Below are 57,671 nucleotides of genomic sequence, written 5' to 3' on the forward strand. Positions count from 1 at the left end.
AGGCCGGTCATTCGGACGCACCGCTTCGAACCTGGGCCGCGGTGGCCATTGTCCTCGGACCGCTGTTGGTCGGGTGCGTGGTGGCCGGGCGGATCTGGGGTGGCGCGGCGGCCGCGGCGCTGTTCGCCTTCGCGTCGGGGTCGTTGTGGGGCGTCTTCGCGGTGCTCGCCAAAGAGGTCGTGGCTCGGCTCGGCGAAGGAGTGGGCGCGGTGGTCCGGACCCCGGAGCTCTACGCCTGCATTCTGGTGGCGCTGGGGGGTGTGGTGTGGAGCCAGTCGGCGTTTCGGGCAGGCCCGTTGACGGCGTCGATGCCGACCCTGCAGATGTCGCAGCCGGTGGTTGCTGCGGTGCTCGGTGTCGTCGTCCTCGGCGAGACGCTGAACACGGGCCGCGCCGGGATGATCGCTTTGGTGGCCGCAGCGGTGGTGATGACGGCAGCCATCGTCAAACTCGCACGCGTCGAGGCTGTCAGCATCCGCGACAACGTGCAGGCGCAGTTGCACCAAGAGGCCGGCCTCCCGGCGTAATCGGCCCGCGGCGGGGCGTCGGCCTCGCCTGAATGACGGATTCATTGCGGTGGCGACACCGAACGGCTGCCGCGCCTCGTGTGCGCGGGGAGTGTCGGCACATGCCATTAGAATGCCTGCAGCTACCTCGCTGGTCAGCGGTGACCACCTAGAGAATTAGATGGAAGGTCACTGGATGGCGCATTTGCGGAAACGACGATCGTGGCTGGTAGTCGCGATGGTTCCGATTGCTGTGTTCAGTGCCGGGTGTAATGGCAACCACGCGGCCGCGCCGGCGAAGGTCATCTTCGACAAGGGCACCCCGATGGCCGACCTGCTGGTCCCGAAGCTCACCGCCTCGGTGACCGACGGCGCCGTCGGTGTGACGGTGGATGCGCCGGTGACGGTGGCCGTTGCCGACGGCGTGCTCGCGTCGGTCACCATGGTCAACGAGAACGGCAGATCGATCAGTGGTCAGCCCAGTCCCGACGGGCTGCGGTGGTCGACCACCGAGCAGCTCGGCTACAACAGGCGCTACACGTTGAATGTGAAGGCGACCGGCCTGGGCGGCGCGACCAGCAAGCAGATGACTTTCGAGACCAGTTCGCCCGCCCACCTGACCATGCCCTACGTCAGTCCGGCCGACGGCGACGTGGTGGGCATCGGTGAACCGGTGGCGATCCGCTTCGACGAGAACATCGCAAACCGGGCGGCGGCCCAGAAGGCCATCAACATCACCACCAACCCACCGGTGGAGGGTGCGTTCTATTGGCTGAACAACCGCGAAGTGCGTTGGCGCCCAGAGCGTTTCTGGAAGTCCGGGACTGCCATCGACGTGGCGGTCAACACCTACGGGGTAGACCTGGGTGACGGGATGTTCGGCGAGGACAACGTCAAGACGCACTTCACCATCGGTGACGAGGTGATCTCCACGGCCGACGACACCACGAAGATGGTGACAGTGCGGGTGAACGGTGATGTCGTCAAGACCATGCCGACGTCGATGGGCAAGGACAGCGCCCCAACGGCCAACGGCGTCTACATCATTGGCGCCCGGTTCAAGCACATCATCATGGATTCCTCGACCTACGGCGTTCCGGTCAACTCGCCCAACGGATACCGCACCGAAGTCGACTGGGCCACGCAGATGTCCTACAGCGGGGTCTTTGTGCACTCCGCGCCGTGGTCGGTGGGCGCCCAAGGCCACACCAACACCAGCCACGGATGCCTCAACGTGAGCCCGAGCAACGCCGAGTGGTTCTACGACCACAGCAAGAGCGGCGACATCGTCGAGGTTGTGCATACCGTCGGGCCAACGCTGCCGGGCGTCGAGGGGCTGGGCGACTGGAACATCCCGTGGGCGCAGTGGAAAGCGGGCAACGCCGACACCTGAGGCACCGGTCAGTCGATCTTGTGCCAGTTCCCGCAACTTCGCGTCATGAACGCGGTATCGGTCGGCAAGATCCGGACTACCTGAGGGCCGTCGCCGACGTTGTTGTCGATGATGTCGTTGGTGTCGAAACTGCGCAGCCTCGCCCAATAGCACCCGGACTTGGCACCATCGGTGCGATAGGTGCCCGCCGCAATGTCTTTGTTGACGATGTAGGTGCCGTTGTTCTCGATAGAGGTCTTGGGCCCCGGCGGGGGTGGCGGGGCGACGGTCTTCGTCACCGTCTTGGTTTCAGCCGGCAGTGTCGACATGACGGTTGTCGTGGTGTGACTCGACCCACCACACCCCGCGAGAAACAACGCGACGCCCACGACGGCAGTTGTCGTCGGCCACCGGCACCGCCCGCTGTTTCCAGAACCCCGGAGACGAGGAATCCGGGATTGGCTGGGCGGGGCGGGACGTTGTCTGTTCACTACTTCCACTCACGGGTGCGCCGGCGTTGCGCGGAGTCGCTAACACCATAAAAGGTCAGGGAGCGATGATGCTCCCTGACCTGTGGGGTGAGTGACGGGACTCGAACCCGCGACATTCAGGATCACAACCTGACGCTCTACCAACTGAACTACACCCACCACGGCCGCAGGCCGACCTTCGCACGATGAGGGTCAACGAGCGGCGACGTCGATACTAGCCGGTTGGCGGCGCGCTGGCAGAATCGCTTGGCCCCGGTGCGTCTTTTCCACCGTCAAGGGCGGCGACCACCGCCTCGATTTCGCTGGTAGACGGGCCTGGCGGCGAGACGAATGCGGTCCGCCGGTAGAACTGCAGCTCGCGGATGGACTCGTGGATGTCGGCCAATGCCCGGTGGGCCAGCCCTTTTACCGGCTGACCGAAGTAAATCCGGGGGTACCAGCGCCGGCAGAGCTCTTTGATCGAGCTCACATCGATCATGCGGTAGTGCAAAAACGAGTCCAGGGCAGGCATGTCGCGCACGAGGAAGGCGCGGTCGGTGGCGATGGAGTTTCCGGCCAGCGGCGCCGTCTTGGGTTGCTTGACGTGTTCACCGATGTAGTCCAGAACCATCTCCTCGGCGGTCGCCAGGTCGACGGTCGATGCCCTCACCTCGTCGGTGAGCCCGGAGCGCGAGTGCATTTCGGTGACTACGTCACGCATGGCCGAGAGCGCGGCATCGTCGGCATGGATGACCACGTCGACCCCGTCGCCCAGAATGTTCAACTCGGCGTCGGTGACCAGCGCCGCGATCTCAATCAGCTTGTCCGAACCCAGATCAAGCCCGGTCATCTCGCAGTCGATCCACACCAATTCGTCTCGCACAGCGCTCAGACTAGGCGCAGGTGACGCCCACGCCGGCCCTCGCCCCCGTATCCACCGGAGAAGTAGGGTGAGCGTTGTCGAACTGCATGCCGAACCACCGGGGAAGAGGGGCGCAGCACGATGAGCACCGATTCAGCGGCCACGGCCGCGACGCAGATCGCCGACGGCTACGCCGTCGACGGCCAGGCACTGGAATTGGGCACGGTTGTCATCGACGGCGCCGCCGATCCTACGGCGCAGATCCGTATCCCCCTGGCCACCATCAACAGGCACGGCCTGGTGGCCGGGGCCACCGGAACCGGCAAGACCAAGACGCTGCAACTGATCGCCGAGCAGCTCAGCGCCGCGGGTGTACCCGTGCTGATGGCCGACGTGAAGGGCGACCTGTCCGGGCTGGCCCACCCCGGCGAGGGCAACGACAAGACCGCGGCGCGGGCCAAGGACACCGGAGACAACTGGCAGCCAACGGGGTTTCCGGTCGAGTTTTTGTCGCTGGGCACCAAGGGAATCGGCGTGCCGATACGCGCGACCGTCGACAGCTTCGGCCCCGTTCTGCTGTCAAAAGTACTGGGGCTCAATGCCACTCAAGAGTCGACGCTGGGGCTGATCTTCCACTGGGCTAAGGATCAACAGCGTCGGCTGGTCACCACTAACGACCTACGCAGCGCCATCGGGGACCTGACCAGCGATGCGGGCAAGGAAGACCTGAAATCCCTTGGCGGCGTGTCGGCGACGACGGCGGGCGTCATCCTGCGTGCGCTGGTGAACCTCGATGCCGAGGGCGGTGACACCTTCTTCGGCGAGCCCAAGCTCGACCCGAACGATCTGCTGCGCGCCAACGATCAGGGCCAGGGCATCATCTCGCTGCTGGAGTTCACCGGTCAGTCGGTGCGTCCCGTCATCTTCTCCACCTTCCTGATGTGGCTGCTCGCCGACCTGTACAGCCAACTGGACGAGGTTGGCGACGTTGACAAGCCGAAGCTGGTCTTCTTCTTCGACGAGGCGCACCTGTTGTTCGCCGATGCGTCCAAGGCCTTCCTCGAGCAGGTGGAGCAGACGGTCAAGCTGATCCGCTCGAAGGGCGTCGGGGTGTTCTTTTGCACGCAGTTGCCCACCGACCTGCCCAACGACGTGCTCTCCCAGCTGGGTGCGCGAATTCAGCACGCGTTGCGCGCATTCACGCCCGACGACCAGAAGGCGCTGAGCAAGACCGTGCGCACTTACCCGAAAACCGATGTCTACGACCTGGAATCGGCGTTGACGTCGCTGGGGATCGGCGAGGCCGTGGTGACGGTGCTGTCCGAGAAGGGTGCACCGACGCCGGTCGCGTGGACCCGCATGCGAGTGCCCCGCTCGCTGATGGCGTCGATCGGCAATGACGCGATCATGGCAGCGGCGAAAAGCAGTCCGCTTCAGGCCGATTACGGCCAGACCGTTTCCCAGCCGGCGCAGCCGCAGGCCGGCCATCCGCAACAAAGCCCACCCGCGCCCCAAACCCAGTCGGACTACCCGCCGGTCCCATCGAATGAACCGGTCCCGCCGATGCCAGAGCCGGCGGAACCGGCGGGGCCAAAGGGCCCGTCGATGTGGGAGGAAGTGCTGCAGAACCCGACGGTGAAAAGCGGCATCAACACCGCGATACGCGAAGCGGTGAAAGGGATATTCGGAACCGGGCGCGGCCGTCGGAAATAACGCCTACCCGCCGCCGAGCTTCTTGTAGAACGCGCCCACGATGGGCGCCACGATGGCGCGCGGACCGTACCCGCTGGCCACCGACATGGCTTTCGACGTCAGGCCCGGTACGACACGCATTTTGTTGCGCGCCAACGCATCCAGCGACACCCGGGCGGTGTGCTCGGTCGAGATCCACAGAAAGTCTGGCACCAGCCGCTCGACGATCGAGGCCTCGGTCTCGTCGGGCAGGTCGGTGCGCACCGGTCCCGGCGCCAGCAGGGTCACATTGACCCCGGATCCGCGCAGCTCGCCGCGCAGCGATTCGCTGAAGGTGTTCGCGAACGCCTTGGTGGCCGCGTAGGTGGCGTTGTAGGGGATCGGCGAGTTACCTGCCGCCGAACCGGAAATCAGGATGCCGCCGGCCTTCCGCTCGACCATGCCGGGCAGCACGGCCAACGCCAGGTCATGCACGCCAAGGACATTCAGCTGCAACTGAGCCTTCTCGCCGGCCGGATCGAGCGTGGCCACCGGACCGAAGGTCGCGGTGCCCGCGTTGGCGCACAGGATCGAGATGGGGCGGGCTGCCAGCTCGTCGCACAGCTTCGCACGTTCGCCCGGGTCGGCCAGGTCTGCGGGGCGCACGTCGACGGTGACGCCGTACTTGTCGGTCAGGCGAGCGGCCAGGTCCTTGAGCAGGTCTTCGCGGCGCGCGGTGACGATCAGGTGGTGTCCGCGTGCGGCAAGTTCGGTGGCGAGCGCCTCACCGATGTTCTGCGAGGCTCCGGTGACAACGGCGCGCGCCTCGGGGCTCGGGGCGGGTAACGGCATGCGCCAATCGTAGACAGCGGGCCAAAGGCACCCCGCAGGCGATCGCGAGCGCCTATAGAGTGCCGGGCATGAACCAGCCGGAGTCGCTTTCCGCCACGCCCGTGCGATCGCGCGTCGTGGCGTGGGCGCTCTGGGACTGCGGCTCGACCGGCCTGAACGCGATCGTGGCGACCTTCGTCTTCGCCGTCTATCTGACCAGCAGCGTCGGGGTGGGGATATCCGGCGCCACCACGCCGGCGAGCTGGTTGGGCCGCGCGGCGGCCATCGCCGGCCTGACCGTCGCCGTGCTCGCGCCGGCCGTGGGCGTGTGGGTGGAGTCCCCGCATCGCAGGCGGGTGGCCCTGAGTGTGCTGACCGCCGCAGCGGTGACGCTGACCTGCTTGATGTTCTTCATCCGCGACAGCCCCGGCTACCTGTGGGCGGGTCTGGTGCTCTTGGGGGCGACGGCGGCCTGCGGCGATCTGGCCAGCGTCCCCTACAATGCCATGCTGCGTCAGCTTTCGACGCCGCAAACGGCCGGGCGGATATCCGGATTCGGCTGGGCGGCGGGCTATGTCGGAAGCGTTCTGCTGCTGCTGGTGATCTACACCGGGTTCATCTCGGGATCGGGCGGGGGACCGAACGCGACGCGCGGTCTGCTGCGAGTTCCGTTGCGGGACGGGCTTTATGTCCGTGAGGCGATGGTGGTGGCCGCGATCTGGTTAGCGGTGTTGGCGTTGCCCTTGCTGTTCGTCGCGCACCGGCTGACCGAGTCGTCAGAGGTGTATCGGCCGACCAGCATGCTGGGCGGCTATCGCAAGTTGTGGACCGAGGTCAGCGCGGAATGGCGGCGCGACCGCAACCTGGTCTACTTCCTGTTCGCCAGCGCGCTCTTCCGGGACGGGCTGGCGGCGATCTTTGCGTTCGGTGCGGTGCTCGGCGTCAACGTGTACGGCATCTCGCAGGCCAACGTGCTGATCTTCGGTGTGGCGGCCAGTGTGGTTGCCGCGGTCGGTGCGGTGCTGGGCGGGTTCGTCGACCACCGGGTCGGGTCGAAACGCGTCATCGTGGCGTCACTGTTCGCGATCGTCGTCCTGGGTCTGACCTTGATGGTGCTGTCCGGGCCGGTGGCCTTCTGGGTGTGCGGGCTGCTGCTGTGCATGTTCATCGGCCCGTCGCAGTCGTCGTCGCGCGCCCTGCTGCTGCAGATGGCCAAGCACGGCAGGGAAGGGGTCGCGTTCGGCCTCTACACCATGACGGGGCGAGCGGTGGCGTTCGTGGCGCCGTGGCTGTTCTCGGTATTCGTCGACGTTTTCGGTGCCGTGCGGGCCGGCCTGGGCGGGATTTCTCTGGTGCTGATCGCCGGACTGCTGGCGATGCTGGCGGTCCGCGTTCCGTCGCGTGAGCCCGCGGTGGCCGAGCCCGCGGCCGAACCTTCGTAGCGGGCCCGAGGTAGGGGCTAGCCCCGGGCGTCGCAGATCGTCAGGCCGCCGCCGACGCGCTTGCTGAGCTGAATCCCGTCGACGGTGAGCGTGCAGGTGACGCTGTGGCCGATGTTGACGATCGTGACGTTGGCCGGGTGGTTAGCCGACTTCGACAGGCTGACCTCCTTGCTCCAGGGCAGCGCGACGTTGAATTCGGTCTGGATGAGGCCGCCGGTATCGATGTACATGATGCTGATCGCGCGGCCCTCACCCGAGACCGTGTAGACGACGTCTTGCATCGCCGCCGGACTGGTCGTCTCGGGTGGCAGAGCGGGGCCGCTGGTCGGCGGTATGGGGGCCGGGATAAGTGACGGTGACCTGTGCGGCGACGTCGTCGGGGTCTCCGTGCTCGGCTCCGGCATCGCCGGCAGCGGCGGGACGGCGGTCTGGGTTTTGATCGCGTCGTTCGCCAGTACCAGCGCAATCACCAACGCGACGACCAGCAGTACCGCCGCGCCCGCGCCGAGCCACAACCAGCGCGACGATTTCGGGCCCGCCGGTGGCGGGGGAGCCATGCCGGTCGGTAGGTCGCCCGACGGGGGAAGGGTTTGCTGCCAGTACGCCGGCAGCTCCTTGGTCGTATTCGTGTCGTTCGGGTTGGGTGCCCAGGGTGACGCCGCACCGCCATAGGTCGGCCCGTACGGCGTCTGGTCGGCGTACGCGGGATCGGCGGACGGCGAATACCTCGGCTGCTGCGGCCCCGGTTGCGATGTACTAAACCGCTCGGTGGGACGTGAATCGTTCATGTCCACCTCATGGCTTGCAGGGTACCTGGACTCGGTGTTAAAACCCTGAGTCAGCTTACGACGGGGAGCTCAGGGGCACCGATTTCCGGCCGCGAGCGCGGCCACGGTCATCGCCCGCATGACGGTGCGCGACCGCGCCGCGCGGACGGTCTTGCTGCGCGAAGCATCGGGGGACTTCATGCTGTGCGGGGTCGAATTCAACAGGCCGAACACGGCGTGCGCGGTCAGCCGGGCGTCGGCCTCGGCCAGCTCGGGGTTCAGCTCCCGCAGCACGCCCACCCAGACCTCGACATATTGACGCTGGGATTTGCGCACCTGCTTTTCGGCTGCCTCGGGCAAATACGCCAGGTCGCGGTCCTGGATGCGAATGAGGTCGGGCTCGTTGAAGACGAAGTCGAGATGGAAGTCGATCAGTCCGTCCAGCGCGGCGGCGGCATCGGCGCTGTCGGTCTGCACCCGCCGGGCACCGGCGAGCAACCGGGTGCTGATCCCCACCAGCAACTCCACCAGCAGCGACTCCTTGTTCGGGAAATGCCGGTAGATGGCCGGACCGCTGACTCCGGCTGCGGCGCCGATGTCTTCCAGCCGCACGGCGAGGAACCCGCGCTCGGCGAACAATCGCTCGGCGGCGGACAGCAGTTGTAAGCGGCGGTCAGATTTCAACTGGCTCCGGCGATTTGGAACGTCCGGGCCACCCGCCTGACCGTCGGAGGCGGACGTTGTCATGACGGACCTCCGTTGGGTGACTTGGCCCTAACGTAGCACGAGTTATTCGCGATTAACTCGCGCTTGTCGCCCGGTGCGGTCTTCCCTGGACCGGCAACGGCGACGATGGTATTCTCACCTCTTGAGTTAATGAACATTAACTGGAAAAGCCTGATCGCATGACGGCAAGGAGGCTGCTGCGGCGATGGATAGCGTGGTGACCTCGCCCGCGAAGGCCGAGGCGTCGTTCTCCGCTGAGCACCGCCGGCTGGTGGGCCAGTTGAACGCCAAGCTGGCCGCGGCGGCGTTGGGCGGTAACGAACGCGCGCGGGAGCGCCACGTCAGCCGCGGCAAATTGTTGCCCCGCGAGCGGGTGGACCGCCTACTCGACCCGGGTAGCCCGTTTCTGGAGCTCTCGCCGCTGGCCGCGGACGGCATGTACGGCGACGAATCTCCCGGAGCCGGGATCATCACCGGCATCGGCCGCGTGTCGGAGCGCGAGTGCGTGATCGTCGCCAACGACGCGACGGTCAAGGGCGGCACCTACTATCCGATGACGGTTAAAAAGCATCTGCGCGCGCAGGAGGTGGCGCTGCAGAATCGGCTCCCGTGCATCTACCTGGTGGACTCCGGGGGTGCGTTCTTGCCGCGGCAGGACGAGGTCTTCCCCGACCGCGAGCATTTCGGCCGCATCTTCTACAACCAGGCGACCATGAGCGCCAAGGAAATTCCGCAAGTGGCCGCGGTGCTCGGTTCGTGCACGGCGGGGGGCGCCTACGTGCCCGCGATGAGCGATGAGGCCGTCATCGTGCGCGAGCAGGGCACGATCTTTTTGGGTGGTCCGCCCTTGGTCAAGGCGGCGACCGGGGAGATCGTGTCGGCCGAAGACCTCGGCGGCGGCGACCTGCATTCCCGGGTTTCCGGTGTCACCGACCACCTCGCCGAAGACGACGAACACGCCCTGCGGATCGTCCGCGCGATCGCGGCCACCTTCGGCCCGCGTGAACCCAGCCCGTGGGACGTGCGATCCCCGCTCCCGCCCACGTGCGCTCAGACGGAGCTTTACGACGTGGTGCCGCCCGACCCGCGGGTGCCCTACGACGTGCACGAGGTCATCGTGCGGTTGGTCGACGGCGGCGAATTCAGCGAATTCAAGGCCAATTACGGCAAGACGCTGGTGACCGCGTTCGCCCACATCCACGGCCACCCGGTGGGCGTGGTGGCCAACAACGGCGTGCTCTTCAGCGAATCCGCCTTGAAGGGTGCGCATTTCATCGAGCTGTGCGACAAACGCAAGATCCCGCTGCTGTTCTTGCAGAACATCGCCGGCTTCATGGTCGGTCGCGACTACGAGGCCGGCGGCATCGCCAAGCATGGCGCCAAGATGGTCACCGCCGTTGCCTGCGCCCGGGTGCCCAAGCTGACCGTCGTGATCGGTGGATCCTATGGGGCGGGCAACTATTCGATGTGCGGCCGGGCATACTCGCCGCGCTTCTTGTGGATGTGGCCCAACGCCCGCATCTCGGTGATGGGCGGCGAACAGGCCGCATCGGTGCTGGCCACCGTGCGCGGCGAGCAGCTCGCCGGTGCCGGCAAGTCGTGGTCGGCCGACGAAGAAGAGGCGTTCAAGGCACCCATCCGCGAACAGTACGAAAGTCAGGGCAACCCCTATTACTCCACGGCCCGGCTGTGGGACGACGGGATCATCGACCCCGCCGACACCAGAACCATTGTCGGGCTTGCCCTTTCGGTGTGCGCCCAAGCACCGCTGGAACCCGTCTCCTACGGCGTCTTTCGGATGTGAGTGCAGTGTTCGAGACCGTATTGGTGGCCAACCGCGGCGAGATCGCGGTACGGGTGATCCGGACCCTGCGCCGACTGGGCATCCGTTCGGTCGCCGTCTACAGCGATCCCGACGATGGCGCGCGGCATGTGCTCGAGGCCGACGAAGCGGTGCGGCTGGGCCCCGCCGCGGCACGCGACAGCTATCTGAACATCGACAAGGTCGTGTCAGCGGCAACGCGCACCGGAGCCCAGGCGATCCACCCGGGATACGGATTCCTGTCCGAGAACGCCGATTTCGCCGCCGCCTGCGAGCGGGCCGGGGTGGTGTTCCTGGGGCCACCGGTCCGGGCGATCCAGGTGATGGGCGACAAGATCACCGCCAAGAACGCGGTCGCCGCCTTCGACGTCCCGGTGGTGCCCGGTGTCGCCAAACCCGGGCTGAGCGACGACGAACTGGTCGCAGCCGCAGACGAGGTCGGCTACCCGGTGTTGATCAAGCCGTCGGCGGGTGGCGGCGGCAAGGGCATGCGCCTGGTGGAAGAACCGGCCAGGCTGCGCGAGGCGCTGGTGGGGGCGCGCCGCGAGGCCGCCTCGTCGTTCGGCGACGACACGCTCTTCCTGGAACGCTTCGTGTTGCGGCCAAGGCACATCGAGGTGCAAGTGCTCGCGGACACGCACGGCAACATCGTGCACCTCGGCGAGCGCGAGTGCAGCCTGCAACGCCGCCATCAGAAGGTCATCGAGGAGGCGCCTTCGCCGTTGCTTGATGACGTGACGCGGGCGCGCATCGGGACGGCGGCCTGCAATACCGCACGCAGCGTCGATTACGTCGGCGCGGGAACGGTCGAATTCATCGTCTCCGCGGCCCGGCCCGACGAGTTCTTCTTCATGGAGATGAACACCCGCCTGCAGGTTGAGCATCCGGTCACCGAGGCGGTCACGGGGTTGGACCTGGTGGAGTGGCAGCTGCGGGTAGCCGCCGGCGAGAAGCTGCTGTTCGCCCAGGATGACATCGAATTACGCGGGCACGCCATTGAAGCCCGGGTGTACGCCGAAGATCCGGCACGCGGATTCCTGCCCACCGGCGGACGGGTGCTGCAGGTCTGCGAGCCGTCCGGTGACGGTGTGCGGGTCGACTCGTCGCTGCTGGCGGGCACGCTGGTCGGCAGTGATTACGACCCGATGCTGAGCAAGGTGATCGGCTACGGCACCGATCGCGACGAGGCGCTGGCGAAACTCGACCGGGCATTGACCCGAACCGCAATCCTTGGCGTCCAGACCAATATCGAATTCCTCCGGTTCCTGCTCGCCGACGAGCGGGTGCGGGCCGGCGATCTGGACACCGCGCTGCTCGACGAGCGGCTGGCGGACTTCACTCCGCTGCCCGCTCCCGACGACGTGCTCGCAGTGGCCGGCCTCTACCGGCAATCGGCCCTGGCATTGGCGGCTCGCCGCTTCGCGGGCAACCCCTGGGCGGCGCCGACCGGGTGGCGGGTCGGCGGCGGCCCGGCGCCGGTTCGCACCGACATGCGCACCCCGCTGCGCAGCGAGACGGTGTCGGTGTGGGGGCCACCCGAGGCCGCCACGGTACAGGTCGGCAGGGGTGAAACCCATTCCGCCGCAGTTCATGTCGAGCCGACGCGGATGAGCGTGACAATAGACGGTGTGCGCCGGGAATACCGCTGGGCGGAAGCCGACCGGCACCTGTGGATCGCCGACGAGCGGGGAACCTGGCATCTGCGTGAGGCCGAGGAGAACAAGATCCACCGCGCCGCGGGCGCGCAGCGGGCCGAGATCGTGAGTCCGATGCCCGGCAGCGTGATCGCGGTTCAGGCATCCTCGGGCACCGACGTTTCCGAAGGCGACGTGGTGGTCGTCGTCGAGGCGATGAAGATGGAACATTCGCTTGCCGCAACGGTTTCCGGACAAGTGGAGGTGCTGGTTTCCGTCGGTGACCAGGTGACGGTGGACCAGGTGCTGGCCCGGCTGGTGCCCGAAGAGTCCAGCGCGGCAGCCGATTCGAGTAAGGACGCGTCATGACCACATCCATTACCGCGGGGACGTTACCCAAGGAATATCAGGATCTTCGCGACACGGTCGCCGAGTTCGCGCGCACCGTGGTCGCTCCGGTGTCGGCTAAACACGATGAGGAGCACAGCTTCCCGTACGAAGTCGTCGCCAAGATGGGGGAGATGGGCCTGTTCGGGTTGCCGTTCCCCGAGGAGTACGGCGGCATGGGCGGCGACTACTTCGCGCTGTCGCTTGCGCTCGAGGAACTCGGCAAAGTGGACCAGTCGGTGGCGATCACCCTGGAGGCCGGCGCCAGCCTCGGCGCGATGCCCATCTACCGGTTCGGTACCGAAGAGCAGAAGCAGAAGTGGCTGCCGGACTTGACGGCCGGCCGGGCGCTGGCCGGCTTCGGGCTCACCGAACCCGGGGCGGGCTCGGACGCCGGAGGCACCCGCACCACCGCCCGGCTCGACAACGGCGAATGGGTGATCAACGGCAGCAAGCAGTTCATCACCAACTCCGGGACCGATATCACCTCACTGGTCACCGTCACCGCCGTCACCGGAACCAACGCGAACGGCAAAAAAGAGATCTCGTCGATCATCGTGCCCAGCGGCACACCCGGATTCACGGTCGAACCGGTGTACAGCAAGGTCGGCTGGAACGCCTCGGACACCCACCCGTTGAGCTTCGACGATGCCCGTGTCCCGGAGGAGAACCTGTTGGGTGTCCGGGGCACCGGTTACGCGGGCTTCTTGTCGATCCTGGACGAGGGCCGCATCGCGATCGCCGCGCTGGCCACCGGGGCGGCGCAGGGCTGCGTCGACGAAAGCGTCAAGTACGCCAAGGAACGTCAGGCTTTCGGCCAACCGATCGGCGCCTACCAGGCGATCAGTTTCAAGGTCGCGCGCATGGAGGCGCGTGCCCATGTGGCCCGCACGGCCTACTACGATGCGGCTGCAAAGATGTTGGCGGGCAAGCCCTTCAAGAAGGAGGCGGCAATCGCGAAGATGATCGCATCGGAAGCCGCGATGGACAACGCCCGCGACGCCACGCAGATCCACGGCGGATACGGCTTCATGAACGAGTATCCGGTCGCGCGTCACTACCGCGACAGCAAGATCCTCGAAATCGGTGAGGGCACCACGGAGGTACAACTCATGCTCATTGCGCGATCGCTGGGGCTGTCGTGAGCGACCAAGGCGGCAAGTCGGTTGTCCAGCGAGGCTTGTGGTTTGAAGAGTTCGAGATCGGCACCACCTACCTGCATCGGCCCGGCCGCACGGTCACCGAGGCCGACAACGTCTTGTTCACCACGCTCACCATGAACACCCAGTCACTGCACCTTGACGCGGCCTGGGCCGCCGACCAGCCCGGCTTCCGGGGCGAGCGGCTGGTGAACTCCATGTTCACCCTCTCCACCCTGGTGGGCCTTTCGGTGTCGCAATTGACGCTCGGCACCATCGTGGCCAACCTCGGTTTCTCCGAGGTGTCCTTCCCCAAGCCAGTTTTCCACGGCGACACCCTGTACGCGGAAACCGTGTGCACGGCCAAGCGCGAATCGAAGAGCCGGCCCGGCGAGGGCATCGTCACCCTCGAGCACACGGGACGCAATCAACACGGCGACGTCGTTGCGCGCGCCGTGCGCACCACGCTTGTCCAAAAGCGCCCAAGCGACCAGGAGACCAAGTGAACCTGCAGGCCGCCGGTCCCGGATGGCTGTTCTGTCCGGCCGACCGTCCCGAGCGTTTCGCCAAGGCCGCCGCGGCCGCCGATGTGGTGATCCTCGACCTCGAGGACGGCGTGGCCGAAGCGGATAAACCCGCCGCGCGCAAGGCGTTGCAGGAGACGCCGCTGGATCCCGAACGCACCGTGGTGCGGATCAACGCGGCGGACACCGCCGAATACCCTCTCGATCTCGAATCCCTGGCCGCCACCGCGTACACCACGGTGATGCTGTCCAAGACGGAATCGGCCGCGCAGGTGACCGCGCTGGCGCCACGAGAGGTGATCGCGCTGCTGGAGACGCCGCGCGGCGCGGTGTTCGCCACCGAAATCGCGGCGACACAGGGCACCGTGGCGCTGATGTGGGGCGCCGAGGATCTGGTCGCCGCGCTCGGCGGTAGCTCCAGCCGCAACGCCGACGGCACCTACCGGGACGTCGCCCATCATGTGCGGTCGACGGCCCTGCTCACGGCGTCCACCTTCGGCCGGGTTGCGCTGGACGCGGTGCATCTGGACATCCGGGATCTCGACGGCCTACGGGCCGAGGCCGAAGACGCCGTCGCGTTGGGCTTCGCCGCAACGGTGTGTATCCACCCGAGCCAGATCCCGGTGGTGCGCGAGGCGTATCGCCCCAGCGAGGAGAGATTGGACTGGGCACGCCGCGTGCTGACGGCGGCGCGCTCCGAGCGCGGAGTCTTCGCGTTCGAGGGACAGATGGTCGACTCGCCGGTGCTCAAGCACGCGCACATGACGTTGCGCAGGGCGGGTGAGACCGTCCCCGACTGACGGCTCCCCCCAACCGTCCGTACCGGGCCCGCGCGCGCCGAAGCGCGACACGTTGCGCCGTCGTGGCAATCAACGCGGTCTCTTCTCGTTTGAGCGCATAATGGTGAGTACGTCAGTGTCGCGGCGAGCGAAGCCTTTCGTGGAGCTGGCGATCGACTTCCGCTCGCGGTAGGTCCCGGCTGACCGTGTGCCGGGACCCGCGTGGAGCACAGGGCCACGCGGCACCCGGCGAGGGAGGCGGTGTGGCGCAATTGTCTTCGATGCCGATGACTGTCGATCTCGAACCGGTGCAACTCGTCGCGCCCGATGGCTCACCGACGTCCGAACACCGCTACAGCCGTGAGCTTCCCACCGAGACGCTGAGCTGGCTCTACGAGATGATGGTGGTCACCCGCGAGCTGGACGGCGAATTCGTCAACCTCAAACGCCAGGGCGAGCTGGGGTTGTTCGCGTCCTGCCGCGGTCAGGAAGCCGCTCAGGTGGGTGCCGTGGCGTGCCTGCGCAAGACGGACTGGTTGTTCCCCCAATATCGGGAACTCGGCGCGTTTTTGGTGCGCGGCATCCCGCCCGGACATGTGGGGGCCGCGTGGCGCGGAACCTGGCATGGCGGCCTGGACTTCACCAAGAAATGCTGCGCCCCGCTGTCGATTCCGATCGGCACCCAAACCCTGCACGCCGTGGGCGCCGCGATGGCTGCCCAACGCCTTGGCGAGGATTCGGTGACGGTGGCCTTCCTCGGCGACGGTGCCACCAGCGTGGGAGACGTGCACGAGGCGCTGAACTTCGCGGCCGTGTTCGCCACGCCCTGCGTGTTCTTCGTGCAGAACAACCAGTGGGCCATCTCGATGCCGATATCCAAGCAGACGGCCGCACCGTCGCTGGCGCACAAAGCGATTGGCTACGGAATGCCCGGTATCCGGGTGGACGGCAATGACGTCCTGGCCTGTTATGCGGTGACGGCCGAGGCCGCCGCCCGGGCCCGCGCCGGCGGCGGCCCGACGTTGATCGAGGCGGTCACCTACCGCTTGGCCCCGCACACCACATCCGATGATCCGAGTCGATACCGGACGCAAGAGGAAGTCGACCACTGGGCGGCGCTGGACCCCATCGCGCGGTACCGCGGCTATCTGCAAGGCCAGGGTCTGTGGTCGCAACGGTTGGAGGAACGCGTCGCCGGCCGCGCGAAGCGGATGCGGACCGAATTGCGAGACGCCGTGTTTGACGCTCCCGATTTCGACATCGACGAGGTGTTCACCTCGGTGTACGCCGAAATCACACCCGGATTACAGGCGCAGCGACAACAGCTGCGGGCCGAACTCGACCGAAGTGATTGAGGGGCGCCATGACTCAGCTCGCTGATCGGCCGGCCGGACACGACGAAACGCTCACCGCGGCGGTAGAAAACGTCGCACTTGGCGCGCAGTCGTTGACCATGGTGCAGGCGCTCAACCGCGCCCTGCACGACGCGATGGCCGCCGACGATCGGGTGCTCGTGTTCGGTGAGGACGTGTCGGTCGAAGGAGGGGTGTTTCGGGTAACCGAGGGACTGGCGGCGGCGTTCGGCGAGAACCGCTGCTTCGACACGCCACTCGCGGAGTCCGCCATCATCGGGATCGCGGTGGGGCTGGCGCTGCGCGGCTTCGTGCCGGTACCTGAAATTCAGTTCGACGGGTTTTCGTACCCGGCTTTCGATCAGGTGGTCAGCCACCTGGCGAAGTACCGCACTCGCACCCGCGGTCAAATCAACATGCCGGTGACCGTGCGCATTCCCTCCTTCGGGGGAATCGGTGCGGCCGAACATCACTCGGATTCCACCGAGTCTTACTGGGCGCACACCGCCGGCCTGAAGGTGGTGGTGCCGTCCAGCCCCGCTGACGCGTATTGGCTGCTGCGTCACGCGATCACCTGCCCGGACCCGGTCATGTACCTGGAGCCCAAGCGCCGCTACCAGGGTCGCGGGCTGGTCGACGTCACCCGACCGGAACCACCGATCGGGCGGGCGATGGTTCGCCGGCCGGGCACCGACGTGACCGTCGTGACCTACGGCAGCCTGGTCAGCACGGCGGTCGGTACCGCCGAAGATGCGCAGCGGCAACGTGGTTGGAGCCTGGAGGTCATCGATCTGCGGTCCCTGGTGCCGTTGGACTTCGATACCGTCGCCGCCTCGATCCACCGGACCGGACGCTGCGTGGTGATGCACGAGGGGCCGCGCAGCCTGGGGTATGGAGCCGGTTTGGCCGCCCGAATTCAAGAGGAGTTGTTCTACGAGCTGGAAGCTCCGGTGTTGCGCGCGTGCGGGTTTGACACCCCCTACCCGCCGGCACGGTTGGAGAAGTGGTGGTTGCCCGGCCCCGACCGCCTACTGGATTGCGTCGAGCGCGTGTTGGAACAGCCATGAGCGACGAGCGAATCAAGTCGTTCCGGGTACCCGACCTCGGCGAGGGACTGGAAGAAGTCACGGTGACACAGTGGCACGTGGCGCTGGGTGACGACGTCGAGCTCAACCAGGTGCTGTGCACGGTGGAGACGGCCAAGGCCGAAGTGGAGATCCCCAGCCCGTACGCCGGGCGGATCGTCGAAAGGAACGGCGCCGAAGGCGATGTGCTCAACGTGGGGACGGTGCTGCTGCAGTTCGACACGGCGCCGCTCAACGGCGAACTTCCGGCTGCCGAAACGGCGGTGCCCACGCTGGTCGGCTATGGCGCCGACTCCGGCATCGACACCAGCCGGCGCACCACCCGTCCGCTGGCCGCCCCTCCGGTGCGCAAGCTGGCCAAAGAGCTGTCGGTTGACCTGGGGTCAGTACCCCACGACGCCGGCGCCATCATCACCCGGGCGGATGTGCTGTCGGCGGCTCGCGGGAACGGAGACGGCGCCGATGTCCGACCGGTCCTGGGTGTGCAATCCCGGATGGCGGAGAAGATGACGTTGTCGCACAAGGAGATTCCGGCGGCGAAGGTCGGTGTCGAGGTTGACTGCAGCGAGCTGCTGCGGCTCTCCGACCGGTTGCGTGCGCAGGACGAGACAATAACGCCCTTCGTGCTCATGTTGCGATTGCTGGTCATTGCATTGCGGCGCAACGAGATCCTTAACTCGACGTGGGTCGACTCGCCGCAAGGACCACAGGTGCGCGTCGACCATCGTGTGCACCTGGGCATCGCCACGGCCACCGAACGCGGATTGCTCGTCCCGGTAATCGCCGACGCCCACAGGAAGACGACCCGCGAATTAGCAAGCAGGGCAGCTGAATTGATCGCCGGTGCGCGCGGGGGTGGCCTGGGGCCGGGCGAGCTACGGGGCTCGACCTTCACCGTGACGAACTTCGGGGCGCTGGGCGCGGACGACGGTGTGCCGATTATCAACCATCCCGAAGCCGCCATCCTAGGCATCGGAGCGATCAAGCCGCGGCCCGTCGTCCGGGGTGCAGATATCGTGGTGCGCCCGACGATGTCGTTGACCTGTGTGTTCGACCATCGCATCGCCGACGGTGCGCAAGCGGCCCAATTCGTTTGCGAGCTGAAGGATTTGATCGAGTCGCCGGAAACCGCGTTGTTGGATTTGTAAGTCTCGGGAAGCAAGGCCAGTTTGCTGCGACGACGCCGCATGCGTACGGAAATACCTACCTGCGTTGCGCTGCGGCCAATCGCTGTGCGAATTCCGGTGATTGGATGGAATAGGACTGCGGTCCGAGCTCGGCGCGCATGGCGAGCTGGTGTTGCTCGTTGTCCAGGGCCCCTGGGCTGACGGTGGCACGCATGGTGGCCTTGGTCGCCAGCACCACTTCCCGCGGGGCCGCCGCCGGACCGGCGGCCAACTCCAGCGCCGCAGCGACCGGATCGTCGGCGACGCTCAGCGCCAAACCGTGCCGCACGGCAGCGTCGGCGTCGAAGCGCATGCCGAACAGCAGGGCCGCCCGGGCGACCTGCGGGCCAACCGCCCGCTGCAACATCCACGTCGCACCCCCGCCGGGGTGGAGGCCCAGTTTCTGGAATCGCGCATCGAACACGGCGGCGGGTCCGGCGATGCGCACGTCGGCCGCCAGGGCCAGGTTCAGACCCGCGCCCACGGCCGCGCCGTTGACCGCGGCAATGGTGGGCAGCCGGCAACTGCCGACGGCCATGAAGCCGTCGTAAAGCTGCTGCAGGCCCGTCTCGGCCGCTCCGCCGCCCGCGGCGCCCAGGGCACTGAGATCGGCGCCCGCGCAGAACGCCTTGCCGGCCCCGGTGACCACCACTGCATGGACCTCGGGGTCGGCTTCAGCTCGCTGGACGGCCTCGCGCAGGAGACCCGACGATTCGGCGGTGATCGCGTTGCGCCGATCGGGATCGTTGACGGTGATGATCGCGACGCGGTTGGTGACGGTGAACAGGATGAGTTCGGACTGGGCCATGGGCACCTCCGCTTCGGATAAGGCTCTGGATCCGCCAGGGCACGCCGGTTCATCGGCGGCAGCGTCACGGGCGAGGTAAGACTACTTCGCGCCCCCGGGGCGGGGTCGGCCGGTGTGAGCGTGATTAGCGGAAACCCGCAGGAAAAGGAGGCCATCCAACACTCGCGACCCTTCATATTGGCTGACCCCGCTGGCCGGACGCCATTGGCCGTGGGGGCAAGTGCCTTTGGCTCTGTTGTGCAAACGGCAGAATCTTTGCGGGGTGCGCTGTGGATATCGGAATCTACAAGTAATGCTGTATTTATCAAAACGTTATCTGCCGCATTTAGCCTCTCCGGCCAAACCCTCGAGTCCACCTGGCAAAACGGATGGTGGGAAACCCAGCTCACCGCTGGGCCCCGGGCCCGGTTGAGCCGTTCGAATTTGCGGGATCCGCTACAGCTCGGGTTTCGCTAACTTCTTCGCCAGCTCATCGAGTTCGGCTTGGCGCTCACGCACCGCACACCCGCCTCGCTCCGTGAACGCGCCCTGCAGAATGGCCCTCGGCAGCGCGTCGCTACGCAACTTGGTGTTCGCATAATGGATTGCGGCATCGATCATTTCGATGTAATGCTCCGCCTCGTGCTCTGCGCACGAGCCCTCGATGCGCTGGACTTCGTCCCAGCAAGGATAGGAAGAGTACCGGGCATCAAGTTGTTGCTGGGATACTTGCGATCCGAAGTAACAACGCCAGTCGCGACTCAACCAACCCCTTGTCTTGACTTCAACCTTGATTCGATTGCCAACGCCAGCTATGAACCTCGGCTCCCCGACGCGCACCACCGGCTGCCAGTCATTCCACGCCATATATCGCCAACCCCTCGAAGAGAAGACGCTGTAAGTAATGATCTCCCCGTAAGCGCCTTCTGCTCGTTTTGACACGCTGTTCCCAAAACGATTAAACCGCAAACTTTTGGCAGTGACTTCGACTTTTGCATGTTCGTCAAAAAGTATGGAAACGGCCCGAACGCATTACCGACGGTTCCGCGTATGGTCTTTGCGGCCTTTGACGGCGAGCGTCAAATATGGCCGTGAGCTGCGTTACTGCAACGCGGGCCGGCGCCTCGGCGAGCTGGTTGCGGGTGGCACCGGCGGGATGCTCGCCCTGATTTCGCGATTGTCAATTCGCCGCTGCGGCACCGTCTGGTAATCGTGATGCGATTTTCGAATCCGCCAGCAGATGCGCTATCGGATTCGCGAAGGTCGTGGTGGTCAAGCCTGGCGGGCCTCGCGCAACCAAGGATCCGTCGAGGATCCGCCAAGCCCCGGTCCCCAAGCTCATGTCAGCTCGAAAGAGCATCCCACCGGCATCGACGCTAGGAGCACCTCATGCGGACTAAGGGCTACCGCGCTACGCGGTTCAGGACTCCGGCGTACAGGGCGTATGCGCGGACGAGCGATCAACGCCTTGGATACCTGCGGCTGATGCTGGTCTCCGTCGCGACGGCCGGGCTTATCGGCCTCGGTGTCGGTGTTGCCAGCCTCCATCAGCCGTTGGCCGGTCGGCATTGTTCCGTTCCGAATGTGACTACGCATGACGCAACCGGTCTCACCTTGTCGTGCAACCCGGCGTCGACAGGAAACCGTGAGGCCGTGTGGCAGTATGTGCCGGCCTTGTAACACCTCGATACATCAAGTGGCGCAGCGGGTTTGGGTTGAAAGAACCGAGTCGCCGGCCTCAGAGATGGCCGGCCACGAAAGCGGCGGCCTGACCGGGCATCCCGGACTTCTCATAGGACAGGTCGGCTGCCGAGAACATCTCGTCGTGCGACGGCAGCGCCAGGGGCCCGCCCGAAGTGCACACCGGGTCGCCGGGTGCACACAGGTCAACGGCCTTCGCCCCATACCACGGGCTGACCACGCTTACCGGCGCCCCTAGATACCGATCCGATGGGTTCCCGAAGAGGGCCAGCGCGGCAACGTGGTCCGCCTCGTCCGCCGTAAGCGTCTGAGGAATCAGGCCCGCGATCGGTGCTTGGGCGATGGTGATCAGATCGATCACCATCGCGCCCTGGGAATATCCGCCGAGCACCAGTTTGGTGTTGGGGCAGCTCGTGACCATGGATTGAACGTGAGCGTGCGCGTCGCCGGCGCCGGCCGATGCGGAGGGGGCGAAATCGTCGCCGGCGGGATAGTTGACCGCGTAGACCCCGAGGGATCGGCCCCCAACTTGGGAGCGCAGCGAATCGATGAATGCCTGTCCGACCCCGCCGACGCCGGGCGGCTCGGCGGTGCCGCGGGCGAACGTCACCTCGACGTCGGGGCAGGGTGCGGCGGACGCGGAGACCGGTGGGCACAACAGCGTCGCCCAGGTTGTCACCGTCATGACAGCCAGCAAACGCGCTAATCGGCGTGCGTTCACGCCCCAATGCTAGTTGACAATCTGTCGAATAAGGCCGCACTCGGGCTACGCGGGCGACTGATCAGGTCGGGCGGTGCCCCCGGCACGACTCGAACGTGCGACCTAGGGATTAGAAGGCCCTTGCTCTATCCACCTGAGCTACGGAGGCAATGTGCAGGTCAGTGTATCCAACGGCACCCGCCGATCCGATTCCCCGCCGCCACGCGCGTGAAAACCGTTCCCGCGCCGCATTTATCGGTTATCGTTGGGACCCTCGACACACGTACAACATCGGCTGGCAATCGGCCGTTAACCGCAACGAGGCGTGTGCATAACGTCGAGGGGTGACGTTGCAATGAGCGTGGCCAGTAGTTTGACGTCGCCCCGTTCGTGGGCGGGCGCCCAGGCGGCACGCCTGGCCGGCGAAGCGCGGGACGTCTACCAGGTCGGCAATCTGTTGCTGCGCGGCGGGCCGTTCGCGCTGGGCTGCTTCGCCGGGTGGCTTTTCACGGAGTTTCCCCCACAGGTGGTGACCGGGCACGCGCTCTCGCGTGTTTCGCATCCGTCCGTCGGTCGAGTCGGCAAGACGTTGGCCGCTCAGCGGGCGGATCAAACGCTCACCACCGCGCTGGAGGAATCCTTCGGGCCCCAGTTTCGCGAGCAGGTATGTCATCCCGCCGCCGTGGGCGCCCTGTGCGCCCCGCGCGGCAGACGGTTGAGCAGGCCCGGGCCGCACCGCCGGTACGCGGCGCAGACCTCCGACATCTCTTACGGTCCCATCCCACGCGACAACCTGCTCGACATCTGGCGGCGCGATGACCTGGCGCCCGGCTGCCGGGCACCGGTGCTGATCCAGGTGCCGGGCGGGGCGTGGGCGTTGAATGGCAGGCGTCCGCAGGCCTACACCCTGATGAGCCGGATGGTCGAACTGGGCTGGATCTGCGTCTCGATCGACTACAGCAAGAGCCCACGCGCGACGTTCCCCGCGCACCTCATCGACGTCAAGAGGGCGATCGCGTGGGTGCGCGAGAACATCGCCGACTATGGGGGTGATCCCGACTTCGTCGCGATCACCGGCGGGTCGGCGGGCGGGCACCTGGCCTCCCTGGCGGCACTCACCCCGAACGACCCCGCCTTCCAACCCGGCTTCGAGGACGCCGACACAGGCGTGCAAGCGGTCGCGCCCTATTACGGCGTCTACGACTTCACCGACTTCGAGAACATGCACTCGCTGATGGTGCCGTTCCTCGAGCAGTTTGTGATGAAGGCCCGCTACGCCGACGAGCCCGAGCGCTTCGCGGCGGCGTCTCCAGTTTCTTATGCGCACAGCGACGCGCCGCCCTTCTTCGTGCTACACGGTGAGAAGGACGAGTTGGTGCCCAGCGGCCAGGCTCGTGGCTTCTGCGCGGCGTTGCGTGCGGCCGGCGCGGCCACGGTGGCCTACGCCGAACTCGCCAATGCCCACCACGCGTTCGACATCACCCCAACGGTTCGCTCGCGGCTGGCCGCCGATGCGGTCGCCGATTTCCTCGGCGTCGTCTACGGGCGGCGCGTCAGCTCCCTCCCGGATTCGCTGCCCCTGTCGGCCACTTCGGCCAGCTGAGCCCGCGCCCCCGGTACTCGCGGCTCCTTTCACCAGCGCGGTAACCCAGCTAGCGTTGGGTAGACCATGGGGGTCGGTGGGTCCAAGGCAGGAGGCTTGAGCGACGGTGACAAGGTTGGTACGTCGAGCTGATGACCATGACTGAGGCCGTCGAGGCGATCAAGTTGTCCGACGAGCTGGGGCCGGTCGACTACCTACTGCACAGGGGAGAGGCAAATCCCCGCACCCGGTCGGGGATCATGGCGCTGGAGCTCCTGGACACCACGCCGGACTGGGAACAGTTCCGAAACCGTTTCGAAAGCGCCTCCCGGCGGGTGCTGCGGCTGCGGCAAAAGGTCGTCGTGCCGACCTTGCCCACGGCGGCGCCGCGCTGGGTGGTCGATCCCGATTTCAATCTGGATTTCCACGTGCGCCGCACGCGGGTGTCCGAACCCGGCACTCTGCGTGAAGTATTCGACCTCGCCGAGCTCATCCTGCAGTCGCCGATGGACATCTCGCGGCCGCTGTGGACCGCCACCCTGGTCGAGGGTCTGGCCGATGGAAAGGCCGCGACGCTGCTGCATGTCAGTCACGCCGTCACCGACGGTGTCGGCGGGGTTCAGATGTTCGCCGAGATCTATGACCTCGAACGCAATCCACCGCCCAAGCCGACGCTGCCGCTGCCCGTCCCGCAGGACCTTTCGTCCAATGATCTGATGCGCCAGGGCATTAACCACCTGCCCTTCGCCGTTGTCGGCGGCGTCGTGAGCGCACTGTCCGGCGCGGTATCGGCGGCCGGGCGGCCGGTGTTGGAACCGACGGCCACCGTTTCGGGCATCGTCGGGTACGCCATGTCGGGCATGCGGGTGCTCAACCGGGCCGCCGAGCCGTCGCCGCTGCTGCGTCGCCGCAGCCTGGCAACGCGCAGCGAGGCGATCGATATTCCGCTGGCCGACTTGTACAAAGCGGCGAAAGCCGGTGGCGGGTCGATCAACGACGCTTACCTCGCCGGGCTGTGTGGCGCCTTGCGCCGTTACCACGAGGCGTTCGGAGTGCCGATCAGCACGCTGCCGATGGCGGTGCCGGTCAACCTGCGGGCCGAAGCGGATACGGCCGGCGGCAACCGCTTCACCGGCGTCAACCTGGCGGCGCCGATCGGCACCGCCGACCCCGTTTCCCGGATGAAAAAGATTCGCGCGCAGATGACGCAGCGCCGCGACGAGCCCGCGATGAACATCATCGGTTCTTTTGCCCCGGTGCTCAGCGTCTTGCCGACCGCGGTGCTGGAAGGGATCACCGGCTCGGTGATCGGTTCCGACGTGCAGGCCAGCAATGTCCCGGTCTTCCCCGGGGACACCTACATTGCCGGCGCAAAAGTCTTGCGGCAGTACGGTATCGGCCCACTGCCCGGTGTGGCGATGATGGTGGTGCTGATTTCGCGCGGCGGGTGGTGCACCATCACCGTGCGCTACGACAGGGCCTCGGTGCGAAACGAGGCGTTGTTCGCTCAGTGCCTGCTGGAAGGTTTCGACGAGATCCTGGCACTGGCCGGTGACCCACCACCGCAGGCGGTGCCCGCCTCGTTCACCGAGCCGGCCGTGTCGTCTCGATCGGTGGCGGGCTCATGAGCGCCTCGAAACAACAGGGCGACAACGGCGAAACCCCCGGAGCGGACATGCGCCTGCCCGGTTCGGTGGCCGAGATCATGGCCAGCCCCACCGGGCCGAAGATCGGCGCGTTTTTCGACCTGGACGGGACATTGGTCGCCGGGTTCACCGCGGTCATCCTGACTCAGGAGCGTTTGCTGCGCCGCGACATGGGCGTGGGGGAACTGCTCGGCATGGTGCAGGCCGGCCTGAGCCACACCCTGGGTCGTATCGAGTTCGAGGACCTCATCGGTAAGGCCGCCGCGGCGCTGACCGGGCGACTGCTCGACGACCTGGAAGAGATCGGCGAGCGGCTGTTCGTCCAGCGGATCGAGTCACGGATCTACCCGGAGATGCGTGAACTGGTGCGTGCTCACATGGCCCGCGGCCACACTGTGGTGCTCAGCTCGTCGGCGCTGACCATCCAGGTCAACCCGGTCGCGCGTTTCCTCGGCATTCCCAACATGCTCACCAACAAGTTCGAGACCACCGAGGACGGCATGCTGACGGGTAGCGTCGAGAAGCCGATCCTGTGGGGCCCGGGCAAAGCCGCTGCGGTACAACGCTTTGCCGCCGAGCACGACATCGATCTCAAGGACAGCTACTTCTACGCCGACGGTGACGAGGACGTCGCCCTGATGTACCTGGTGGGTAATCCGCGGCCGACCAATCCCGAAGGCAAGATGGCCGCGGTGGCCAAGCGCCGCGGTTGGCCGATCCTGAGATTCAGCAGTCGTGGTCCCGTGGGTTTGCGCCGGCAGGTGCGCACCCTCGCCGGACTCGGCTCGATTGTCCCCGTCGGGGCCGGCGCAGTGGCAATGGGCGTGTTGACCGGTAGCCGGCGGCGGGGCGCCAATTTCTTTACCTCCATTTTTTCCCAAACGGTGCTGGCGACCACGGGAGTACACCTCAACGTCGTCGGGAAAGAGAATCTGACCGCGCAACGTCCGGCCGTCTTTATCTACAACCACCGCAATCAGGTTGACCCGGTCATCGCCGGTGCGCTGGTGAACGACAACTGGGTCGCCGTGGCCAAGAAGGAACTGCAAAAGAATCCGATCATGGCCCTGCTGGGCAAAGCGTTGGACGGTGTGTTCATCGATCGAGACGATTCGGCCTCAGCGCTGGAGACGATGCGCACGGTCGAAGAGAGAGCCAAGAACGGACTTTCCATCGTGATGGCGCCGGAAGGCACCCGGCTCGACACCACTGAGGTCGGTCCATTCAAGAAAGGGCCATTTCGTCTCGCGATGGCCGCGGGCATCCCGATCGTCCCGATCGTGATCCGCAACGCCGAGCTCGTTGCCGCCCGGAACTCGACCGTCATCAACCCGGGCACCGTCGACGTCGCTGTCTTTCCGCCGATCTCGGTGCAGGACTGGACACTTGACACCCTGCCGGAGCGCATCGCCGAGGTGCGCCAGCTCTATCTGGACACGCTTGTCAACTGGCCCGTCGACGAACTGCCCGACCTGTACGCCGAGAAGAAGGCGGCGGACAAGGCGCGGAACCGCAGCGCCACAGCACCCGCCAAGAAGGCGGCGGCGAAGAAAGCACCCGCGAAGAACGCCCCAGCGAAGAAGACGCCGGCGAAGAACGCACCCGCGAAGAAGACGCCGGCCAAGAAGGTGCCGGCCAAGAAGGCGCCGGCGAAGAAGGCGCCGGCGAAGAAGACGCCGGCCAAGAAGGCCGCGTCGAAAGCCAAGGCACCCAAGGCAAATCCGCACGAATCCGCGGCCGCCCTCAAAGACGGTGAGGCACCACGACCCGCCACCACAGCGGCGCCCGTCAACGCCGAGCCACCGGAATCGGCGCCCCGAGGGCATCCGTGACCGAACCGGCCGCAGATACCAGCGCGATCCTTGCCGGGACAGACTCGCTGGTATTGGCGTCGATGACCTCGCCCGTCGAGATGGAACTGGTGACGGCGTGGATGGATCAACAGCGCGCCGGCCATCCGGGGGCGGACTTCGACATGGTGGAACTGCCGGCGCTCGACGCGCCGCCGGAAGTGATGTGGGCTCTGGCCGAGCAGCTCGAATCCCGGAAAGACCGCTGCATCGTACCGGTGCGCGTGTTCTGGCTGCCGCCGCCCGATCGCGGCCGAGTCGCCAAGCTGGCCGGGCTGCTCCCCGGCCGGGATCCCTACCATCCCAACCATCGTCAGCAAGCTCAGATCGTGCGAACCGCGCCGCAACGGGCCCGGGTGGTAGCCGGTGAAGCTGCCACCGTCTCCGAGCTGCGCCGGCAGTGGCGCGACACCACCGTCGGAGAAGACAAGAACGACTTCGCCCAATTCGTGATCCGCCGCGCCATCTTGGCGATGGAACGCGTCGAGTACCGAATCCTCGGACCGCAGTACAAGTCACCACGACTGCTGAAGCCGGAGATCCTGGCCTCCAACCGGTTTCGCGCGGGTCTGACCAAAATTCCCGGCGCAACCGTCGACGAAGCCGGAAAGATGCTCGACGAACTCGCGACCGGGTGGAGCCGGGCATCGGTTGACCTGGTCTCGGTTCTCGGAAGGATGATCAGCCGCGGGTTCGATCCCGAAATCGACTACGACGGGTATCAGGTCGCGGCGATGCGGGTGGGCCTCGAGGCTCATCCGGCGGTGCTGTTGTTCTCGCACCGGTCCTACATCGATGGCGCGGTGGTACCGGTCGCCATGCAGGAGAACCGGTTACCGCCGGTGCACGTGTTCGCCGGCATCAACTTGTCCTTCGGTGCGATGGGGCCGCTGTTACGGCGTTCCGGTGTCATCTTCATTCGCCGCAACACCGGCAACGATCAGCTTTACAAGTATGTGCTGCGCGAATACGTGGGCTACATCGTCGAAAAGCGGTTCAACCTGAGCTGGTCCATCGAGGGTACCCGCTCGCGCACCGGAAAGATGCTGCCACCCAAGCTCGGCCTGCTGGCCTACGTTGCCGACGCCTACCTGGATGGCCGCAGCGAAGATATTCTGCTGCAACCGGTCTCGATCAGCTTCGACCAGCTGCACGAGACCGCGGAATACGCCGCCTACGCCCGCGGCGGTGAGAAGACACCCGAGGGCGTCGGCTGGTTGTACAACTTCATCCGGGCGCAGGGTGAACGCAACTACGGCAAGATCTACGTCCGTTTCCCCGAAGCCGTGTCGATGCGCCAGTACCTGGGGGCACCGCAGGGCGCGCTGGCGCAGGATTCGGACGCCAAACGACTTGCATTGCAGAAGATGTCGTTCGAAGTCGCCTGGCGGATCCTGCAGGCGACACCGGTGACGGCGACGGGTCTGGTGTGCGCCTTGCTGCTGACCACACGCGGCGCGGCATTGACGCTCGGCCAGCTGCACCACACCCTGCAGGATTCGCTGGATTACCTTGAACGCAAACACAATCCGATGTCCACCAGCGCGTTGCGGCTGCGCACACACGACGGGGTGCGCGCGGCGGTCGACGCGCTGTCCAACGGACACCCCATCACCCGGGTCGACGGCGGCCGGGAACCGGTGTGGCGCATCGCGCCCGAAGAACAGCACGCCGCGGCCTTCTACCGCAACTCGGTGATCCACGCCTTCCTGGAGACTTCGATCGTCGAGCTCGCGCTGGCACACGCCCGCCACACCGACGGCGACCGCATGGCGGCCTTCTGGACCCAGGCGATGCGGCTGCGCGACCTGCTGAAGTTCGACTTCTATTTCGCCGACTCGGCGACGTTCCGGGACAACATCGCCGAAGAGATGGCGTGGCACAACAATTGGGAAGCGCACGTCACCGCCGGAGGCGACGAGATCGACGCGCTGTTGTTCGCCAAGCGTCCGCTGATGGCGGACGCGATGTTGCGCGTGTTCTTCGAGGCCTATGAGATCGTCGCCGACGTGCTGCGCGATGCGCCGGCCGACATCGGCCAGAAGGAATTGACGGACTTGGCGTTGGGCGTTGGGCGGCAGTATGTCGCGCAGACCCGAATCCGCAGCAGCGAATCGGTGTCGACGTTGTTGTTCGCCACCGCGCGCCAGGTTGTCGACGATCAGGACCTGATCGCACCAGCCCCGGACCTGGCCGAAAGGCGAGGTGCGTTCCTGCACGAGCTGCGCGACATCCTGCAAGACCTCAACTGCGTCGGACGGATCGCGCGCGATCAGTTCGTGGTCCGCGAGTTCAAGGCGCGTCAGGACCGTCTGGACAGCCAGACTCTGTAGCCGGCGGGCCCGCCCATACCCTGGATGTATGACCGTCGCCCCGCCGGCTGACAAGGCCCCGACCGAGGCGTCTGCCCAGCGACGCGCGCTGCTGTGGCCGGTGCTGGCCGGGGTGGCCGTGCTGGCGGGCTGCACGGCCGCCGGCATCGGGACGCTGTCGCTGGCCAGCGCGCTGACCGTGACGGGCCTCCCCGATCCGGGTCCGGTGACCACCCTGGGGCTGCCGTTCGTCCGGGCAGCGGGCGAGATCGCCGCGGTGCTCGCGGTCGGGTCGTTTCTGTTCGCCGCTTTTCTGGTGCCGCCGCAACGCAGCGGTGTCCTCGACGCCGACGGCTACCGGGCGCTTCGGCTGGGGACGGTGGCATCGGGGGTGTGGGCGGTGTGCGCCGCCCTGCTGGTCCCGCTGACCATCTCCGACGTGTCCGGCCATCCCATCGTCGACGTCAGCCCAATGCGGATGTGGTCGTTGGCGGGCCTGATCACCAACGCCTCGGCGTGGCGCTGGACCGCGATCCTGGCCGCGGCGATCACGCTCGCCAGCCTGTCGGTGCTGCGTTGGTCGTGGACGCCGGTGCTGGTCGCCGCGTCGGTGATGACGCTCATTCCGCTGGGTCTGACCGGTCACTCGTCGGCCGGCGGCTCGCACGACCTGGCCACCAACGGCCTGCTGATCCACCTGGTCGCCGCCAGCCTGTGGGCCGGTGGCCTGCTCGCGCTGCTTGCCCACGCCCTGCGGGGCGGCGGTCACCTCGGGCTGGCCGCCCGGCGTTTTTCGATGATTGCGCTGTGGTGCTGGGTCGCGATGGCGGTGAGCGGACTGGTCAACGCCGCGGTGCGCGTGCAGCCACCCGACCTGCTCAGCACCGACTATGGTCGGCTGGTCATCGCCAAGTTCGTCGCACTGTGCCTGCTGGGCGGGCTCGGCTGGCGCCAGCGACGCGTGAGTGTCGCTGCGCTGCAAGCAGATCCGAGTGGAGTGCGCGCGCGTGGCGCGCTGGTGCGGCTGACGCTGATAGAGGCCGCCGTTTTCGGCCTCACTTTCGGCGTCGCCGTCGGGCTGGGCCGCACGCCGCCGCCACCACCGCCGGCGCGGTTGCCGTCGATTCCCGAAGCGGAGATCGGTTACGACTTCGACGGGCCGCCGACGGTGACGCGCATCCTGTTCGACTGGCGCTTCGATCTGATCTTCGGTTCCGCGGCCCTTGTCTTCGCCGCACTGTATGTGGCGGCGTTGGTGCGGCTGCGCCGCCGCGGCGACAAGTGGCCGCCCGGCCGAACCTTTTCCTGGCTGCTCGGCTGCCTGGTGTTGCTGTTCGCGACGTCGTCGGGTGTCGGTCGTTACATGCCGGCGATGTTCAGCATGCACATGGTGGTTCACATGTGCCTGTCGATGCTGATCCCGATCCTGCTGGTGCTGGGTGGCCCGGTCACCCTGGCGTTGCGGGCGCTGCCCGCGGCCGGCCGTGACGATCCGCCGGGCATGCGGGAATGGCTGTTGGCCGCGCTGCACAGCCGATTCTCCCGGTTCCTCACCAACCCGGTGGTGGCCACCGTGCTGTTCGTCGCCGGGTTCTACGGGCTGTATCTGTCGAACCTCTTCGACACCACCGCGAGCAGCCACGCCGGGCATCTGGCGATGAACGTGCACTTTCTGCTGAGCGGCTACCTGTTCTATTGGGTGGTGATCGGGGTGGACCCGACGCCGCGACCGATCCCGCCGCTGGCCAAGGTGGCCGTGGTGTTCGCATCGTTGCCGCTGCACGCCTTCTTCGGGGTGGTGTTGATGGGCACCAAGAAGGTGCTCGCCGCGGACTACTACCGCTCGCTGGGCCTGAGCTGGCACACCGACCTGCTGGGCGATCAGCGACTGGGCGGCGGCATCGCCTGGGCGGCGGGAGAATTCCCGCTGGTGATCGTGATGCTCGCGCTGCTCATCCAGTGGGCGCGCAGTGATCGTCGCACCGCCAAGCGGTTGGACCGGGCCGCCGACCGCGACGACGACGCCGAGCTGATGGCCTACAACGCGATGCTGGCGCAGCTGGCGCAGGGCGAGACGCCCAGGCGGTCCGGCCATGCCCCCCGTAATCCCGACTGATTCACAGTCCCGCTTTCTTCCACAGCGACGGGCGGCCCGTCCGATTTTCACCACTGTTCCCCACGGTGTTCGTCGGTGGCGCCGCGCTTACTGGCGGCCATAGCCAGAGAATGCAATCGAGAAGGGATCAGCCCATGTTCGAAACCCCGCTTACCGTCGTCGGTCACATCGTCAACGACCCGGCGCGCCGCAAGGTCGGCGATCAGGAGGTCATCAAGTTCCGGGTGGCCAGCAACTCGCGCCGCCGCACCGGTGACGGCGGCTGGGAGCACGGGCACTCGCTGTTCGTCACGGTCAATTGCTGGGGAAAGCTGGTGACCGGCGTCGGTGCCGCCTTGGGCAAGGGCGCACCGGTGATCGTGGTGGGCCACGTGTACACCAGCGAATACGAGGACCGCGACGGCAACCGCCGGTCGTCGGTGGAGATGCGGGCGACGGCGGTCGGACCTGACCTGTCCCGCGTCATCGTGCGCATCGAGAAGCCCGGCTACACCGGCCCCAATGCCGCGCAGGAAAGCGCCCCGGGAACTCCCGTCGGCGCCGTCGACGTTGGTAGCGAGGACCCACTGGCCGCTGATGATCCGGCCGACGCAGCTGAGGCCTCCGACGAGGCCCCGCTTTCCGTTCCGGCCTGAGCCTGCGCTCGGGCGCGGGGCCGCGGCTGCCGGGCGATGCCTAGGATGGTCCGCGAGATCGCTCTGCAACCAGAAAGGCATGACCGCGGCATGGCTGAGTTCATCTACACGATGAAAAAGGTCCGCAAGGCGCACGGCGACAAGGTGATCCTGGACGACGTCACGTTGAGCTTCTATCCAGGCGCCAAGATCGGAGTCGTTGGGCCCAACGGCGCCGGCAAGTCGAGCGTCTTGCGGATCATGGCGGGACTGGACAAGCCGAACAACGGCGATGCCTTCTTGGCCAACGACGCGACCGTCGGCATCCTGCTGCAGGAGCCGCCGCTGAACGAGGAGAAGACCGTTCGCGGCAACGTCGAAGAAGGCCTGGGCGAGATCAAGGTCAAGCTCGACCGCTTCAACGAGGTCGCCGAGTTGATGGCCACCGACTACTCCGACGAGCTGATGGAGGAGATGGGCCGGCTGCAGGAGCAGCTCGACCATGCCGACGCGTGGGACCTCGATTCGCAGCTGGAACAGGCCATGGACGCACTGCGCTGCCCGCCGCCCGACGAGCCGGTGACCAACCTCTCCGGCGGTGAGCGCCGCCGCGTCGCGCTGTGCAAGCTGCTGCTGTCCAAGCCCGACCTGCTGCTGCTCGACGAGCCGACCAACCACCTGGACGCCGAAAGCGTGCAGTGGCTCGAGCAGCACCTCGCGTCCTATGCGGGCGCGATCCTGGCGGTCACCCACGACCGGTACTTCCTGGACAACGTCGCCGAATGGATCCTGGAACTGGACCGCGGCCGCGCCTACCCGTACGAGGGCAACTACTCGACCTACCTGGAGAAAAAGGCCGAGCGGTTGGCGGTGCAGGGCCGCAAGGACGCCAAGCTGCAGAAGCGGTTGACCGAGGAGCTGGCCTGGGTCCGGTCCGGGGCCAAGGCGCGGCAGGCCAAGAGCAAGGCACGCCTGCAGCGCTACGAGGAGATGGCCACCGAGGCGGAGAAGACGCGCAAGCTCGACTTCGAGGAGATCCAGATCCCGGTCGGCCCGCGGCTGGGCAACGTGGTGGTCGAGGTCGACCACCTGGACAAGGGCTACGACGGCCGCACCCTGATCAAGGACCTGTCCTTCACTCTGCCGCGCAACGGCATCGTCGGCGTCATCGGTCCCAACGGGGTCGGTAAGACCACGCTGTTCAAAACCATCGTTGGTCTCGAGCAGCCGGACAGCGGCACGGTCAAGGTCGGCGAGACCGTCAAGCTGAGCTACGTCGACCAGACCCGCGCCGGAATCGATCCCAAAAAGAACGTGTGGGAAGTCGTCTCCGACGGACTGGATCACATCGTCGTCGGCCAGACCGAGGTGCCGTCGCGGGCCTACGTGTCGGCGTTCGGGTTCAAGGGACCTGATCAGCAGAAGCCGGCCGGCGTGCTCTCCGGTGGCGAGCGCAACAGGCTCAACCTCGCGCTGACGCTCAAGCAGGGCGGAAACCTCATCCTGCTCGACGAGCCCACCAACGACCTGGACGTCGAAACCCTGAGTTCGCTGGAGAACGCCCTCGAGCAATTCCCCGGCTGCGCGGTGGTGATCTCGCACGACCGGTGGTTCCTGGACCGCACCTGCACCCACATCCTGGCCTGGGAGGGTGACGACGATAACGAGGCCAAGTGGTTCTGGTTCGAGGGCAACTTCGGTGCATACGAAGAGAACAAAATCGAACGGCTCGGTGCCGATGCGGCACGGCCGCACAGAGTGACCCACCGCAAGCTAACGCGCGACTAGTGTCGGCTCTGCCCCGCATCGCCACGGAACGCGGCGATCGAGCGCACTGACAACCGTCGCCAGTTGGGAGCTATCGGCATGACGCTCGATCCCGGAGCTAGACAGGATCTCGAGCCGTGGACGACCTTCACCCAGCCGCAGGACATTCCTGAGTGGATCTCGAGAGCCTACGTAGAGAGCTATCGCGGCCCGCATAGCGACGAATCGGGTGGCGCGGAAACCAGGCCCATCGACCTGACGGTGCCGTCGGCGATCGTGACCCCCGCCATGCTGAGCGCGCACTATCGCCTCGGACTGCACCGACCCGACGGCGAAAGCCGCGTCGCGGTGTACCCGGTCGAAGACCCCGCCGGGTTCGGTCCCGCGCTGCAAGTCGTCACCGATCACGGCGGCATGCTGATGGATTCCGTCACCGTGCTGCTGCACCGGCTCGGTGTCCCCTACACGGCGATCATGACGCCGGTGTTCGACGTGCAGCGCAGTCCCGACGGGACCCTGCTCAGCGTCGAGCCAAAAGCGGAAGGCGCGTCGCAATACGCCGGGGAGGCGTGGATACACGTGCAACTCCTGCCGTCGGCCGACAGCAAGGGACTCACCGAGGTCGAACGGCTGCTGCCCAAGGTGCTCGCCGACGTTCAGCAGGTCGCCAGCGACGCGTCGACCTTGATCGCCACGCTGGACGATCTGGCCGGACAGGTCGAGGCCAATGCCGACAACCACTTCTCGGCGCCGGACCGCGACGACGTCGCGGCGCTGCTGCGCTGGCTGGGCAACGGCAACTTCCTGCTGCTCGGCTATCAGCGTTGCCACGTGCACGACGGTCAGGTCTCCGGCGACGGGTCGCCCGGCCTCGGCGTCCTGCGCACCCGCACCGGCTCGCGCCCCCGGCTGACCGACGACGACAGGTTGCTGGTGCTCGCGCAATCCGTGGTGGGCAGCTATCTGCGCTACGGCGCCTACCCGTATGCCATCGCGGTTCGCGAATACGTGGACGGCGCCGTGATCGAGCATCGCTTCGTCGGGCTGTTCACGGTGGCCGCCATGAACGCCGACGTCCTGGAAATCCCGACGATTTCGCGCCGGGTTCGTGAAGCCTTGGCAATGGCCGACAGTGACCCGATCCACCCGGGCCAGCTGCTGCTCGACGTCATCCAAACGGTTCCCCGTTCGGAGCTGTTCACACTCAGCGCCGAACGGCTTTTGGCGATGGCCAAAGCGGTGGTGGATCTGGGACCGCAACGCAACGCGTTGTTGTTCCTGCGCGCCGACCGTCTGCAGTACTTCGTTTCCTGCCTGGTGTATCTGCCCCGCGACCGCTACACGACGGCGGTGCGGCTGCAGATCGAAGACATCCTGGTCCACGAATTCGGCGGCACCCGGCTGGAATTCACCGCACGGGTCAGCGAATCGCCTTGGGCCCTGATGCATTTCATGGTTCGGCTGCCTTCCGAAGGCCCCGACGCCGCACCGGTCGACGTCTCCGAGGGCAACCGAATCCGCATTCAGGCGCTGTTGAGCGAAGCGGCGCGGACTTGGGCCGACCGGCTCGTCGCCGCCGCCGTCGAACGATCCGTGGGGCACACCGACGCCGAGTACTACGCGGCGGCCTTATCCGAGGCCTACAAACAGGTCGTCAGCCCGGCCGATGCCATCGACCACATCGCGATCATCAATGAGCTGCAGGACAACTCGGTAAAGCTGGTGTTCACCGAAAGCGAGGACGGGACCGCCCAGCTGACCTGGTTCATGGGGGGACGCACCGCCTCGCTGAGCCAGCTGCTGCCGATGCTGCAGAGCATGGGCGTGGTGGTGCTCGAGGAGCGCCCGTTCACGGTCAACCGTTCCGACGGGCTGCCGGTGTGGATCTATCAGTTCAAGATCTCGCCGCACCCGACCATCCAGCTGGCATCGACGCAAACCGAGCGCGACGCGATGGCCGAGCGGTTCGCCGACGCGGTCACGGCGATCTGGCAGGGTCGGCTTGAGATCGACCGGTTCAACGAGTTGGTGATGCGCGCGGGCCTTGGTTGGCAGCAGGTCGTACTGTTGCGCGCCTACGCAAAGTACTTGCGGCAGGCGAGCTTCCCGTACAGCCAGTCCTACATCGAATCGGTCCTCAACGAGCACCCCTCGACCGCGCGATCACTGGTGGCGCTCTTCGAGGCGCTGTTCGACCCCCGGTCGAGTTCATCGACGAGCCGCGATGCGCAGGCGGCCGCCGCGGCGGTCGCCGCCGACATCGACGCGCTGGTGAGCCTGGACACCGACCGCATTCTGCGTGCGTTCGCATCGCTGGTGCAGGCCACGTTGCGAACCAATTTCTTTGTGACACGCGAGGGTTCGGCCCGGGCGCGCAACGTGTTGGCGATCAAGCTGGACGCCCAGCTGGTCGACGAGCTGCCACTGCCGCGGCCCAAATACGAGATCTTCGTCTACTCGCCCCGGGTCGAAGGCGTGCACCTGCGGTTCGGCCCGGTGGCCCGTGGTGGGCTGCGCTGGTCGGACCGTCGAGACGACTTCCGCACTGAAATCCTGGGCCTGGTCAAGGCGCAAGCGGTCAAGAACGCCGTCATCGTGCCGGTGGGTGCCAAGGGCGGATTCGTCCTCAAGCGGCCACCGCTGCCCACCGGCGATGCCGCCGCCGATCGCGACGCCAGCCGCGCCGAGGGCGTCGCGTGCTATCAGCTGTTCATCTCCGGCCTGCTCGACGTCACCGACAACGTCGACCATGCGACCGGAAAGGTCAGCCCGCCACCGGAAGTCATCCGGCGCGACGGTGATGACGCGTACCTGGTGGTGGCCGCGGACAAGGGCACCGCCACCTTCTCCGATATCGCCAACGATGTCGCGAAGTCCTACGGATTCTGGCTGGGCGACGCGTTCGCGTCCGGCGGGTCGGTCGGCTATGACCACAAGGCCATGGGCATCACCGCCAAGGGCGCGTGGGAGGCCGTCAAACGGCACTTCCGGGAGATGGATATCGACACCCAGGCCCAGGATTTCACCGTGGTGGGCATCGGCGACATGAGCGGCGACGTCTTCGGCAACGGCATGCTGCTGAGCAAACACATCAGGCTGCTCGCCGCCTTCGACCACCGGCACATCTTTTTAGACCCCGACCCCGACGCCGCGCGTTCCTGGGAGGAACGTCAACGGATGTTCGACCTGCCGCGGTCCAGCTGGGAGGACTACGACACGTCGTTGATCAGCGAGGGCGGCGGTGTGTACAGCCGTGAGCACAAAGCGATCCCGGTCAGCCGCCAGGTCCGCGATGCGTTGGGCATCGAAGGATCGGACGAGGACGTCACCGAAATGACGCCGCCCAACCTGATCAAGGCGATATTGCAGGCGCCGGTGGACCTGCTCTTCAACGGGGGCATCGGCACCTACATCAAGGCGGAGTCCGAATCCGACGCCGACGTCGGTGACCGCGCCAACGACCCGGTGCGGGTCAACGGAAGCCAGGTGCGCGCCAAGGTGATCGGCGAAGGCGGCAATCTCGGGGTGACCGCCTTGGGTCGCGTCGAGTTCGATTTGTCGGGCGGTCGGATCAACACCGATGCCATGGACAACTCGGCCGGGGTGGACTGCTCCGACCACGAGGTCAACATCAAGATCCTGATCGACTCGCTGGTCACCGCGGGCAAGGTCACGCCGCAGGAGCGCAAACCGCTGCTGGAGTCGATGACCGACGAGGTCGCGCAATTGGTGCTCACCGACAACGAGGACCAGAACGACCTGATCGGCACCAGCCGCGCGAACGCGGCCAGCCTGCTGCCGGTGCACGCCAGGTTGATCCAGTACCTGGTGGACGAGCGCGGCATCCACCGCGACCTGGAAGCGCTGCCCTCGGAGAAGGAGATCGGGCGCCGCGCCGAGGCCGGCATCGGACTCACCTCACCGGAGCTGTGCACCTTGATGGCGCACGTGAAGCTGGGGCTCAAGGAGGAAATGCTGGCGACGGAGCTGACCGAACAGGATGTGTTCGCATCCCGGCTGCCGCTGTACTTCCCGAAACCGTTGCGGGAACGGTTCACTCCGGAGATCCGCACGCATCAGCTGCGCCGCGAGATCGTCACCACCATGCTGATCAACGACCTGGTGGACGCCGCCGGCATCAGCTACGCCTTCCGGATCGCCGAAGACGTCGGCGTCGGGTCGGTGGACGCGGTGCGCACCTACGTCGCCACCGACGCCATCTTCGGCGTGGGCGAGATCTGGCGGCGCATCCGCGCGGCGAACCTTCCTGTCGCACTGTCGGATCGGCTCACACTGGATACCCGGCGGCTGATCGACCGCGCCGGGCGCTGGCTGCTCAACTACCGCCCGCAGCCGCTGGCGGTCGGCGCCGAGATCAACCGGTTCGCCGCCAAAGTACGGGCGCTGACGCCGCGCATGTCGGAGTGGCTGCGCGGTGACGACAAAGCCATAGTGGAAAAGGAAGCCGCGGAATTCGCCTCCCAGGGCGCACCCGAAGACCTGGCCTACATGGTCGCCGCCGGTCTCTACCGCTTCAGCCTGCTCGACATCATCGACATCGGCGACATCAATGACATCGACGCCGCCGAGGTCGCGGACACCTATTTCGCGCTGATGGACCGGCTCGGCACCGATGGGTTGTTGACGGCGGTATCCGAGCTGCCTCGACAGGATCGCTGGCACTCCTTGGCGCGCTTGGCGATTCGTGATGATATCTATGCTTCGTTGCGGTCGCTGTGCTTCGATGTGCTCGCCGTGGGGGAGCCGGACGAAAGTGGTGAAGAGAAGATCGGCGAGTGGGAGCACCTGAGTGCCTCCAGGGTCGAGCGGGCCCGTCGAACACTCATCGAGATCCAGGAGAGTGGGGACAAGGATCTCGCGACGCTGTCCGTCGCCGCGCGCCAAATCCGTCGCATGACCCGTACCAGTGGAAGAGGATCATCGAGTTGAGCGTCGGCTTCGTCGCGCCCGTTCCAGTGCGCTGGTCGGACATCGACATGTATCAGCACGTCAACCACGCCACCATGGTCACGATCCTGGAGGAGGCGCGGGTACAGTTCCTGCGCGAAGCGTTCGAAGTCGACATCTTGACCATCGGGTTGCTCATCGCCGAAGTCAAGGTGACCTACAAAGGCCAGCTGCGGCTGGTGGATTCACCGCTGCAGGTGACCATCTGGACCAAGAGGTTGCGGGCGGTCGACTTCACACTGGGCTATGAAGTGCGCTCGGTTGCCGCGGATCCGGAGTCGAAGCCCGCCGTCATCGCCGAGTCTCAACTGGCCGCGGTCCATATCGAGGAGCAGCGGCTGGTGCGGCTCTCGCCACAACACCGGGAGTATTTACAACGGTGGATCAGGTAGCCGACCGCGGACTATGGCTGGACGCCGACGCCAGGTCCGCCCACCGCACGGATTTGGCCGCGTTCGTCGATCGAGCGCTGCGACTCGATGACGCGGCGATCATCCGGTTCCGGACTCGATCACAAGGGCTGGTGACGGCCTGGGTCGCAACGGGTTTCGACGTACTGGCCAGCAGGGTAGTGGTCGGCGAAGTGCGGCCGGGTGATTTGTCGGTGGGTGCGGACGCGCTGGCGCGCGGCCTGTCCGCGATGGACGCCTGCGGTTACGTCAATCCCGGCTTCGCGATGGATTCGGCGTGGCGGGGCGCGTTGCCGCCGGAATCCGGCTTCACTCATCTCGAGGACATACCGGCGCGGGTGATGCTCGACCTCGCGCAACGCGGTGCGCAACTTGCCAAGGAGCACAGCAGTTCTCATGGTCCGCCGGTTTCGCTGCTCGACCAGGAGGTCGTTCAGGTCAGCTCGGGCGACGTGCAGGTCGGGCTACCCATGCGCTGCGTATTCGCGTTGACCGCGATGGGTTTTTTGCCGCAGTCGCCCGATGCCGTCGCCGCTGACGAATTGATCCGGGTCCGGATACTGCCGACGTGGTTGCGGCTCGACGCCCGGTTCGGTTCGGTGTATCGCCGCCGCGGCGATCCCGCGCTGCTGCTGGGCTGATGCGGCCGGCCATGAGCGAGGCGGCGGCGGATTTCTCAAACGGATCAGGCTGAGTCTAATGCGGTCGCCGGCCGCGTGCGGTCGCGGGGATCAGGGGCTGTAGCGCAGCCACAGCGGCAGGACTGCGTCGAGATAGTCCATGAATTTCTTGAGGCCCACCCGGAACTGACCGTGCCCGTAGGGGTCTTCGGCGTATTGGGGGAACGCGATGCCCACGCCGAACAGACCGGGGGCAAGAATTCCGTTGGTGCGGTCGTAGTCCAGCCGGCCCCATTGCGGTGTCTCGGGCAATTTCCTGCGCTCGAAGCCGACGGTGTAGACGACGCGGTCACACTGCGCCAGTTTCTCGGCGAATTCCGGGCTCGATACCCAGCACCTCTCGAGGCGGTCCGGAAGCACCCCATCGATGTTCTCCCGCGCCCAGGCGGCCGCTTGGCCCTTCAGGCCGGTGTCGTCAAAAAGGATCCAATCATCCAGATAGACAGCGTATTTCAGCGGGCTTCGGTAGAAATTGATCACCCGTTCGACGGGATGGCGCAGCAGGTTTGGCAGCACGATCATCGACGAGTGCGACGAGCCGAACACGGCGACCGTCGCGCCGGCAAGTGGCTCTTGGGCGAGTTTCTCGGGATCCAGGGCCACCTCGACTGCAATCGCATCGAGGTCAGGGTGGCTAAGTTTTTTGGGCTCTGCGCCGACGGCCAGGATCACATGTTTGGAGGAGATGTCGCGTTGTTCCGTCTGGATCCGCCACTGCCGGTCCTGCAAGGTCAACGCGGTTGCCGTCCCGGTGAACGCGTCGACCTGCTCATGCAGATGCTCGGTGATCCACACCAAGGGTTCGGCGACCAGACCGAGCGCACAGGTCTCTTGCGGATCGACCTCCTTGAGCGGCATGGGTGGTGCTTGCGAGAAGCGAAATGACTTGGAGCCGTTGAAGTATTCGAGAAAAAGCGCGACGTGGGTGTTGCTCGAGACCGATCGCCACTTCTGGCCGATGTCTCCGGCGGCGAAGGCCGGGTCAACCCAGGCGATCCGTTCGGCGGCGACCCCGTGATCCAGCAGCCTTCCCACCGCGGCGATGCCCGCCGGCCCGGCGCCGATCACTGTCCACTCGTAGGAGGCCATGCACAACATATAGAGCAGTCGGGCGCGAAATGCTCACCGTGACTCCGCCGCCGCGACGCCGGGTGGCTACGCCAGCCAGGCCGCGGAATCCGGCGGGAGTTTGCCCCCCAGCAGCGGTGCACTCGCCAGGATGAGCTCACCCGCCGGCAGGGGCACCGGGGATTCGCCGCTGTTGAGCGCGCAGATCAGCCCACCGGGGCGCCGGAAGATCACCGCATCGCGGGACGCATCCAGCCACTCCACCCCGTCGCCGTCGAATTCCACGCGGCGCGTTCGCAATTCGAGTGCGCGCTGAAAGAATGACAACGTGGAGTCGGGATCGCCGCTTTGCTTCTCGACTGTCAGTGCCGCCCATTCCTTCGGCATCGGCAACCAGGTATCGGAAGAGAGCGAGAACCCGAACGGGGGCTCCTCGCCCGACCACGGGATCGGCACCCGACATCTGTCCCGGCCACGCTCGGTGCGTCCCGAGCGTTCCCACGTCGGGTCCTGCAGCACCTCGTCGGGCAGCTCGACATCGGGCAGACCCAGTTCCTCGCCGTTGTAGATGAACACCGCACCGGGCAGGGCGAGCATCACCATCGCCATCGCGCGGGCGCGGCGCAGCCCGACCTCACCGTCGCCGTAGCGGGTGACCTCCCGGCCGACGTCGTGGTTGGACAGCGTCCAGGTCGGGACGGCGTCCTGCAGGGCGGTGGCGGCCAGCGAGTTCTGGATCGCGTCATGGATCTCGGCGGCATCGAAGTCGATCTTCGTCAGCCGGAAATTGAACCCCAGGTGCAGTTCGTCGGGACGCAGATACTCGGCCCAGCGGATGTTGTCGGTGACCCAGACCTCGCCGACGGTCACCGCCCCGGGATAGTCGTTGACCACCCTGCGGATATCGCGGTGAATGTCATGCACGCTCGGGTTGTTGAAGCGCGGGTCGTCGTCGGTGTGGTGCAACACCTTCGACTCGACCTCGGGCGAGTCGGGCAGGCCCGGCGGTTTGGCCATGCCGTGCGCCACGTCGATGCGGAAGCCGTCCACGCCGCGCTCCAGCCAGAACCGCAGCGTCTTCTCGAAGTCATCGAAGACGTCCGGGTGCTCCCAGTTCAGGTCGGGCTGCTCGGCGTCGAAAAGATGCAGGTACCACTGACCGGGGTTGCCGTCGGGTTCGACCACGCGCGTCCACGCCGATCCGCCGAACACCGAGGTCCAGTTGTTCGGCGGCAGCTCACCAATCTCGCCGCGGCCGTCGCGAAAGAAGTACCGCTCCCGCGCGTCGGTGCCTGGGCCGGCAGCCAGCGCCGCCTCAAACCACGGATGCGCCGAACTGGTGTGGTTGGGCACCACGTCCATGGTGATTTTCATGCCCCGCTCGTGCGCCGCGGCGATCAGCCGTTCGATGGCGGCCATTCCCCCGAACAGCGGGTCGATGTCACGCGGATCGGCGACGTCATAACCATGATCGGCCATCGGCGACACGGTGACCGGATTGAGCCAGATCGCGTCCACGCCCAGTTGCTGGAGGTGCTCCAGGTGGGCCGTCACCCCGTCCAGATCGCCGACGCCGTCGCCGTCACTGTCGGCGAACGACCTCGGGTACACCTGATAGAACACCGCGCTTGACCACCACGGCTTGGATTCCATTCCACCCCGCTTCATTTCATGGGCTGACAAGGTTCGCCCTCACAAGGGCGAGTTGACGAGTGAGTGGGCAGCCATTTCCAGATAGTTGAGCAACTCGCGACGGTGTTCGTCGTCGAGGGTCTGCGAATCGATGGACGCGACGGCCGTGTGCATGCACCGCAGCCACGCGTCACGCGCCAGGGGAGTGATCCGGAACGGCACGTGACGCATCCGCAGCCGGGGGCGTCCGCGCCGGTCGGAATAGGTCCGCGGGCCGCCCCAGTACTGCTCGAGGAACATCCGCAGGCGTTCTTCGGCGCCCTCGAGGTCGTCCAGCGGATACAGCTCGCGCAGGATCTCGTCCTCGGGAACCTGAGCGTAAAAGCGTGACACGATCGCGTGGAAAGTCTCGGCACCGCCGACCGCGTCGTAGAAGGACTCTGCTATCTGATCCATCGCCGTCCATTGTGGTGCATCGTCGCGGTGCCGAGCGGAGGCGGCCCGGCTCCCCGCATGCTGTTCACCGGATCGACACGGCGTTCACCTGCGATAGGGTGCGATTGGCGGCGAATCATGGTGGACTGTTCGCGGAGGATCTATGGCGCAGGGCAAGAGACGCCGCAGTCACCGCAGTCCGGTAGCCGCGGCAGGGTCAACGGGGCCCGCAACCGCGTCGTCGCTGCATAGTGTTGAAACCCATCCGCCCGCCCGCTCCGAAAGCAATTCCATCTGGAGTCGTCGGCGGGTCCTGCTGCTGAATTCCACCTACGAGCCGCTGACCGCGCTGCCGATGCGCCGGGCGATCGTCATGGTGATCTGCGGAAAGGCCGACGTCGTCCACCACGATCCGACCGGTCCCGTCATCCACTCGGCGACCAGCTCGATCGTGGTGCCCTCGGTGATCCAGTTGCGCTCCTACGTCCGCGTCCCCTATCGGGCGCGCGTCCCGATGACGCGCGCCGCGCTGATGCACCGCGACAGGTTCTGCTGCGCCTATTGCGGGGGGAAGGCGGACACCGTCGACCATGTCCTGCCACGCAGCCGCGGCGGTGACCACTCCTGGGAGAACTGCGTCGCGTGCTGCTCGACCTGCAACCACCGCAAGGGCGACAAACTGCTCAGCGAGCTGGGCTGGGCGCTGCGCCGGGCGCCGCTGCCGCCCACCGGGCAGCACTGGCGGCTGCTGTCAACGGTCAAGGAACTGGATCCGGCCTGGGCCCGATATCTCGGTGAAGGCGCGGCCTGATCAACAATCCGGTGTCCGGTCGCGCCGGTAGATCGCCCGGTGGGATACGGTTTGCGTCGTGAGCCTTCTGCAAATCCACCTGTTCTTCCTCGGAATACCGCTGTTGCTGGTGGTCACGCTGTCGGTGCTGATCTGGTCCCACAAGGGACCGCACCCAGCGCCCTACAAGTTGGGCGAGAAGTGGACGCATCCGCCGATCCTGTGGGCTGCCACCGACGAAGATGTGGGCCACGCCCACGGCGGACATAGTGGGCACGGCACGTCGGAATTCTCAGTTGGAGGTGGCGCCAGTGGCACGTGGTGAGGTAGCGACGAGAGAACCCACGGAGCTGCCTCCCGGCTGGGTGATCACCACCAGCGGACGGATCTCCGGCGTCACCGAGCCCGGCGAACTCTCGGTGCAATTCCCGTTTTCGACCAAAGATCTCGTCGCCGTGGACGATGCGCTGAAGTTCGGTTCCAGGGCATCCAAGACGCGTTTCGCGATCTATCTGGGCGACCTGGGCAGCGATACCGCCGCGCGGGCCCGCGAGATCCTGGCCGACGTGCCGACTCCGGACAACGCCGTGTTGCTGGCCGTCTCACCCGACCAGAAGGTCATCGAGGTGGTCTACGGCACGCAGGTTCGCGGTCGCGGCGCCGAGTCGGCCGCACCGCTGGGTGTCGCCGCCGCGTCCTCGGCCTTCGAGCGCGGCGACCTGGTCGACGGCCTGGTCAGCGCGATCCGCGTGCTCAGCGCGGGGATTTCACCGGCTTAGTGGCGATCGCAAGCGCGGCGTAGCCGGGTGCGGCGGGTCGCCACCAATTGGGCTGGTGGCGATCGCAAGCGCGGCGTAGCCGGGTGCGGCGGGTCGCCACCAATTGGGCTCAGCCCTCGGCTTGGTCGTCGCCGGCGTCGAAACGGCGCGCCCGCAACGAACGCTTCACCCCGGCCTGACCCTCGAGCACCAGGCGTCGCAACGCCGCCGGCACCTCGGGGTCGGACAGGAACTTGTCGGCGGCGGCGATGCCCTCGTCGCTGATGTCCCAGTGGGGATACAGGCCGATCACCACCGTCTGGGCCACTTCGCTGGACCGGCGCGCCCAGACTCCGGAGATCGCCTCGAAATAGCGGGCGGTGAACGGCTTGAGCAACTCGGCCTGCCCCGGCGGGGCGATGCCCCCGATGATCGTGCGGGCGGTGATGTTGGCCAGGGTGTCGTCCTCGACGACCTTCGTCCAGGCTTCCTCCTTGACCTGCAGCTGAGGTCGCGCCGCCGCGGCCTGGGCGCCGTGCCGCTTGCCGGCGGCGGTCGGGTCGCGCGCAATCTCGGCATCGATGAACGGCGTCGCGGGGCCGTCGGCGTCGATTTCGCCGGCGGTGGCCAGTGCGGTCACGATCCGCCAACGCAGGTCCGTGTCGATTTCGAGGCCGGCCAAGCCCAACTCGGCGGGGTCGTGGTCGAGCAGGTCCGCCAGCGTCGCAACATGGCCGGCCGACAGCACCGACGAGCACAGCGTGTTGACGAAGGCGAGTTGGTGATCCGAGCCGGGCTGCGCGGTGCGCGCCAATTCCAGCAAGCGGTCGGCGAACTGCGGCCAGCCGTGCTCGCGCGCCCAGCCCTGCTCGGCGTAAGACGTCAGCGCCGTCTGGGCTTGCAGCAGCAGCCGCTGTGCCACCCCGACCTCGGATTCGGCGTGCACCCCGCCGGTCACCAGGGCCACGAAGTCGCGGGCCCGTAGTTCGGCCTCGCGCGTCATCTCCCAGGCGGCCGACCAGACCAGCGAACGCGGCAGCGGCTCGGCGATGTCGGCGATGCGCTCCAACGCGGTGCGCAGCGACTCGCCGTCCAGCCGTAACGAGCAATACGTCAGGTCGTCGTCATTGACCAGGACCAGCTGGCCTCGTGAAACACCAACCAGCTCAGGGACTTCCGTCACGGGACCCTCGACGTCGAGTTCCTCGCGGTGTACCCGCACCAGCTTTCCGGTTCCGTCGTCGTCGTAGATCCCGACCGCCAACCGGTGCACCCGGGTTTCGCCGGCGCCTGGGGCGGCGCCGCTCTGGGTCACGGCGAACCGGGTGAACTTGCCGTTGGTGTCGACATCGAACTCCGGCCGAAGTGTGTTCAGCCCGGTCGTTTTCAGCCACTGCTGACCCCAGTCGGACAGGTCACGTCCGGACGCCTTCTCCAGCGCGGCGACCAGATCGTCGAACGTCGCGTTGCCGAAGGCGTGGGCGCGGAAGTAATCTCGCAACCCGGCCAGGAAGTGCTCCAACCCGACGTAGGCGACGAGCTGCTTGAGCACCGAAGCGCCCTTGGCGTAGGTGATGCCATCGAAGTTCACCTCGACCGCGGCCAAGTCGGGGATGTCGGCGGCGATCGGATGGGTCGAGGGCAATTGGTCCTGGCGATAGGCCCACGACTTCTCGACCGTTGCGAACGTCGTCCAGGCCCCGGTGAATTCGGTTGCCTCGCTTTGGCACAGCACCGATGCGAAGGTCGCGAACGACTCGTTCAGCCACAGGTCGTCCCACCAGGCCATGGTGACCAGGTCCCCGAACCACATGTGTGCCATCTCGTGCAGCACGGTCTCGGCGCGCCGCTCATAGGAAGCGCGGGTGACCTTGCTGCGAAAGACATAGTCCTCCAGGAAAGTCACCGCGCCCGCGTTTTCCATTGCGCCGGCGTTGAATTCGGGGACGAACAACTGATCGTACTTGCCGAACGCGTAGGGCAGCCCGAAGTTCTTGTGGTAGAAGCCGAATCCCTGCTTGGTCTGGGTGAACAGGCGCTCGGCGTCCATGTGTTGGGCCAGCGAGGACCGGCAGTAGATGCCCAGCGGGATTTCGCCGTGCTCGTCGGTGTAGGCGTCGTTCCACTCGGCGTACGGACCGGCAATCAACGCGACCAGATAGGTGCTCATCCGCGCAGTGGTGGCAAAGGTGTGCAGGCCGTCGTTCACCGACACCGTCGCGCCGTTGGAGATCACCTTCCAATGCGTGGGCGCACTCACCCGCACATCGAAGGTCGCCTTCATATCGGGCTGGTCGAAGCACGCGAACATGCGCTTGGCATCGGCGGTTTCGAACTGCGAGTACAGGTAGGTCTCGTTGTCGACCGGGTCGACGAACCGATGCAAACCCTCACCGGTGTTGGAGTAGCGGCAGTCCGCGTCAACCACGACGACGTTGCGGTCGGCCAGGCCGCGTAGCGGGATACCGATCGACTCGTCGTACCCGGAGACGTCCAGATCGCGCCCGTTGAGCGTGGCGCTGCGGATGGTGTCGGCGGCGATGTCGATGACCGAGTCGGCGCCGGCAAGCGCGTCGAACACCACCGTGGTGATCGACCGGAAAGTCCGTTCACCGGGAGGACCGCCGGGACCGGAGCCGTCGGTGAGATCGAGGTCGATCTGATAGCTGGCGACGGTGATCAGGGAGGCGCGCTCGACAGCTTGTTCGCGGGTGAGGTTGGGAAGAGCCACGTGTCCAACTTACGGGTCGGGCAAACCGGGAACACGACGCAGACGCCTACGGTTGTGCAGATCAGACTTTCAAACCAACGAGAGGATTCGCCATGCCTGACACCGTCGCCGCGAAGAACAAAGCCGATTTCTGGTTCGATCCGCTGTGTCCGTGGGCATGGATCACCTCGCGCTGGATCCTCGAGGTGGAGAAGGTCCGCGACATCGACGTGAACTTCCACGTGATGAGCCTGGCGGTGCTCAACGAAAACCGCGAGGGTCTGCCTGACGAATACCGCGAACGGTTGGCGAAGGCCTTCGGTCCGGTGCGCGTGGCGATCGCCGCCGAGCAGGCTCACGGTGCCGAAGTGCTCGCGCCGCTGTACACCGCGATGGGCACCCGCATTCACAACGAGGACAACAAAGACCTCGATGACGTCATCAAGCAGTCGCTGGCGGAGGTGGGCTTGCCGGCCGAGTTGGCGGAAGCCGCGAACAGCGACGCCTACGACGATGCGCTGCGCAAGAGCCACCACGCCGGCATGGACGCGGTGGGCGACGACGTCGGCACTCCGACCATCCACGTCAACGATGTGGCGTTCTTCGGCCCGGTGCTCTCCAAGATTCCGCGGGGTGAGGAAGCGGGCAAGCTGTGGGACGCCTCGGTGGCCTTCGCGTCCTACCCGCACTTCTTCGAGCTCAAGCGCAGCCGCAACGAGAAGCCCGAATTCGACTAGACCGGTTGGGCGGCGACGCGCGGCGACTGGCTCCGCTCGCGATCGCCGCGGGGCCGGTCGGCGGGTGGCTGTGTAAGGATTGCGGACATGCGCGTCTACCTCGGCTCTGACCACGCCGGATTCGAGCTCAAACACCAGATCATCGACCACCTCACGAAGTCCGGGCACGAGCCGATCGATTGCGGCGCCTTCAGCTACGACGCCGAAGACGATTACCCGGCGTTCTGCATCGCCGCCGCGACGCGCACGGTGGCCGACCCGGACAGCCTGGGCATCGTGCTGGGCGGATCGGGCAACGGCGAGCAGATCGCCGCCAACAAGGTCCCGGGCGCCCGGTGCGCGCTGGGCTGGAGCGTCGAAACGGCGACGCTGGCCCGCGAACACAACAACGCCCAACTGATCGGTATCGGCGGCCGCATGCACACCCCGGCCGAGGCGCTGGCCATCGTCGACGCCTTCTTGGCCACGCCGTGGTCGAAAGCCGAACGCCACCAACGGCGTATCGACATACTCGCCGAATACGAACGCACCCACCAGGCCCCGCCGGTACCGGGCGCGGCGGGCTGACGCCGGAAAGGTCTGCGCGTGCCCGAGGGGCATACCCTGCACCGGCTCGCCCGGCTGCACCAACGCCGATACGTCGGCGCCCCCGTCGCGGTGTCCAGCCCGCAGGGCCGCTTCGCTGATTCGGCCGCGGTGGTCGACGGCCGGGTGTTGCAGCGCACCAGCGCGTGGGGCAAACACCTGTTTCACCACTACACCGGCGGCCCGATCGTGCACGTGCATCTCGGGCTGTACGGCGCCTTCACCGAATGGGAACGTCCCGGCGACGGGCTGCTTCCCGACGCGGTTGGGCAAGTGCGGATGCGCATGATCGGCGCCGGCTACGGTACCGACCTGCGCGGTCCGACGGTGTGCGAAGTCATCGACGACGGGCAGGTCAGCGACGTCCTGGCCAGACTGGGGCCCGACCCGTTGCGCAGCGACGCCGATCCGTCCTGGGCGTGGAAGCGGATTGCCAAGTCGCGCAGGCCGGTTGGCGCGCTGCTGATGGATCAGACCGTGATGGCCGGCGTGGGCAACGTCTACCGCAGCGAGTTGCTGTTCCGCCACCGGCTCGACCCGTTCCGGCCCGGCCGCGACGTCGTCGAGGACGAGTTCGACGCGGCCTGGACAGACCTGGTCGCGCTGATGAAGGTCGGATTGCGTCGCGGCAGCATCATCGTGGTGCGGCCCGAACACGACCACGGCGCGCCGTCATACCGGCCCGATCGCCCCCGCACCTACGTCTACCGGCGCGCCGGCGAACCCTGCCGCGTGTGCGGAGACCCGATCCGCACGACGGTGCTGGAGGGCCGAAACGTCTTCTGGTGCCCGACATGCCAGAAGTGAGCCGGCCGGGCTCGCCCCACCGCGGCCGGACGCCGGCGATGCGCATTGGCAGGAAACTCTCAGCTCGAAACACTGGCGCCACTTGTTTAGGCAAAGCATCGATGCGGGTACAAGCTGTCGCGTGAAAACTCTTCCACGTTTGGCCGCAACGGCTCTCGCAATCGGCGGGCTGGGATTGGCGGGCTTGGGCGTCGCAACCGAGGCGCAGGCTCACCCCGGACCCTTCCCGCAATGGTGTCCGGGTGAGTGGTGGGATCCGGGCTGGGGCAACAACTGGGACTGGAACAACTGCCACGACTGGCATCGCGAAGGCTGGGGACCCGGCGGGCCCGGTGGCCCGGGACAGTGGGGTCCTGGCGGACCGGATCGGGGTGGGCCGTGGGGCCCAGGGGGTCCGGGAGGACCGCCACCGCCTCCGGGCTGGCACCCCTGATCCGTTAAGTCACACAACCAGACATGCCCTGCCGTTAGCCGGCAGGGCCTGTCTGCGTTGAGCGCTAGATGACCCCCAGCACGGAGTAGACCTCGTTGGACAGAACCAGGCAGCGCGGGTCCGCGTTGGCCTTGGTGGGGTCGAAGTGATTCGCCACATACGCGTATCCGATGCGGTGCTCCAGATCGACGAACCCGAATGAGCCGCCCAGCCCGCCATGGCCGAAGATCCGCGGGTTGGGGCCGTTGACGCACCGCTGGTTGAGCATGTAGCCCAGACCCCAGCCGTGGTCGGCGACACGCGGCCCCAGCACCAAATCGGTCTCCAGGCCGCCCTGGCAGACCCGCGCCAGGTCCATGTGCTCGCGGCTGAGCACTTTCTCCTGGGCGAGCGCGTTGTAGAACGTCGCCAGTCCCAGCGCCGAGACCTGCCCGTTGGTGCCGGGAAACTCGAGTTCGCGCCACAGGTTCAGGTCGTGCGAGCCGAGTTCGTCGTCGGGAGCGAACCCCATCGAGATGGACAGCCCCGCCTTGGGATGCTCCGCCAGGCTGGTCGGGTAGCCGGGGGCCTTCGCGTCGGCCAGCAGGTCGCGGGCGTGCGGTTTGTTGACCCGCTCGGCACAGCGGTGTTGCTCGCTGAGCGGCAACCCGATGTGCACATCGGCGCCGAACGGTTCGGCGATCTCGGTACGCAGGTATTGGCCGATGGTCCGGCCCGTCACCCGGCGGAACACCTCGCCCACGATGAAACCGAAGGTGGTCATGTGGTAGCCCTGCGCCGTGCCGGGCTCCCACCACGGCTCGGCGGCGGCCAGCTGTTCACAGACGTAGTCCCAGTCGGCGACTTGCTCCCAGCGCATTCGGGTGCGCGGGCCGATCACACCCGACCGGTGGCTCATCACCATCGCCAGCGTGATGTCTTGTTTGCCGGCCTGGGCGAACTCGGGCCAGTAGTGGGCGACCGGCGCCTGCAGGTCCAGCTCGCCGCGGTCGGCGAGTTGGTGCACGCAGGTGGCCGACAGGCCCTTCGTGCCGGACAACACCGTGGTCAGGGTGTTCTGCTGCCATGGCCGGGTACGGGCCGCGTCGGCCCAGCCACCCCACAGATTGACGACCAGAGACCCGTCGACCCATACCGCGACGGCCGCGCCGACGTCACCGCCCAGCGTGAAATTTCGCTCGAACGCGTCGCGGACCCCGACGAAGTCCGAGGCGCATGAGCCGTGGATTGTCGCGTCGATCTCCAGGTCGCTCATGGCGCCTCTCTATCGAGCAGATAGTTAGCCCGAGCGGGCGACGGGAATCGAACCCGCGTAGCTAGTTTGGAAGACTAGGGCTCTACCATTGAGCTACGCCCGCATGTATTTAGTCGAGCGTGACTGTAGCTGTCGACGAAGATCAAATCTAATCGACTCGGTTTTGTGATCGCTCCGTGAGGTCTGCGACGTCGCTGCGAAGCCCGTGGCCAACCCGGTGTTGAGGGGCCTTAGGATCATCGAGGTCAGCGCGGGGTGTAGCGCAGCTTGGTAGCGCATCCGCTTTGGGAGCGGAAGGCCGCAGGTTCAAATCCTGTCACCCCGACCAGCACGACCGGCCCCGTGCCATGCGCACGGCCCGCCGACCACCAAGAACGAGCCAGGAACGAGCACTGAGGAGCGCACCCGTGAAGAGCACCGTCGAGCAGTTGAGCCCCACCCGGGTGCGGATCAACGTGGAGGTCCCCTTCTCAGAACTCGAACCCGACTTCCAACGCGCCTACAAGGAGCTGGCCCGGCAGGTGCGACTGCCCGGGTTCCGGCCGGGCAAGGCGCCGGCGAAGTTGCTGGAGGCCCGATTCGGTCGCGAGGCGATGCTCGATCAGGTCGTCAACGAGGCGCTGCCGGCACGGTACGGGCAGGCCGTCGCCGAGTCGGAGGTGCACCCACTGGGCCAGCCCGAGATCGAGGTCACCAAAAAGGAGTACGGCGAGGAGCTGGCCTTCACCGCCGAGGTCGACGTCCGCCCCAAGCTGACGCTGCCGGACCCGGGTGCGCTCAAGGTCTCGGTGGACCCGATCGAGGTCAGCGACGACGACGTGGACGCCGAACTGCAGTCTCTGCGTGCCCGATTCGGCACGCTGACCGGGGTGGATCGCCCGGTTGCCGACGGCGACTTCGTCTCGATCGACCTCTCGGCCACCATCGATGGCGAAGAGGTTCCGGGCGCCGCCGCGGAGGGCCTGTCCCACGAGGTCGGCTCGGGCCGGCTCATCGCGGGCCTGGACGAAGCGCTGGTCGGTTTGTCCGTCGACGAATCCAAGGAGTTCACCGCGCAGTTGGCGACCGGAGAGCACGCGGGTAAGGACGCGCAGGTCACCGTGACGGTCAAGTCGATCAAGGAACGTGAGCTGCCCGAGCCCGACGACGAGTTCGCCCAATTGGCCAGCGAGTTCGACACGATCGAGGAGCTCAAGTCCAACCTTCGCGATCAGGTCGGGCGTACCAAGCGCGCCCAGCAAGCCGAAAACATTCGTGAGGCCGCTCTCGACACGCTGCTCGAGCAGGTCGAGGTGCCGCTGCCGGAAGCGATCGTCAAGGCTCAGGTCGACAGCGCCCTGCACAACGCCCTGCACAGCCTCGACCACGACGAAGCCAAGCTCGAGGAAGTGCTGGCCCAGCAAGGGAAGTCTCGCGAAGAGTTCGAGACCGAGACGCGCACCGCGGCCGAGACGGACGTCAAAAGGCAGCTGCTGCTGGACGCCCTGGCCGACGAGCTGGAGGTCCAGGTTGGCCAGGACGACCTGACCGAGCGGCTGGTGGCGACGTCGCGGCAATACGGCATCGAGCCCCAGCAGCTGTTGGGCTACCTGCAGGAGAACAACCAGTTGCCGGCCATGTTCGCCGATGTGCGCCGGGCGCTGGCCATTGCCGAGGTGATCCGGGCGGCGACCGTCACCGATACCGCCGGAAACGCCATCGACACCAGTGAATTCTTCGGCAAGCGCTCGGAGGCCGACGCAGCCGAGGTGGATGGCGAGGCGGAGGAGGCCGACAGTTCGACGCCGGAGGCCGACGAGGCCGAGCCGGTTGGCGAGGCGCAGGAGGCGGACGATTCGAATGGTGCTGCCGACGAGGGCTCGGACGAGGCCGGCGAAGCCGATGAGGCCGGCGCAGGGAAGTGACCGCGCTATGACGCTGTGAGCGAACGTGCCCGTTTCACGGGTGCGCGGCCGCGAAACAGTCGGCTCGGTTGGTTAGTGTCGTGAATACAGATCTCGAGAAAGCAGGTAACCCAGTCGTGACTGACATGCGTTCAAACTCGCAGGGTCTCAACCTCACGGACTCGGTCTATGAGCGCTTGCTGTCCGAGCGCATCATCTTCCTGGGTTCGGAGGTGAGCGACGAAATCGCCAATCGGCTGTGCGCGCAGATTCTGCTGCTCGCCGCCGAGGACGCCACCAAGGACATTTCGCTGTACATCAACTCGCCGGGCGGATCGATCAGCGCCGGAATGGCGATTTACGACACCATGGTGCTGGCGCCGTGCGACATCGCCACCTACGCGATGGGCATGGCCGCCTCGATGGGTGAGTTCTTGTTGGCCGCCGGCACCAAGGGCAAGCGTTACGCGTTGCCCCACGCCCGCATCCTGATGCACCAGCCGCTCGGCGGGGTGACCGGCAGCGCGGCCGACATCGCCATCCAGGCCGAGCAGTTCACGGTCATCAAGAAGGAGATGTTCCGGCTCAACGCCGAATTCACCGGCCAGTCGCTCGAGCGCATCGAGGCGGATTCCGATCGCGACCGCTGGTTCACCGCGCAAGAGGCACTCGAATACGGCTTCGTTGACCACATCATCACCCGCGCCGCCCACATCACCAATGGAGAAGCCCAGTGAACCCCGAAATCCAGCCTCAGGCGCGCTACATCCTGCCGTCGTTCATCGAGCACTCCAGTTTTGGGATCAAGGAGTCCAATCCCTACAACAAGCTGTTCGAAGAACGCATCATCTTCCTCGGCGTCCAGGTTGACGACGCCTCGGCGAACGACATCATGGCGCAGCTGCTGGTGCTCGAGTCGCTGGACCCCGATCGCGACATCACCATGTACATCAATTCGCCCGGTGGCGGATTCACCTCGCTGATGGCGATTTACGACACCATGCAGTACGTGCGCGCCGACATCCAGACGGTTTGCCTGGGTCAGGCCGCCTCGGCGGCGGCGGTGTTGCTGGCCGCCGGGACCCCGGGCAAGCGGATGGCGCTGCCCAACGCCCGGGTGCTCATCCACCAGCCTTCGCTGCAGGGCGTGATCCAGGGGCAGTTCTCCGATCTGGAGATTCAGGCCGCCGAGATCGAGCGGATGCGCACGCTGATGGAGACCACGCTGGCCCGCCACACCGGCAAGGACGCCGCGACGGTCCGCAAGGACACCGACCGGGACAAGATCCTGACTGCCGAAGAGGCCAAGGATTACGGGATCATCGACACCGTGCTGGAGTACCGGAAGCTTTCGGCGCAATCCGCCTAGCGTTCTTGGCCCGTCGCCGACCGTGCACTCACGGCGACTCCTTGCCTGATTATTCGCCCTGATCGCACGCTCGGCGAAGCCCGGCGATATCGCCGGGCCCGACCCGGCAGCATCCACCGACGATGCGCGCTCCCGCCGCGATCCACTGGACCGCGAGGCCCGAGCGCAACCGCGACGGACCGATCCAGCTGCGCCGCGCGGTGTCCCAGCGCTCACCGCTGTTCGGGTACACGATGACGGGTTTCCCGACGGCTGCCGCACGCGCGATCGCGGGCAACACGTCGTCGGGCGCGCAGCAGTTCACCCCGATCGCGACGATCTCGTCGACGCCGGCCGCCACCGCGAACGCGTCGGCCAGCGGTTGTCCGGCGCGGGTGCGGTCCCCATCGATGGTGTAGCTCAGCCAGGCCGGCACGCCGACCGCGCGCACCAAATCAACCAGTGCCTGTGCCTCGTCGACGTCGGGCACGGTTTCGCACGCGAGCAGGTCGGCGCCGGCCCCGGCCAGGATCTCCAGCCGGGGCCGGTGCCAGCGCGCCAGGGCTGCAACCGACAGGCCGTAGCGCCCGCGGTATTCGGATCCGTCGGCCAGCGCCGCGCCGTACGGGCCGATCGAGGCGGCGACGAGGAGGCCGTCGTCGCCGGTCTCGTCCCGCGCTGCCCTGGCGAGCGCGACACTGCGGCGCAGCAGCCCGGCGGTCTCCCGCCGACCGAACCCGCGGGCCGCAAACCCTTCAAACGAGGCCTGGTAGCTGGCCGTCGTCGCGATCGTCGCGCCGGCCCGAAAATAGGCGGTGTGTACGGCCACAATGTCCTGCGGGGCGTCCGCGAGCAGTCCGGCCGACCACAACGGGTCGGAAAGGTCATGGCCGCGCGCTTCGAGCTCGGTGGCCAAGCCGCCGTCGAGCAGCACGGATCCGCTGGGCCATTCAAAGCCCACAGCCAAACCCACGTGGCCACTGTAGGGTGAATCCTTGGGGGGCCGCCCAGGCCTCGCGCGATTATCGGCGTTGGGTTGGCACCTCCACCGGAAGCAGGGTGGACGGGCAGCCGGCCTCGGTCGCATTACAACCGCGACACGCCAAAGACACGTAAAGCGCGTCTTACGCGGATGACGGGCACCTTCTGGCTATATGTTTCATCCATACGGACAGGCATGAATACCACCGACGCGATTCGGCGTTTATGGTCGCGGCGGGCCCGATCAAGCGGGTAGCGTCGGTGAATACATGCGGGGACAGGCGAAACCAACGGCGATCAGGAAGTAGGCCCTCAGCACCATGGCGCGCATCGGAGACGGCGGTGACCTGCTGAAGTGCTCGTTTTGCGGGAAGAGCCAGAAGCAGGTCAAAAAACTCATTGCTGGCCCCGGTGTATACATCTGCGATGAATGCATCGATCTCTGCAACGAGATCATCGAAGAGGAGCTCGCCGACGCCGACGACGTGAAGCTGGATGAACTTCCCAAGCCGATCGAGATCCGGGAGTTCCTCGAGGGATACGTCATCGGGCAGGACACCGCCAAGCGGACGCTGGCCGTGGCGGTCTACAACCACTACAAGCGGATTCAGGCCGGTGAAAAGGGCCGGGACTCGCGGCACGAGCCGGTCGAGTTGACCAAGTCCAACATCTTGATGCTCGGACCGACCGGTTGCGGCAAGACCTACCTGGCCCAGACGCTCGCCAAGATGCTCAACGTCCCGTTCGCCATCGCCGACGCCACCGCCCTGACCGAAGCCGGATACGTCGGTGAGGACGTCGAGAACATCTTGCTCAAGCTGATCCAGGCCGCCGACTACGACGTCAAGCGCGCCGAGACCGGCATCATCTACATCGACGAGGTCGACAAGATCGCCCGCAAGAGCGAGAACCCGTCGATCACCCGCGACGTCTCCGGAGAGGGCGTCCAGCAGGCGCTGCTGAAGATCCTGGAGGGCACCCAGGCCTCGGTTCCCCCGCAGGGCGGCCGCAAGCACCCGCACCAAGAGTTCATCCAGATCGACACGACGAACGTGCTGTTCATCGTCGCCGGGGCGTTCGCGGGCCTGGAGAAGATCATCTACGAGCGCGTCGGCAAGCGCGGCCTGGGCTTCGGCGCCGAGGTGCGCTCCAAGGCCGAGATCGACACCACCGATCACTTCTCCGATGTGATGCCCGAAGACCTGATCAAGTTCGGCCTGATCCCCGAGTTCATCGGCCGGCTTCCGGTGATCGCCTCGGTCACCAACCTGGACCGCGAGTCGCTGGTCAAGATCCTTTCCGAGCCGAAGAACGCGTTGGTCAAGCAGTACACCCGGCTCTTCGAGATGGACAACGTGGAGCTCGAGTTCACCGACGACGCCCTGGAAGCGATCGCCGACCAGGCGATCCACCGCGGCACCGGGGCACGTGGCCTGCGAGCAATCATGGAAGAGGTCCTGCTGCCCGTGATGTATGACATCCCGAGCCGCGACGACGTCGCCAAGGTCGTGGTGACCAAGGAGACCGTCCAGGACAACGTGTTGCCGACGATCGTGCCGCGCAAGCCTTCCCGTAGCGAGCGCCGGGACAAGAGCGCCTAACCAGAACCTGGAGCGCTCCTGCACGTCGCGTGGCCGCGGGCTCGATGGTGGTCGCGGCCGGCTACAACGCCGCGTTCGTCTTCCCGGGTGCCCTCGCAGGGCCGGCTTCGTGCTGTATCTGATCGCGATGCCGGAAACGGCGGCGACGAAATCCGGCGCCGGAATCCTGGCACCCGAAGGCGGGCACGGTATGGACGACAGTAGTTAACGCGCAAGACGTGACCAACAACACAGTTTGCTGTGGTATGAACCGATGTCACCTCGCTGACTTGGTCTTTTGGCCATTTTGCGCCTGCGCGTTGCCGAGGGGAGATGGCCATGTACATCCAAAATCAATGCCATAATTGATACCGGCAGTGACATAAAACCGTGATGGCCGGAGACTCACTTCGCCGGCGCGTAACCTGAAACTGCGCGAACTGTCTGTCCGGTGAACATATGGAGGGCAACGAGGTGGATCCGAACGGCAGCGGAGCCGGATCAGACTCACAGAATGGGGCTTCCCCCAACGGATCTGCGCGTCAACGCCTCGAACAGGTCGTCATTCGCTTCGCCGGGGACTCCGGCGACGGCATGCAGCTCACCGGAGACCGGTTCACCACCGAGGCAGCGCTTTTCGGCAACGACCTGGCGACCCAACCCAACTATCCGGCCGAGATCCGGGCCCCTGCAGGCACGCTGCCCGGGGTCTCGTCCTTCCAGATTCAGATCGCCGACTACGACATCCTGACCGCCGGTGACCGGCCCGACGTTCTCGTCGCGATGAATCCCGCTGCGCTCAAGGCCAATATCGGTGACTTGCCGCGCGGTGGAATGGTGATCGCGAACTCCGACGAGTTCACCAAGCGCAACCTGACCAAGGTCGGTTACGTCACCAATCCGCTCGAGACCGACGAGTTGTCGGACTACGTGGTGCACTCCGTCGCGATGACCACGCTGACGCTCGGTGCCGTCGAAACGATCGGCGCCACGAAGAAGGA

46 protein-coding genes, 4 tRNA genes and 2 pseudogenes (2 of these 52 only partly in view) are annotated in these 57,671 nt (G+C 66.3%); 36 read left to right on the top strand and 16 right to left on the bottom strand.

The features are described 5' to 3' along the window. The 3 genes and pseudogenes from A5782_RS06205 to A5782_RS27200 all read left to right on the top strand — a co-directional run. Window positions 1–527 carry the 3' portion of a DMT family transporter gene (locus A5782_RS06205; RefSeq protein WP_067096585.1) on the top strand. The gene continues 376 nt to the left of window position 1, outside the view, so only the last 527 of its 903 coding nucleotides appear in the window; its start codon lies off the left edge, out of view; it ends in the stop codon at window positions 525–527. A gap of 160 nt (window positions 528–687) precedes the next feature. Further along, entirely contained in the window at window positions 688–1,899 is a 1,212-nt protein-coding gene (locus A5782_RS06210; RefSeq protein WP_156623819.1) for an Ig-like domain-containing protein, read from the top strand. 107 nt (window positions 1,900–2,006) lie between these two features. Then, window positions 2,007–2,114 (top strand): annotated as a pseudogene (locus A5782_RS27200) (hypothetical protein); the annotation flags it as partial. 338 nt (window positions 2,115–2,452) lie between these two features. On the opposite strand, the gene A5782_RS06220 reads toward A5782_RS27200, so the two are convergent. Together A5782_RS06220 and orn are read right to left on the bottom strand one after the other, a co-directional pair. Next, window positions 2,453–2,528, bottom strand: a tRNA-His gene (locus A5782_RS06220). 55 nt (window positions 2,529–2,583) lie between these two features. After that, window positions 2,584–3,231, bottom strand: a complete 648-nt coding sequence (gene orn / locus A5782_RS06225; protein ID WP_067096587.1) for an oligoribonuclease — start codon at window positions 3,229–3,231, stop codon at window positions 2,584–2,586. Between the two features lie 120 nt (window positions 3,232–3,351). On the opposite strand from orn, the gene A5782_RS06230 reads away from it, so the two are divergent. After that, entirely contained in the window at window positions 3,352–4,923 is a 1,572-nt protein-coding gene (locus A5782_RS06230) for a helicase HerA-like domain-containing protein (protein ID WP_067096589.1), read from the top strand. A gap of 3 nt (window positions 4,924–4,926) precedes the next feature. On the opposite strand, the gene cmrA is transcribed toward A5782_RS06230, so the two are convergent. Beyond that, the gene (gene cmrA, locus A5782_RS06235) at window positions 4,927–5,733 is read right to left on the bottom strand and encodes a mycolate reductase (protein ID WP_067096591.1); all 807 of its coding nucleotides are present in this window, start codon (window positions 5,731–5,733) and stop codon (window positions 4,927–4,929) included. Window positions 5,734–5,801: 68 nt separating this feature from the next. On the opposite strand from cmrA, the gene A5782_RS06240 reads away from it, so the two are divergent. After that, window positions 5,802–7,154, top strand: a complete 1,353-nt coding sequence (locus A5782_RS06240) for an MFS transporter (RefSeq protein WP_067096593.1) — start codon at window positions 5,802–5,804, stop codon at window positions 7,152–7,154. Window positions 7,155–7,171: 17 nt separating this feature from the next. Here A5782_RS06240 and A5782_RS06245 read toward each other — a convergent pair whose 3' ends face one another. Together A5782_RS06245 and A5782_RS06250 are read right to left on the bottom strand one after the other, a co-directional pair. Continuing rightward, window positions 7,172–7,948, bottom strand: coding sequence for an MmpS family transport accessory protein (locus A5782_RS06245; RefSeq protein WP_082942795.1), 777 nt, complete (start codon window positions 7,946–7,948; stop codon window positions 7,172–7,174). 63 nt (window positions 7,949–8,011) lie between these two features. Further along, window positions 8,012–8,668 carry a TetR/AcrR family transcriptional regulator gene (locus tag A5782_RS06250; RefSeq protein WP_082942796.1) on the bottom strand — a complete coding sequence of 219 codons (657 nt, stop codon included), beginning with the start codon at window positions 8,666–8,668 and terminating at the stop codon, window positions 8,012–8,014. Between the two features lie 196 nt (window positions 8,669–8,864). Between A5782_RS06250 and A5782_RS06255 the strand changes: the two genes are divergently transcribed. The 8 genes from A5782_RS06255 to A5782_RS06290 all read left to right on the top strand — a co-directional run bounded on the left by A5782_RS06255 (window position 8,865) and on the right by A5782_RS06290 (window position 18,517). Then, window positions 8,865–10,451, top strand: coding sequence for a carboxyl transferase domain-containing protein (locus A5782_RS06255; protein WP_156623826.1), 1,587 nt, complete (start codon window positions 8,865–8,867; stop codon window positions 10,449–10,451). 5 nt (window positions 10,452–10,456) lie between these two features. Continuing rightward, the gene (locus A5782_RS06260; protein WP_067096598.1) at window positions 10,457–12,472 is read left to right on the top strand and encodes an acetyl/propionyl/methylcrotonyl-CoA carboxylase subunit alpha; all 2,016 of its coding nucleotides are present in this window, start codon (window positions 10,457–10,459) and stop codon (window positions 12,470–12,472) included. Continuing rightward, a complete protein-coding gene (locus A5782_RS06265; RefSeq protein WP_067096599.1) occupies window positions 12,469–13,635 on the top strand; it encodes an acyl-CoA dehydrogenase family protein in 1,167 nt (388 codons plus the stop codon). The genes A5782_RS06260 and A5782_RS06265 overlap by 4 nt, the downstream gene beginning before the upstream one ends. Next, window positions 13,617–14,135, top strand: coding sequence for a MaoC/PaaZ C-terminal domain-containing protein (locus A5782_RS06270; protein ID WP_156623821.1), 519 nt, complete (start codon window positions 13,617–13,619; stop codon window positions 14,133–14,135). The genes A5782_RS06265 and A5782_RS06270 overlap by 19 nt, the downstream gene beginning before the upstream one ends. Next, window positions 14,132–14,953 (top strand): CoA ester lyase, encoded by an 822-nt coding sequence (locus tag A5782_RS06275; protein WP_067096603.1) that lies wholly within the window; start codon window positions 14,132–14,134, stop codon window positions 14,951–14,953. The genes A5782_RS06270 and A5782_RS06275 overlap by 4 nt, the downstream gene beginning before the upstream one ends. A 260-nt stretch (window positions 14,954–15,213) precedes the next feature. Further along, on the top strand, window positions 15,214–16,287 hold the full coding sequence (gene pdhA / locus A5782_RS06280) for a pyruvate dehydrogenase (acetyl-transferring) E1 component subunit alpha (protein WP_197694136.1): 1,074 nt from the start codon (window positions 15,214–15,216) through the stop codon (window positions 16,285–16,287). 8 nt (window positions 16,288–16,295) lie between these two features. Then, window positions 16,296–17,351, top strand: a complete 1,056-nt coding sequence (gene bkdB / locus A5782_RS06285; protein WP_067096606.1) for a 3-methyl-2-oxobutanoate dehydrogenase subunit beta — start codon at window positions 16,296–16,298, stop codon at window positions 17,349–17,351. Next, on the top strand, window positions 17,348–18,517 hold the full coding sequence (locus A5782_RS06290) for a dihydrolipoamide acetyltransferase family protein (protein ID WP_067096609.1): 1,170 nt from the start codon (window positions 17,348–17,350) through the stop codon (window positions 18,515–18,517). Before bkdB ends, A5782_RS06290 begins: the two co-directional genes overlap by 4 nt. A 55-nt stretch (window positions 18,518–18,572) precedes the next feature. Here the strand turns inward: A5782_RS06290 and A5782_RS06295 are convergent, their stop codons facing one another. The 4 genes from A5782_RS06295 to A5782_RS06315 form a co-directional block, all read right to left on the bottom strand. Then, window positions 18,573–19,343, bottom strand: coding sequence for an enoyl-CoA hydratase (locus A5782_RS06295; RefSeq protein ID WP_067096611.1), 771 nt, complete (start codon window positions 19,341–19,343; stop codon window positions 18,573–18,575). 435 nt (window positions 19,344–19,778) lie between these two features. Then, window positions 19,779–20,189 carry a hypothetical protein gene (locus tag A5782_RS06300; RefSeq protein WP_067096614.1) on the bottom strand — a complete coding sequence of 137 codons (411 nt, stop codon included), beginning with the start codon at window positions 20,187–20,189 and terminating at the stop codon, window positions 19,779–19,781. A gap of 871 nt (window positions 20,190–21,060) precedes the next feature. Further along, window positions 21,061–21,708: a cutinase family protein gene (locus A5782_RS06310; protein ID WP_067096620.1), complete on the bottom strand. Its 648-nt coding sequence runs from the start codon at window positions 21,706–21,708 to the stop codon at window positions 21,061–21,063. 110 nt (window positions 21,709–21,818) lie between these two features. Next, window positions 21,819–21,892, bottom strand: a tRNA-Arg gene (locus A5782_RS06315). Between the two features lie 186 nt (window positions 21,893–22,078). On the opposite strand from A5782_RS06315, the gene A5782_RS06320 reads away from it, so the two are divergent. The 10 genes from A5782_RS06320 to A5782_RS06365 all read left to right on the top strand — a co-directional run bounded on the left by A5782_RS06320 (window position 22,079) and on the right by A5782_RS06365 (window position 39,629). Next, the gene (locus A5782_RS06320) at window positions 22,079–23,326 is read left to right on the top strand and encodes an alpha/beta hydrolase (RefSeq protein ID WP_067096622.1); all 1,248 of its coding nucleotides are present in this window, start codon (window positions 22,079–22,081) and stop codon (window positions 23,324–23,326) included. 131 nt (window positions 23,327–23,457) lie between these two features. Then, a complete protein-coding gene (locus A5782_RS06325) occupies window positions 23,458–24,933 on the top strand; it encodes a wax ester/triacylglycerol synthase family O-acyltransferase (RefSeq protein ID WP_067096625.1) in 1,476 nt (491 codons plus the stop codon). Continuing rightward, on the top strand, window positions 24,930–26,783 hold the full coding sequence (locus A5782_RS06330; RefSeq protein WP_067096628.1) for an HAD-IB family hydrolase/lysophospholipid acyltransferase family protein: 1,854 nt from the start codon (window positions 24,930–24,932) through the stop codon (window positions 26,781–26,783). The genes A5782_RS06325 and A5782_RS06330 overlap by 4 nt, the downstream gene beginning before the upstream one ends. Then, entirely contained in the window at window positions 26,780–29,134 is a 2,355-nt protein-coding gene (locus A5782_RS06335) for a glycerol-3-phosphate 1-O-acyltransferase (protein ID WP_067096631.1), read from the top strand. Before A5782_RS06330 ends, A5782_RS06335 begins: the two co-directional genes overlap by 4 nt. A 28-nt stretch (window positions 29,135–29,162) precedes the next feature. After that, the gene (locus A5782_RS06340; RefSeq protein WP_067096634.1) at window positions 29,163–31,229 is read left to right on the top strand and encodes a cytochrome c oxidase assembly protein; all 2,067 of its coding nucleotides are present in this window, start codon (window positions 29,163–29,165) and stop codon (window positions 31,227–31,229) included. A 134-nt stretch (window positions 31,230–31,363) separates the two neighbouring features. Further along, window positions 31,364–31,864, top strand: coding sequence for a single-stranded DNA-binding protein (locus A5782_RS06345; RefSeq protein WP_067096637.1), 501 nt, complete (start codon window positions 31,364–31,366; stop codon window positions 31,862–31,864). 90 nt (window positions 31,865–31,954) lie between these two features. Then, entirely contained in the window at window positions 31,955–33,631 is a 1,677-nt protein-coding gene (ettA, locus tag A5782_RS06350; protein WP_067096640.1) for an energy-dependent translational throttle protein EttA, read from the top strand. A gap of 78 nt (window positions 33,632–33,709) precedes the next feature. Continuing rightward, window positions 33,710–38,560, top strand: a complete 4,851-nt coding sequence (locus A5782_RS06355) for an NAD-glutamate dehydrogenase (RefSeq protein ID WP_067096643.1) — start codon at window positions 33,710–33,712, stop codon at window positions 38,558–38,560. Continuing rightward, window positions 38,557–38,970, top strand: coding sequence for a thioesterase family protein (locus A5782_RS06360; protein WP_067096645.1), 414 nt, complete (start codon window positions 38,557–38,559; stop codon window positions 38,968–38,970). Before A5782_RS06355 ends, A5782_RS06360 begins: the two co-directional genes overlap by 4 nt. After that, a complete protein-coding gene (locus tag A5782_RS06365; RefSeq protein WP_067096648.1) occupies window positions 38,958–39,629 on the top strand; it encodes a hypothetical protein in 672 nt (223 codons plus the stop codon). Before A5782_RS06360 ends, A5782_RS06365 begins: the two co-directional genes overlap by 13 nt. Before the next feature lie 90 nt (window positions 39,630–39,719). Here A5782_RS06365 and A5782_RS06370 read toward each other — a convergent pair whose 3' ends face one another. The 3 genes from A5782_RS06370 to A5782_RS06380 all read right to left on the bottom strand — a co-directional run bounded on the left by A5782_RS06370 (window position 39,720) and on the right by A5782_RS06380 (window position 42,815). Further along, window positions 39,720–40,736, bottom strand: a complete 1,017-nt coding sequence (locus A5782_RS06370; RefSeq protein WP_067097022.1) for a pyridine nucleotide-disulfide oxidoreductase — start codon at window positions 40,734–40,736, stop codon at window positions 39,720–39,722. An 87-nt stretch (window positions 40,737–40,823) separates the two neighbouring features. Beyond that, on the bottom strand, window positions 40,824–42,389 hold the full coding sequence (locus A5782_RS06375) for a glycoside hydrolase family 13 protein (RefSeq protein ID WP_082942797.1): 1,566 nt from the start codon (window positions 42,387–42,389) through the stop codon (window positions 40,824–40,826). Between the two features lie 39 nt (window positions 42,390–42,428). Beyond that, entirely contained in the window at window positions 42,429–42,815 is a 387-nt protein-coding gene (locus A5782_RS06380; RefSeq protein ID WP_156623829.1) for a globin, read from the bottom strand. Window positions 42,816–42,966: 151 nt separating this feature from the next. On the opposite strand from A5782_RS06380, the gene A5782_RS06385 reads away from it, so the two are divergent. The 3 genes from A5782_RS06385 (at window position 42,967) to A5782_RS06395 (ending at window position 44,372) form a co-directional block, all read left to right on the top strand. Then, the gene (locus tag A5782_RS06385) at window positions 42,967–43,614 is read left to right on the top strand and encodes an HNH endonuclease (protein ID WP_067096657.1); all 648 of its coding nucleotides are present in this window, start codon (window positions 42,967–42,969) and stop codon (window positions 43,612–43,614) included. A gap of 67 nt (window positions 43,615–43,681) precedes the next feature. Next, on the top strand, window positions 43,682–43,918 hold the full coding sequence (locus A5782_RS06390) for a hypothetical protein (RefSeq protein ID WP_067097025.1): 237 nt from the start codon (window positions 43,682–43,684) through the stop codon (window positions 43,916–43,918). Continuing rightward, entirely contained in the window at window positions 43,905–44,372 is a 468-nt protein-coding gene (locus A5782_RS06395; protein ID WP_067096660.1) for a DUF5130 domain-containing protein, read from the top strand. Before A5782_RS06390 ends, A5782_RS06395 begins: the two co-directional genes overlap by 14 nt. 109 nt (window positions 44,373–44,481) lie before the next feature. On the opposite strand, the gene pepN is transcribed toward A5782_RS06395, so the two are convergent. Further along, on the bottom strand, window positions 44,482–47,082 hold the full coding sequence (gene pepN, locus A5782_RS06400; protein ID WP_067096663.1) for an aminopeptidase N: 2,601 nt from the start codon (window positions 47,080–47,082) through the stop codon (window positions 44,482–44,484). 92 nt (window positions 47,083–47,174) lie between these two features. On the opposite strand from pepN, the gene A5782_RS06405 reads away from it, so the two are divergent. From A5782_RS06405 to A5782_RS25230, 4 genes are all read left to right on the top strand, one after another. Next, entirely contained in the window at window positions 47,175–47,798 is a 624-nt protein-coding gene (locus A5782_RS06405; RefSeq protein WP_067096666.1) for a DsbA family protein, read from the top strand. Window positions 47,799–47,885: 87 nt separating this feature from the next. Then, entirely contained in the window at window positions 47,886–48,365 is a 480-nt protein-coding gene (locus A5782_RS06410) for a ribose-5-phosphate isomerase (protein WP_067096669.1), read from the top strand. A gap of 18 nt (window positions 48,366–48,383) precedes the next feature. Beyond that, on the top strand, window positions 48,384–49,190 hold the full coding sequence (locus A5782_RS06415) for an Fpg/Nei family DNA glycosylase (protein WP_067096672.1): 807 nt from the start codon (window positions 48,384–48,386) through the stop codon (window positions 49,188–49,190). A 139-nt stretch (window positions 49,191–49,329) separates the two neighbouring features. Continuing rightward, complete coding sequence (locus tag A5782_RS25230; RefSeq protein ID WP_231986603.1) at window positions 49,330–49,623, top strand: hypothetical protein; 294 nt, start codon at window positions 49,330–49,332, stop codon at window positions 49,621–49,623. A 64-nt stretch (window positions 49,624–49,687) separates the two neighbouring features. Here A5782_RS25230 and A5782_RS06420 read toward each other — a convergent pair whose 3' ends face one another. Continuing rightward, a complete protein-coding gene (locus A5782_RS06420; RefSeq protein WP_067096675.1) occupies window positions 49,688–50,878 on the bottom strand; it encodes a serine hydrolase domain-containing protein in 1,191 nt (396 codons plus the stop codon). A 32-nt stretch (window positions 50,879–50,910) separates the two neighbouring features. Then, window positions 50,911–50,981 (bottom strand) — tRNA-Gly (locus tag A5782_RS06425). Window positions 50,982–51,129: 148 nt separating this feature from the next. Here A5782_RS06425 and A5782_RS06430 point away from each other — a divergent pair. The 4 genes and pseudogenes from A5782_RS06430 (at window position 51,130) to clpP2 (ending at window position 54,130) form a co-directional block, all read left to right on the top strand. Further along, a tRNA-Pro gene (locus A5782_RS06430) sits at window positions 51,130–51,206 on the top strand. 79 nt (window positions 51,207–51,285) lie between these two features. Beyond that, a pseudogene (gene tig / locus A5782_RS06435) lies at window positions 51,286–52,686 on the top strand (trigger factor); the annotation flags it as partial. A 221-nt stretch (window positions 52,687–52,907) separates the two neighbouring features. Further along, window positions 52,908–53,498, top strand: a complete 591-nt coding sequence (gene clpP1, locus A5782_RS06440) for an ATP-dependent CLP protease proteolytic subunit ClpP1 (protein WP_067096681.1) — start codon at window positions 52,908–52,910, stop codon at window positions 53,496–53,498. Then, window positions 53,495–54,130 (top strand): ATP-dependent CLP protease proteolytic subunit ClpP2, encoded by a 636-nt coding sequence (gene clpP2, locus A5782_RS06445; RefSeq protein WP_067096684.1) that lies wholly within the window; start codon window positions 53,495–53,497, stop codon window positions 54,128–54,130. The genes clpP1 and clpP2 overlap by 4 nt, the downstream gene beginning before the upstream one ends. Before the next feature lie 49 nt (window positions 54,131–54,179). Here the strand turns inward: clpP2 and mmuM are convergent, their stop codons facing one another. Further along, a complete protein-coding gene (gene mmuM, locus A5782_RS06450) occupies window positions 54,180–55,082 on the bottom strand; it encodes a homocysteine S-methyltransferase (protein WP_231986604.1) in 903 nt (300 codons plus the stop codon). Window positions 55,083–55,410: 328 nt separating this feature from the next. Between mmuM and clpX the strand changes: the two genes are divergently transcribed. Continuing rightward, a complete protein-coding gene (gene clpX / locus A5782_RS06455; protein WP_067096687.1) occupies window positions 55,411–56,691 on the top strand; it encodes an ATP-dependent Clp protease ATP-binding subunit ClpX in 1,281 nt (426 codons plus the stop codon). 453 nt (window positions 56,692–57,144) lie between these two features. After that, window positions 57,145–57,671, top strand: the 5' portion of a protein-coding gene (locus A5782_RS06460) for a 2-oxoacid:acceptor oxidoreductase subunit alpha (protein ID WP_156623830.1). It continues 1,429 nt past the right edge of the window; 527 of the gene's 1,956 nt are visible here — the first part of the coding sequence; it begins with the start codon at window positions 57,145–57,147; the stop codon falls past the right edge of the window.

Source organism: Mycobacterium sp. 852002-40037_SCH5390672 (assembly GCF_001665875.1).
GTDB lineage: Bacteria > Actinomycetota > Actinomycetes > Mycobacteriales > Mycobacteriaceae > Mycobacterium.

Excerpts from the sequence above, each read along its gene's own strand:
- A5782_RS06210 (WP_156623819.1), top strand. The coding sequence starts at position 688 with ATGGAAGGTCACTGGATGGCGCATTTGCGGAAACGACGATCGTGGCTG.
- A5782_RS06230 (WP_067096589.1), top strand. The coding sequence starts at position 3,352 with ATGAGCACCGATTCAGCGGCCACGGCCGCGACGCAGATCGCCGACGGC.
- cmrA (WP_067096591.1), bottom strand. The coding sequence starts at position 5,733 with ATGCCGTTACCCGCCCCGAGCCCCGAGGCGCGCGCCGTTGTCACCGGA.
- A5782_RS06240 (WP_067096593.1), top strand. The coding sequence starts at position 5,802 with ATGAACCAGCCGGAGTCGCTTTCCGCCACGCCCGTGCGATCGCGCGTC.
- A5782_RS06250 (WP_082942796.1), bottom strand. The coding sequence starts at position 8,668 with ATGACAACGTCCGCCTCCGACGGTCAGGCGGGTGGCCCGGACGTTCCA.
- A5782_RS06265 (WP_067096599.1), top strand. The coding sequence starts at position 12,469 with ATGACCACATCCATTACCGCGGGGACGTTACCCAAGGAATATCAGGAT.
- pdhA (WP_197694136.1), top strand. The coding sequence starts at position 15,214 with ATGCCGATGACTGTCGATCTCGAACCGGTGCAACTCGTCGCGCCCGAT.
- bkdB (WP_067096606.1), top strand. The coding sequence starts at position 16,296 with ATGACTCAGCTCGCTGATCGGCCGGCCGGACACGACGAAACGCTCACC.
- A5782_RS06290 (WP_067096609.1), top strand. The coding sequence starts at position 17,348 with ATGAGCGACGAGCGAATCAAGTCGTTCCGGGTACCCGACCTCGGCGAG.
- A5782_RS06295 (WP_067096611.1), bottom strand. The coding sequence starts at position 19,343 with ATGGCCCAGTCCGAACTCATCCTGTTCACCGTCACCAACCGCGTCGCG.
- A5782_RS06300 (WP_067096614.1), bottom strand. The coding sequence starts at position 20,189 with ATGGCGTGGAATGACTGGCAGCCGGTGGTGCGCGTCGGGGAGCCGAGG.
- A5782_RS06310 (WP_067096620.1), bottom strand. The coding sequence starts at position 21,708 with ATGACGGTGACAACCTGGGCGACGCTGTTGTGCCCACCGGTCTCCGCG.
- A5782_RS06320 (WP_067096622.1), top strand. The coding sequence starts at position 22,079 with ATGAGCGTGGCCAGTAGTTTGACGTCGCCCCGTTCGTGGGCGGGCGCC.
- A5782_RS06325 (WP_067096625.1), top strand. The coding sequence starts at position 23,458 with ATGACCATGACTGAGGCCGTCGAGGCGATCAAGTTGTCCGACGAGCTG.
- A5782_RS06330 (WP_067096628.1), top strand. The coding sequence starts at position 24,930 with ATGAGCGCCTCGAAACAACAGGGCGACAACGGCGAAACCCCCGGAGCG.
- A5782_RS06340 (WP_067096634.1), top strand. The coding sequence starts at position 29,163 with ATGACCGTCGCCCCGCCGGCTGACAAGGCCCCGACCGAGGCGTCTGCC.
- A5782_RS06345 (WP_067096637.1), top strand. The coding sequence starts at position 31,364 with ATGTTCGAAACCCCGCTTACCGTCGTCGGTCACATCGTCAACGACCCG.
- ettA (WP_067096640.1), top strand. The coding sequence starts at position 31,955 with ATGGCTGAGTTCATCTACACGATGAAAAAGGTCCGCAAGGCGCACGGC.
- A5782_RS06355 (WP_067096643.1), top strand. The coding sequence starts at position 33,710 with ATGACGCTCGATCCCGGAGCTAGACAGGATCTCGAGCCGTGGACGACC.
- A5782_RS06375 (WP_082942797.1), bottom strand. The coding sequence starts at position 42,389 with ATGGAATCCAAGCCGTGGTGGTCAAGCGCGGTGTTCTATCAGGTGTAC.
- A5782_RS06385 (WP_067096657.1), top strand. The coding sequence starts at position 42,967 with ATGGCGCAGGGCAAGAGACGCCGCAGTCACCGCAGTCCGGTAGCCGCG.
- A5782_RS06405 (WP_067096666.1), top strand. The coding sequence starts at position 47,175 with ATGCCTGACACCGTCGCCGCGAAGAACAAAGCCGATTTCTGGTTCGAT.
- A5782_RS06410 (WP_067096669.1), top strand. The coding sequence starts at position 47,886 with ATGCGCGTCTACCTCGGCTCTGACCACGCCGGATTCGAGCTCAAACAC.
- A5782_RS06420 (WP_067096675.1), bottom strand. The coding sequence starts at position 50,878 with ATGAGCGACCTGGAGATCGACGCGACAATCCACGGCTCATGCGCCTCG.
- clpP1 (WP_067096681.1), top strand. The coding sequence starts at position 52,908 with ATGCGTTCAAACTCGCAGGGTCTCAACCTCACGGACTCGGTCTATGAG.
- clpX (WP_067096687.1), top strand. The coding sequence starts at position 55,411 with ATGGCGCGCATCGGAGACGGCGGTGACCTGCTGAAGTGCTCGTTTTGC.